The sequence below is a fragment of the Chondromyces apiculatus DSM 436 genome (assembly GCF_000601485.1).
Classification (GTDB): Bacteria; Myxococcota_A; Polyangia; order Polyangiales; family Polyangiaceae; genus Chondromyces; species Chondromyces apiculatus.
Genome location: NZ_ASRX01000028.1, coordinates 57,209 through 114,879, shown reverse-complemented (window position 1 = coordinate 114,879; position 57,671 = coordinate 57,209). Strand labels below are relative to the sequence as shown.

At 70.5% G+C, this 57,671-nt stretch carries 39 protein-coding genes (2 of these 39 running past the window's edge); 17 read left to right on the top strand and 22 right to left on the bottom strand.

The annotated features are described in order from the left end of the window. A protein-coding gene (locus CAP_RS45000) for a hypothetical protein (protein ID WP_052375519.1) crosses the window boundary here: on the bottom strand, positions 1-230 show its 5' portion. The gene continues 610 nt to the left of window position 1, outside the view; 230 of the gene's 840 nt are visible here — the first part of the coding sequence; the start codon lies at positions 228-230; the stop codon falls past the left edge of the window. A 429-nt stretch (positions 231-659) separates the two neighbouring features. Here CAP_RS45000 and CAP_RS44995 point away from each other — a divergent pair, with 429 nt between their 5' ends. Together CAP_RS44995 and CAP_RS19540 are read left to right on the top strand one after the other, a co-directional pair. Continuing rightward, positions 660-4,901, top strand: a complete 4,242-nt coding sequence (locus CAP_RS44995; protein ID WP_052375518.1) for a PAS domain S-box protein — start codon at positions 660-662, stop codon at positions 4,899-4,901. A gap of 93 nt (positions 4,902-4,994) precedes the next feature. Next, complete coding sequence (locus CAP_RS19540) at positions 4,995-6,347, top strand: dicarboxylate/amino acid:cation symporter (RefSeq protein WP_044243220.1); 1,353 nt, start codon at positions 4,995-4,997, stop codon at positions 6,345-6,347. Here the strand turns inward: CAP_RS19540 and purS are convergent. Beyond that, positions 6,340-6,570: a phosphoribosylformylglycinamidine synthase subunit PurS gene (gene purS, locus CAP_RS19535; protein ID WP_231511568.1), complete on the bottom strand. Its 231-nt coding sequence runs from the start codon at positions 6,568-6,570 to the stop codon at positions 6,340-6,342. The two genes, CAP_RS19540 and purS, sit on opposite strands and share 8 nt — an antisense overlap. 72 nt (positions 6,571-6,642) lie before the next feature. Then, complete coding sequence (locus tag CAP_RS19530) at positions 6,643-7,623, bottom strand: phosphoribosylaminoimidazolesuccinocarboxamide synthase (RefSeq protein ID WP_044243217.1); 981 nt, start codon at positions 7,621-7,623, stop codon at positions 6,643-6,645. Positions 7,624-7,716: 93 nt separating this feature from the next. On the opposite strand from CAP_RS19530, the gene mdh reads away from it, so the two are divergent. Then, positions 7,717-8,658 (top strand): malate dehydrogenase, encoded by a 942-nt coding sequence (gene mdh / locus CAP_RS19525; protein ID WP_044243214.1) that lies wholly within the window; start codon positions 7,717-7,719, stop codon positions 8,656-8,658. A gap of 8 nt (positions 8,659-8,666) precedes the next feature. Further along, positions 8,667-9,419, top strand: a complete 753-nt coding sequence (locus CAP_RS19520) for an SDR family oxidoreductase (protein WP_044243213.1) — start codon at positions 8,667-8,669, stop codon at positions 9,417-9,419. Positions 9,420-9,488: 69 nt separating this feature from the next. Here CAP_RS19520 and CAP_RS50620 read toward each other — a convergent pair whose 3' ends face one another. From CAP_RS50620 to CAP_RS19475, 10 genes are all read right to left on the bottom strand, one after another. Continuing rightward, positions 9,489-9,695 carry a hypothetical protein gene (locus CAP_RS50620; RefSeq protein WP_156040950.1) on the bottom strand — a complete coding sequence of 69 codons (207 nt, stop codon included), beginning with the start codon at positions 9,693-9,695 and terminating at the stop codon, positions 9,489-9,491. A gap of 93 nt (positions 9,696-9,788) precedes the next feature. After that, on the bottom strand, positions 9,789-10,304 hold the full coding sequence (locus CAP_RS19515; RefSeq protein WP_044243211.1) for an OmpA family protein: 516 nt from the start codon (positions 10,302-10,304) through the stop codon (positions 9,789-9,791). After that, positions 10,301-10,810, bottom strand: a complete 510-nt coding sequence (locus CAP_RS19510) for a response regulator (RefSeq protein WP_052375517.1) — start codon at positions 10,808-10,810, stop codon at positions 10,301-10,303. The genes CAP_RS19515 and CAP_RS19510 overlap by 4 nt, the downstream gene beginning before the upstream one ends. Before the next feature lie 278 nt (positions 10,811-11,088). Beyond that, positions 11,089-12,474 carry a sigma-54-dependent transcriptional regulator gene (locus CAP_RS19505; protein WP_044243300.1) on the bottom strand — a complete coding sequence of 462 codons (1,386 nt, stop codon included), beginning with the start codon at positions 12,472-12,474 and terminating at the stop codon, positions 11,089-11,091. Between the two features lie 28 nt (positions 12,475-12,502). Then, on the bottom strand, positions 12,503-13,969 hold the full coding sequence (locus CAP_RS19500) for a sensor histidine kinase (protein WP_044243210.1): 1,467 nt from the start codon (positions 13,967-13,969) through the stop codon (positions 12,503-12,505). A gap of 75 nt (positions 13,970-14,044) precedes the next feature. Then, positions 14,045-16,285, bottom strand: a complete 2,241-nt coding sequence (locus CAP_RS19495) for a serine/threonine protein kinase (protein WP_044243209.1) — start codon at positions 16,283-16,285, stop codon at positions 14,045-14,047. 203 nt (positions 16,286-16,488) lie between these two features. Further along, positions 16,489-17,889, bottom strand: a complete 1,401-nt coding sequence (locus CAP_RS19490) for a flavin monoamine oxidase family protein (protein ID WP_044243208.1) — start codon at positions 17,887-17,889, stop codon at positions 16,489-16,491. Next, a complete protein-coding gene (locus CAP_RS44990) occupies positions 17,886-19,139 on the bottom strand; it encodes an STAS domain-containing protein (RefSeq protein WP_052375516.1) in 1,254 nt (417 codons plus the stop codon). Before CAP_RS44990 ends, CAP_RS19490 begins: the two co-directional genes overlap by 4 nt. Further along, positions 19,136-20,614, bottom strand: coding sequence for a sensor histidine kinase (locus CAP_RS19480; protein WP_081865049.1), 1,479 nt, complete (start codon positions 20,612-20,614; stop codon positions 19,136-19,138). The genes CAP_RS44990 and CAP_RS19480 overlap by 4 nt, the downstream gene beginning before the upstream one ends. Before the next feature lie 55 nt (positions 20,615-20,669). Then, positions 20,670-21,146, bottom strand: coding sequence for a SpoIIAA family protein (locus CAP_RS19475; protein WP_044243205.1), 477 nt, complete (start codon positions 21,144-21,146; stop codon positions 20,670-20,672). A gap of 225 nt (positions 21,147-21,371) precedes the next feature. On the opposite strand from CAP_RS19475, the gene CAP_RS19470 reads away from it, so the two are divergent. From CAP_RS19470 to CAP_RS50615, 4 genes are all read left to right on the top strand, one after another. Beyond that, complete coding sequence (locus CAP_RS19470; RefSeq protein WP_231511567.1) at positions 21,372-21,965, top strand: inorganic diphosphatase; 594 nt, start codon at positions 21,372-21,374, stop codon at positions 21,963-21,965. An 86-nt stretch (positions 21,966-22,051) separates the two neighbouring features. Further along, on the top strand, positions 22,052-22,663 hold the full coding sequence (locus CAP_RS19465) for a hypothetical protein (protein ID WP_044243202.1): 612 nt from the start codon (positions 22,052-22,054) through the stop codon (positions 22,661-22,663). Between the two features lie 62 nt (positions 22,664-22,725). Then, positions 22,726-26,646 carry an RHS repeat-associated core domain-containing protein gene (locus tag CAP_RS19460; protein ID WP_052375515.1) on the top strand — a complete coding sequence of 1,307 codons (3,921 nt, stop codon included), beginning with the start codon at positions 22,726-22,728 and terminating at the stop codon, positions 26,644-26,646. Beyond that, entirely contained in the window at positions 26,646-27,533 is an 888-nt protein-coding gene (locus tag CAP_RS50615; protein WP_044243200.1) for a hypothetical protein, read from the top strand. The genes CAP_RS19460 and CAP_RS50615 overlap by 1 nt, the downstream gene beginning before the upstream one ends. A gap of 744 nt (positions 27,534-28,277) precedes the next feature. Here the strand turns inward: CAP_RS50615 and CAP_RS19450 are convergent. Then, complete coding sequence (locus CAP_RS19450) at positions 28,278-30,404, bottom strand: heavy metal translocating P-type ATPase (RefSeq protein WP_052375514.1); 2,127 nt, start codon at positions 30,402-30,404, stop codon at positions 28,278-28,280. Positions 30,405-30,503: 99 nt separating this feature from the next. Between CAP_RS19450 and CAP_RS56060 the strand changes: the two genes are divergently transcribed. The 7 genes from CAP_RS56060 (at position 30,504) to CAP_RS55795 (ending at position 39,433) form a co-directional block, all read left to right on the top strand. Continuing rightward, on the top strand, positions 30,504-32,759 hold the full coding sequence (locus tag CAP_RS56060; RefSeq protein ID WP_197041260.1) for a hypothetical protein: 2,256 nt from the start codon (positions 30,504-30,506) through the stop codon (positions 32,757-32,759). Positions 32,760-33,632: 873 nt separating this feature from the next. Further along, the gene (locus CAP_RS19440) at positions 33,633-34,898 is read left to right on the top strand and encodes a hypothetical protein (RefSeq protein ID WP_156040948.1); all 1,266 of its coding nucleotides are present in this window, start codon (positions 33,633-33,635) and stop codon (positions 34,896-34,898) included. Next, a complete protein-coding gene (locus tag CAP_RS19435) occupies positions 34,895-36,037 on the top strand; it encodes a hypothetical protein (protein WP_044243196.1) in 1,143 nt (380 codons plus the stop codon). Before CAP_RS19440 ends, CAP_RS19435 begins: the two co-directional genes overlap by 4 nt. A gap of 437 nt (positions 36,038-36,474) precedes the next feature. After that, complete coding sequence (locus tag CAP_RS50610) at positions 36,475-37,326, top strand: hypothetical protein (RefSeq protein WP_156040947.1); 852 nt, start codon at positions 36,475-36,477, stop codon at positions 37,324-37,326. Positions 37,327-37,683: 357 nt separating this feature from the next. Then, complete coding sequence (locus CAP_RS19425) at positions 37,684-38,895, top strand: NHL repeat-containing protein (RefSeq protein WP_156040946.1); 1,212 nt, start codon at positions 37,684-37,686, stop codon at positions 38,893-38,895. Positions 38,896-39,092: 197 nt separating this feature from the next. Continuing rightward, positions 39,093-39,230, top strand: a complete 138-nt coding sequence (locus CAP_RS53755; RefSeq protein ID WP_231511572.1) for a hypothetical protein — start codon at positions 39,093-39,095, stop codon at positions 39,228-39,230. Next, entirely contained in the window at positions 39,209-39,433 is a 225-nt protein-coding gene (locus CAP_RS55795; RefSeq protein ID WP_231511566.1) for a hypothetical protein, read from the top strand. The genes CAP_RS53755 and CAP_RS55795 overlap by 22 nt, the downstream gene beginning before the upstream one ends. Before the next feature lie 3,332 nt (positions 39,434-42,765). On the opposite strand, the gene CAP_RS44980 is transcribed toward CAP_RS55795, so the two are convergent. After that, a complete protein-coding gene (locus tag CAP_RS44980; RefSeq protein ID WP_231511565.1) occupies positions 42,766-43,488 on the bottom strand; it encodes a lectin-like protein in 723 nt (240 codons plus the stop codon). 206 nt (positions 43,489-43,694) lie between these two features. Continuing rightward, complete coding sequence (locus CAP_RS19410) at positions 43,695-46,577, bottom strand: hypothetical protein (protein WP_044243191.1); 2,883 nt, start codon at positions 46,575-46,577, stop codon at positions 43,695-43,697. A 989-nt stretch (positions 46,578-47,566) separates the two neighbouring features. Between CAP_RS19410 and CAP_RS44975 the strand changes: the two genes are divergently transcribed. Beyond that, positions 47,567-48,553, top strand: coding sequence for a M15 family metallopeptidase (locus tag CAP_RS44975; RefSeq protein ID WP_052375510.1), 987 nt, complete (start codon positions 47,567-47,569; stop codon positions 48,551-48,553). A 78-nt stretch (positions 48,554-48,631) separates the two neighbouring features. Here the strand turns inward: CAP_RS44975 and CAP_RS19400 are convergent, their stop codons facing one another. Genes CAP_RS19400 through CAP_RS19375 form a run of 6 tightly spaced genes read right to left on the bottom strand, consistent with a single transcriptional unit; the run spans position 48,632 to position 55,877 of the window. After that, positions 48,632-50,905, bottom strand: a complete 2,274-nt coding sequence (locus tag CAP_RS19400) for a glycosyltransferase family A protein (RefSeq protein WP_044243281.1) — start codon at positions 50,903-50,905, stop codon at positions 48,632-48,634. Then, positions 50,902-52,029 carry a hypothetical protein gene (locus CAP_RS19395; RefSeq protein ID WP_156040943.1) on the bottom strand — a complete coding sequence of 376 codons (1,128 nt, stop codon included), beginning with the start codon at positions 52,027-52,029 and terminating at the stop codon, positions 50,902-50,904. The genes CAP_RS19400 and CAP_RS19395 overlap by 4 nt, the downstream gene beginning before the upstream one ends. Then, the gene (locus CAP_RS19390; protein WP_044243277.1) at positions 52,026-53,597 is read right to left on the bottom strand and encodes a carbamoyltransferase C-terminal domain-containing protein; all 1,572 of its coding nucleotides are present in this window, start codon (positions 53,595-53,597) and stop codon (positions 52,026-52,028) included. The genes CAP_RS19395 and CAP_RS19390 overlap by 4 nt, the downstream gene beginning before the upstream one ends. Then, positions 53,594-54,373 (bottom strand): M20/M25/M40 family metallo-hydrolase, encoded by a 780-nt coding sequence (locus tag CAP_RS19385; RefSeq protein ID WP_044243189.1) that lies wholly within the window; start codon positions 54,371-54,373, stop codon positions 53,594-53,596. The genes CAP_RS19390 and CAP_RS19385 overlap by 4 nt, the downstream gene beginning before the upstream one ends. 38 nt (positions 54,374-54,411) lie before the next feature. Next, positions 54,412-55,344 carry a polysaccharide deacetylase family protein gene (locus tag CAP_RS19380; protein ID WP_044243186.1) on the bottom strand — a complete coding sequence of 311 codons (933 nt, stop codon included), beginning with the start codon at positions 55,342-55,344 and terminating at the stop codon, positions 54,412-54,414. Next, on the bottom strand, positions 55,341-55,877 hold the full coding sequence (locus CAP_RS19375) for a TIGR00725 family protein (protein ID WP_044243183.1): 537 nt from the start codon (positions 55,875-55,877) through the stop codon (positions 55,341-55,343). Before CAP_RS19375 ends, CAP_RS19380 begins: the two co-directional genes overlap by 4 nt. 381 nt (positions 55,878-56,258) lie before the next feature. Here CAP_RS19375 and CAP_RS19370 point away from each other — a divergent pair, with 381 nt between their 5' ends. Continuing rightward, positions 56,259-57,671: the 5' portion of a DUF6119 family protein gene (locus CAP_RS19370; RefSeq protein ID WP_044243181.1), read on the top strand. Its footprint extends 168 nt past the window's final position; the window shows 1,413 of its 1,581 coding nt (coding positions 1-1,413); the start codon lies at positions 56,259-56,261; its stop codon lies beyond the right edge, outside the window.

Here is a 57,671-nt window from a genome sequence, read left to right as displayed (position 1 = left end):
TCGGCGCGCCCATCGAGCTCCGCCTTCACGCGGGCCTCGACCTTGGGGTTGGCGCCCTCGATCTGCATCGACGTCGTCGGCGTGGGCGTGGGCGTGGGCGCCGGTTCAGGCGTGGGCGAGACGGGCGTGGTGGGCGGCAGGGGGACCGTCCCCGCGTCGTCGTCCTTGTTGCCGCACGCTACCAAGCCCAGGACCAAGGTGGCGACAAGGGCGCCTCGAAACACGTTCATGACCATCCTCCGCAAGTTGGACTGGCGACCGTGAGGTCGCTCTCTGGCCCAGTCAATCCCGGAACATCGATTCGTTTCGACCGGAATGCACAGGTGTAGCGCCGCCACCGTGGCACAGGGTAGGTGAGCCGATCCACAGGATTCTTGGTACGGCAGGACCCTCCAGAGGGTACATGCATCCACGCACCGGCGCGTCACCTTGCTGGAGCATCGACCCTCGATCCGCACCCCTCCGCGCGGCGCTGACGTGGCGTGAAGGGGTCTTGGATGCTCGGCGGCGCTCGAGCATCGCCACGCGGGGGACGCCTTCTCGCCGCCACCTGCCCCGAGAAGCCCCACGGCTGGATCCATCATCCAACCGGCATCCTCCGCGCGAAGGCGAGGGCCCCCTGCCGGCCTCGGGGGAACACCTTTGCTCCAAGCCTTGCCGTGTCGAACGTACCCCCCCCCCGCAGCGCCCCTCCTGCCCCTGACACCGACGGCCCCCCCAGGATCGCCGCACTCCTGCGTGCGCACAAAGAAGCGATCCTGGCGGCGTGGATACGGCGCCTGCGCGAGGACCCCGCGGTACCGGAGGCAAACCGCCTGAGCGATCCTGCCCTGCGCGACCACATCCCGGCGCTGCTCGACAGGGTGAGCGCGCTGCTCGACGGGTGCCCGGGAGAGATGGGGGCGGCGGAGCACCTGGGCCGGAGCCTGGGGCAGGGGCGGACATCGCACGAGCACGCGAACGAGCGACTGCACGAGAGGTACAGCACAGTCGCGGCGCTGCGCGAGCTGTCGCACCTCAGGGGGGTGATCCTGGAGCTGTGCGCCGGGGCAGGAGCGACGCTCGAAGGACCAGCCGCGGCGCTCGTGCACGCGGCGCTCGACGAAGCGTCGGTCACGCTGGTGGCGTGGATGGAGCGCGCCATCCTCGCCGAGGAGCGGCGCGCGGCGCACCACGTGGCGTTCCTGGCGACGACGCTGGCGAGCATCGGGGACGCGGTGCTGGCGACCGACGGCACAGGGCGCGTCTCGTTCCTGAACCCGGTCGCGAGCGCGCTCACGGGCTGGTCGGCCGAGGAGGCGAAGGGGCGGCCAGTCGCGGAGGTGTTCTCCATCGTGAACGGCGTCACCCGGGAGCCGGTGGAGGACCCGACGGCGAAGGCGCTGCGCGTGGGCCACGTGGTGAGGCTCCCGCCGCAGTCGAAGCTGGTGCGGCGCGGCGGGGAGGAGATCGCGGTCGACGACAGCGCGGCGCCCATCGTGGACGTCGAGGGGAAGGTCACGGGGGTGGTGCTGGTCTTCCGCGACGTGACCGCGCAGAGGGCGGCGGAAGCGGAGCGGGCGCGGCTGCTCGTGGAGGCGCAGGAGGCGCGCGCCGACGCCGAGGCGCAGCGGGCGCGGCTGCACGGGCTGTTCATGCAGGCGCCGGTGGCGATCGCCGTGCTCCACGGCTCCTCGCTGGTCTACGAGCTGGCCAACCGACCTTACCAGCGGATCTTCGGGCGGCACGATCTGGTGGGCAGGGCGCTGCGGGAAGTGTTCCCCGAGATCGAAGGGCAAGGCGTGTTCGAGCTGTTCGAGCGCACCTATGCGACGGGGGCCTCCATCCTGATCCCGGAGCTCAGGGTGGTCTTCGATCGCCTCGAGAACGGGGACCACTCCGAGGGGTTCTTCGCCTTCAACCTGGAGGCGATCCGCGAGCCCGGCGGCGCGCTCGAGGGGCTCATGGTCTCGGCCGTGGAGATCACCGATCAGGTCCGCACGCGCGAAGCTGCCGAGTTCTCGCGGGAGCGCACCGCGCTCCTGGCCCAGGTGAGCGCCTTGCTGGGCAGCTCGCTCGACTACGAGGCGCACCTGAAGAAGCTCGCCGAGCTGCTGCTGCCGCTGCTCGGCGACGGGAGCACGGTGAGCATCATCGGCGCCGACGGGGCCATCCACAGGCTCACGGACGCCGTGGTGGACCCTGCCCTCGTCGAGCGCGTGGAGCGGGCCCGCAAGGCGCCGGTGCCCGAAGGGCTCGCGGCCGAGCTGCGCGATCTGCTCCGCGGAAACCACGCCAGACTCGTACCCGACTACACGGTCGAGGTCCTTTCACGGCTGCCGCCCGGCGCGCCGTACGTGGTGGCGACGCTGGAGGTGGGGGTGAAGGCCGCGATCCTGGCCCCGCTCACCGTCCGGGGGCGCGCGCTCGGGTACATCACCGTCTTCACCACCTCGGACCGTCAGTACACGAACGACGACGTGCTGCTCCTCGAAGAGGTCTCCGAGCGCACGGCGCTCGCCGTGGAGAACGCGCGGTTGTTCCAGGAGGTGAGGGCGCAGAAGGCGCGTCTGCAGGAGATCTTCCGCCAGGCGCCCATGGCCATCGCCATGATGCGCGGCCCCGAGCACGTGCTGGAACTCCTCAACCCGCGCATGGAGCGGATGCTCGGCGCCAGGGGCCTCCTGGGCAAGACGGTGCGGAGCGCGCTTCCGGAACTCCTGGACCAGGGGATCGTGACACTGCTCGACCGGGTGTACGCCTCGGGCGAGGCCGCCGTCGGCACCGAGCGCTTCACAGAGGTGGACAGGCGCGGGGACGGACAGCGGGAAGGTGGGTACTTCGACTTCGTCTACCAGCCGATGTGCGACGCCGCGGGTGAGGTGGAGGGGATCATCCACGTCAGCTTCGACGTCACCGATCGGGTGCTGGCGCGGCGCCAGGTGGAGCTGCTGAACGAGGAGGTGCGGCAATCGGAGCTGCGGTTCCGGGCCACCTTCGAGCAGGCCGCCGTGGGGGTGTCGCTGGTCGCGCCGGACGGCAAGTGGCTGCACGTCAACCACAAGCTCGAAGAGATCCTCGGCTACACCACGGAGGAGCTGCGGGCGCTGAACTTCCGCGAGGTCACCCACCCCGACGACCTCCACGCGAGCGAGGTGTTCGTGGCGCGCCTCCTCTCGGGCGAGATCCAGGACTTCGCGATGGAGAAGCGCTACCTCCGCAAGGACGGCAGCACCGTCTGGGTGAACCTGTCGACCGCCCTGGTGCGCGACGCCTCGGGAGCGCCCGCGCACTTCATCACCATCCTGGAGGACATCACCGCGCGCAAGGAGGCCGAAGCCGCGCGCGCGCTCTTCCAGGAGCTGGTCGAGACCAGCGGCGACTTCATCGGCTTCGCCACCCTCGAAGGCGCGATGCTCTACGTCAACTCGGCGGGCCTCCGGCTCCTCGGCCTGGAGAGCGTCGAGGAGGCGCGGGCGAGGAGCCTCGCGGACTGCTTCACCCTCTCCCCTGCCGAGGGCCCGCCGCGTGCGCAGGGGGAGATGCTGGCGACCGTCCTGTCAGGCGGCACGTGGGAGGGAGAAGCCACGGTGCGCCACGTGCGGACGGGGGAGAGCATCCCCGTGCACCAGACCAGCATCGCCATCCTGGGGGACGGCGGGGCCCCGCGCACCGTGGCGATCGTGGCCCGTGACCTGCGGGAGCAGAAGCAGGCCGAGGCCGAGCGGGCCACGCTGCTCGCGCGGGAGAAGCAGGCGCGCGCCACCGCGGAGGAAGCCAATGAGCTGAAGGACCAGTTCCTGGCCACCGTGAGCCACGAGCTGCGCACGCCGCTGAACGCGATCCTCGGATGGACGCGCATGCTGCGCACGGGACACCTCCCTCCCGAGCGGCGGGAGCGGGCGCTGGAGACGGTGGAGCGCAACGCCAGGGCGCAGGCGCAGCTCGTGGAGGACCTGCTCGACATCTCCAGGATCATGAGCGGCAAGCTGCGGATCGAGGTGCACCCGCTCGATCTGGTGGGGGTGGTCGAGGCCGCGGTGGAGACGGTGCGCCCCGCCGCGGACGCCAAGCAGATCACCCTCGCGGCGTCGCTCGGGAGCGAGGCGGTGATGGTGGTGGGCGACGCCGCGCGGCTGCAGCAGGTGGTCTGGAACCTGCTCAGCAACGCCATCAAGTTCACGCCCCAGGGTGGCCACGTGGAGGCGAAGATCGTGGCCGAGGACGGCTTCGTGGAGGTCCTCGTCACCGACGACGGCCAGGGCATCGCCCCGGATTTCCTGCCCCACGTCTTCGAGCGCTTCCGGCAGGCGGAGGGCAGCATCACCCGGGCGCACGGCGGGCTCGGGCTGGGGCTCGCCATCGTCAAGAACCTCGTGGAGCTGCACGGGGGCACGATGCGGGCGCTGAGCGACGGGGATGGGATGGGGTCGACCTTCGCCCTGCGCCTCCCCCTGGTCGCCGCGCGCGAGAGCCGGCCGCTGGTCCTGGCGGCGCCGCCTGTGGACGACGCGACCGAGGTGGACTGCCCCGACGAACTCGATGGGATGCGCGTGGTGGTGGTGGACGACGAACCCGACGCGCGCGAGCTCCTGGTGGCGCTCCTGGGTCGCTGCGGAGCGGTGGTGGTGGCGGCCGCGAACGCGGCCGAGGCGTTCGAGGCCGTGAAGGGCGAGCGGCCCGACCTGCTCCTCGCCGACATCGCCATGCCTGGCGAGGACGGGTACACCCTGATCCGCAAGATCCGCGCGCTGAGCCCCGAGGAAGGCGGGCGCACCCTCGCCGTGGCGCTCACTGCCCATGCGCGGAGCGAGGACCGGACGCGCGCCCTGCGCGCCGGGTTCAACATGCACGTGCCCAAGCCCATCGACCCCGCAGAGCTGCTCGCAGTGCTGGTGAGCCTCACCGCGCAGCCCCGCTGAGGCACGCCCTGCCCGGGAAAGACCACCTGCCGCAGCGCGTCGCCCCGCCGATTGTGCTTCGGGTGCTCCACCCCTGCCCGGATAATCCCGGCCATGCATAGCCCCGAGGCGCTGGCTCCGGACGGGAAGCCTGCCGCCGCCAAGCCTGCTGCACCGAAGCCGCGGTGGTACGGCAACCTCTACCTCCAGGTCCTCACCGCGATCGCGTTCGGAGCCCTGGTCGGCTACTTCTTCCCGGACACGGGCGCCAAGCTCAAGCCGCTCGGAGACGGCTTCATCAAGCTGGTGAAGATGGTCATCGCCCCGATCATCTTCTGCACCGTGGTGCAGGGCATCGCCGGCATGGACGACATGAAGAAGGTCGGCCGGGTCGGCCTGAAGGCCCTCGTCTACTTCGAGGTGATGACGACCTTCGCCCTCGTCCTCGGCCTCCTCACCACCAACCTGCTCCGGCCCGGCGCCGGCATGAACGTCGACCCGACCCAGATCGACACCTCGTCCGTCTCCGGCTACGTCGCCAAGGCGCAGAGCCAGACCACGACCGCCTTCCTCCTGCACATCATCCCCGACACCGTGGTCGGCGCCTTCGCCGAGGGGGAGATCCTGCAGGTCCTGCTCCTCGCCATCCTCTTCGCCTTCGCGCTGCACATGGTCGGGGAGCGCGGCAAGCCGCTGCTCTCGCTCATCAACGCCACCTCGGTGACCTTCTTCAAGATCGTCGGGATCATCATGCGCGCCGCCCCCATCGGCGCGTTCGGCGCCATGGCCTTCACCATCGGCAAGTTCGGCGTGGGCACGCTCGCCTCGCTGATCAAGCTGATGCTCTGCTACTACGCGACCTGCCTGCTCTTCGTCTTCGTGGTGCTCGGCCTCATCGCCAGGCTCGCGGGGTTCAGCATCTTCAAGTTCGTGCGGTACATCCGCGAGGAGCTGCTCATCGTGCTCGGGACGTCGTCCTCGGAGGCGGCGCTGCCCAGGATGCTGGCGAAGATGGAGCTGCTCGGGTGCCACCGCTCCGTGGTGGGCCTGGTCATCCCCACGGGCTACTCGTTCAACCTCGACGGCACCTGCATCTACCTGACGCTCGCGGCCATCTTCCTCGCCCAGGCGACCAACACCCCGCTCTCGCTCTCCCAGGAGCTCGGGATCATCGGCGTCCTGCTCCTCACCTCGAAGGGCGCCGCCGGGGTCACCGGCTCGGGCTTCATCGTGCTGGCCGCGACGCTGGCCTCGGTCGGGGACATCCCCGTGGCGAGCATCGCGCTCATCCTCGGCGTGGACAGGTTCATGTCCGAGGGGCGTGCGCTCACCAACCTGGTGGGCAACGGCGTCGCCACCATCGTGGTCTCGAAGTGGGAGAACGCGCTCGACGCGGCCCGGCTACGCCAGCACCTCGACCACCCGACGCGCCTCGAAGAAGACGCGCCCGAGCAGCTCGTTAGCTGACGATCTGCACCTCGTAGTCCTCGACCACGGTGTTCGCGAGCATCTCGTCCGCCATCTTGCGGAGGCGCGCCTCCAGGTCCGGCGCGGAGGCCAGCGCGGGGTCGAGATCGATCTCGATGAGCTTGCCGACGCGCACGCCCTTCACGCCCTCGAACCCCAGGTGATCGAGCGCGCGCTTCACCGCGTCTCCCTGGGGGTCCAGCACGTCTCGCTTCAATCGCACTCGAACGACGGCTTTCACGGGCAGGGCCTCCTCGTCGGATCACGCTTGAATCACGCTTGAATCACGCCTGAATTACGTCTGCGTCTGCGGTTCGCCGCCGAGCGCGCGGGTGATCCGCGCGACCGGGTCTTCCAGATCCGGGACGAAGTCGGCCCCGGTGATGCGCTCGTACGCCTCGATGTAGCGGCGAGAGGCCTCGACGCGGATCTCGTCGGGGATCACCGGGATCGGCCCGTCGCCCTTGAAGCCCTGCGCGGCGAGCCAACGGCGCACGTACTCCTTGTCGAAAGACTCGGGCTCCTCGCCGCGGGAGAGGCGCCCCTCGTAGCTCTCCAGGAACCAGAAGCGGGACGAGTCCGGGGTGTGGATCTCGTCGATGACCCGCAGCCTCCCCGCCGCGTCCCGGCCGATCTCGTACTTGGTGTCGGCGAGGATCAGCCCCCGCGCCGCGCACCAGCGGGATCCTGCCTCGAAGAGGGCGAGCGCCATGGCCGCTGCCTCGTCGAAGTCGCTCGCGGAGAGGGTGGTCTCTGCGAGCAGCTCCTCGCGGGACACCGAGACGTCGTGCCCGCCCTTCGCCGCCTTGGTGCTCGGCGTGACGATGGGCGCCGGCAGGGGCTCGTTCTTGCGCAGGCCCTCCGGCAAGCGGTGCCCGCAGAACACCCGCGCCCCCGCCGCGTAGTGGGTCCAGATGCTGGTCGAGGTGACCCCGGTGAGGTAGGCGCGGACCACCATCTCCACCGGGAGCGGCGCGCACTCGAGGGCCTCCATCACCGACGGGTCCGGCCGGGAGAGCAGGTGGCTCGGCGCCACGTCCCGGGTCTGCTCGAACCAGAACGCGGCGAGGCCGTTCAAGATCTGCCCCTTCAGCGGGAGCGTGCCGAGCACCCGATCGAAGGCGCTCACCCGGTCGGTGACGACCAGATACCGCCGCCCGTCGCCCGTGGTGTAGCAGTCCCGGACCTTCCCCTCGTAGCGCGCGCCGAGCCAGGGGAACGAGGTGTGATCGAGCGTCCTGCCGAGCGCGAGCCGCAGCGTCTCCTCAGCGACCATCGGGCACCATCGAGGGGCGGCTTAGCCGGGAGTGACGCTCCCGGCAAGGCCCGTGGTTGGTCCCAGGGCTCCGGGGTGGTAAAGGGGCCGGCCATGAGCAAGCGGAAGAAGATCGCCCTGATCGGCGCAGGCAACATCGGTGGAGAGCTCGCGGCGCTGGTGCAGCGCAAGGACCTCGGAGACGTCGTCCTCTTCGACATCCCCCAGAAAGCCAACTTCGCCAAGGGCAAGGCCCTCGATCTGGAGCAGAACGGGGCCGTCCTGGGCTACGACGCGCGCATCACCGGCACCTCCGACTGGAAGGACTGCGCGGGCGCCGACGTGCTCATCATCACCGCGGGCATCCCCCGCAAGCCCGGACAGAGCCGCGACGATCTCGTGGCGACGAACCTGCCCATCATCCGCAGCGTCGCGGACGGCGCGAAGGAGCACTGCCCCGACGCCTTCGTGATCGTCATCTCCAACCCGCTCGACGCCATGGTGTACGAGTACAAGCGCCGCGTGGGCGCGCCCCGCGAGAAGGTCGTGGGCATGGCCGGGGTGCTGGACAGCGCCCGCTTCCAGCTCTTCCTCGCCCGCGAGGCCGGCGTGTCCGTCAAGGATCTCCGGGCCATGGTGCTCGGCGGCCACGGCGACGACATGGTGCCGGTCCTCAGCGCCTGTACCGTGAACGGCGTGCCCATCACCAAGCTCGTCGCCAAGGACAAGCTCGACGCCATCATCGAGCGCACCCGCAAGGGCGGCGGCGAGATCGTCGGCCTCATGGGCACCAGCGCGTACTACGCGCCGGCGTCTGCCGCGGTGGCGATGGCCGAGAGCTACCTGCTCGACCAGAAGCGCCTCCTCGCGTCCGCCGTCTACCTGAGCGGCGAGTACGGCTACAACGACCTGTACATGGGCGTGCCGGTGATCATCGGCGCCGGCGGCGTCGAGAAGATCGTCGAGCTCGACCTGAGCGAGGACGAGAAGGCCATGCTCGCGAAGAGCGCCAAGAGCGTGCAGGGCATCACCGACGTGGTGAAGTCCTCGACCTGAGCCCCGGCGTGGCCGAGGTCCCCCTCTCCAGCCCTGACCAGCGCCGCGTGGCGCTGGTCACGGGCGGCGGCATCCGGGTGGGCGCCGCCATCGCCCGCACCCTCGCGGCGGCCGGTACCGACCTCATCGTTCATTACGGTCACAGCGACGCCGCTGCCAGGGCGGTCGTCGACGAGGCCACGCGCCTCGGGCGGCGGGCCACCGCCATCCAGGCCGACCTGCGCGACAGGGCGGCTATCCAGCGGCTCGCCGACGAAGCGCTCGCGTGGTCCTCGGGCCGGCTCGACCTGCTCGTGCACAACGCGGCGAACTACGAGCAGGTCGCGCCCGAGGCGCTCGGCCCCCAAGCGTGGGAAAACGCGATGTCCCTCAACGCCGAGGCGCCTTACCTGCTCACCCTGGCGCTGCGCTCCGCCCTCCGCGACGCACGCGGCAGCGTCGTCGCCATCGTCTGCCTCAGCGCCGAGCGCCCCTGGCGCGAGTACGTGCCTTACTCCGTGTCCAAGGCCGCGCTGGCCCACGTGGTGCGCGGCCTCGGGCTGGCCCTGGCCCCCGAGGTGCGGGTGAACGGCATCGCCCCTGGCGCCGTGCTGCTGCCCGAGGGGCTCTCCGCGGAGCAGCAGCAGCAGGCCCTCTCGCGCGTGCCCCTCGGCCGCCTCGGCAGCCCCGAGGACGTGGCGCGCGCCGTGGTGTTCCTCGCCGAGAACGACTTCATCACCGGACAGATCCTCGCCGTCGATGGTGGCGAATCGCTGGTGTGAATCACCTCGCGGCGCGCCCCGGCGTCGCGTGAACAGCGCAACGCCCGCGGCGCGGCGGCGAGTGCATGCTCAGCACTCCTGAGTGCGAGACAGCAGGAGCACGACGCCCCCCACGGTGCCGAGCAGGACGTACTTGGCGCGGTCCACGCCCGAGAGTGCCGCACCAGCGACCATGCACAGGAAGCCGAACGCGAAGGTGACGGAGCGCAGCCGCGCCACATCGGTCTGCGGGGGCGGCGGCCGTTCGTCGGGGGGTGTCCGGTAGGGGTGGGTCACACCCGCCATTCTAGGGGCTGGCGCCAGGGCCGGGGAACCCAGGGGAAACCCGAGACGCGGCCCAGGCTGGAAACCGATGTGGTTTCCGTACGTTCAATCCGCCAGCAAGACCTGCACCCTGCGGTCCTTGGCCCAGCCCTGCTCGTCCTCGCCGCTCGCGTCGAGCTCACCCTTCGACGAGGTCCCCACCTTGCTCGCGCTCACCCCGCGCTTCTGGATGTACTGCGCCACGGAGCTGGCGCGCTTGTGGCCGAGCGCGAAGTTGTACTCGAGCTCTCCGCGGGGATCGGCGTGGCCGACGATCATCATCCCCCGCCCCTTGAGCGGCCCGGTCGAGAAGCAGGTGGCAATGGCGTCGAGCGTGGGCTGGGTGCCCGTGTCGAGGCGCGACGAGTCGAACGCGAAGTACGACGACGGCAGCGAGCACGCCTCCGCGATGCGCTGATCCACCTGCACGGAGCCCTCCCCCTGGGTGCGCGGCGCGCCCCCCGCGCCGTTCCCCGCGGCGCTGTCGGCGGGGGTCTGCGGCTTCGGCGCGGGCTCGGAGGCGCAGCCGAAGGCGCCGCCGGCCAGCAGGAACAGGGTCAGGAGCGAAGTCACCTTGATCATGCAATCTCCTCGTTCTCGGTCGGACAAAGGTCGCGCGGGAGGCGGGCCAGGTTGAGGACCACCGTGCGCAGGTCATCGAGGTCGAACGGCTTGCGGAACACCGCGAGGGCTCCCAGCACCCGCGCCTTGGCCTGGAGGTCGCGGTCGTTGAAGGCGGTGATGCAGATGATGGGCACCGACCGGCAGACCCGCTGCAGCCCCTCCAGCACGTCGCCCTCGCTCACCCCGGGGAGCTGCACGCCGGAGACGATCACGTCTGGCGGCTCGAACATCAGGCGGTGCGTCTCGGCGCGCTCCAGGTACGCGAGCAGCTCCTCGCCGCTCCGCACCTCGGTGACGGCGTGACCGTCTCTGCGGAGCGCATACGAGAGCAGCCGCAGCACCTCGTTGTCCTGCTCGGCGAGCAGCACGTGGGCCCGCGCGCTCGGACACCGGGAGCCCCTCTCGCCCGAGGTGGGTCGCGTGCCCGATGAGAGCGCGAGATCGTGCGGGGTGCTGGTGCTCATGATCCGGGGCCTCCTGGTCCCGCGGCGCGCCGCGTATTTGCCGCGGCTCGCTCGCGGCTCACCCGCGGCTCACTCGCGGTCGCGGACCGCATGCAGACAGAGCACGGCGCGTGCCTGCCCCCCGCTCGCGCCGGCATGCGTGATGGCAGCGCATTCTGCGCTGGTTACAAACGCTCACCGTCAGAATGACACGGCGTGAATCGCTACAGCGTCGCATTGTGCGACGCGCGCTGCGACGTGGACGACCCTCCGCGCAGCCCGCTGAGCCGCGCGCCGCCTCAGCCCGAGGGGGGCGAGCCCGTCGGGGGTGTCTCGCCGTACCGGGCGAGCTTGCGGTAAAGCGTCGCCCGATCGAACCCGAGCACCTTGGCCGCGAGGGTCTTGTTGCCCTGCACGGCCTCCAGCACCCGCGCGATGTAACGGCGCTCCACCTCGTCCATCGGCAGCAGCTCGGCCGGGTCCTCGGTCACGGGCACCACGTCCCGGGTCTGGTAGCGCTGGATCTTCTGGGGCAGATCCTCGACCGCGATCTGCTCGTACCGCGCCAGCGCCACGGCCCGCTCCATGCAGTTCGACAGCTCCCGCACGTTGCCCGGCCAGCTATAGGCGACGAGGCGCTCCGCCGCCGCCGCCGAGAGCCCGGTCACGTTGCGGCCCGTCACCGTGGCGAACCGCTCCACGAAGTGCTGGGCCATCAGGAGCACATCGCTCCCCCGCGAGCGCAGCGGCGGCAGCTCCACGTGGACCACGTTGATCCGGTAGTACAGGTCCTCGCGGAAGCGCCGCTCCTCCACGGCGGCCTCGATGTCGCTGTTCGTCGCGGCGATCACCCGCACGTCGAAGGGCCTCTCCTCGTCGGCGCCGAGCGGCCGCGCCCGCCGCTCCTGCAGCGCGCGCAGCAGCTTCGGCTGGAGGCCGAGGGGCATGTCTCCGATCTCGTCGAGGAACAGGGTCCCGCCGTTCGCCTGGAAGAACAGGCCGAGGCGCGCCCCCTTCGCGTCGGTGAAGGCGCCCCTGGCGTGCCCGAACAGCTCGCTCTCCAGGAGCGGCTCCGGCACTGCCGCGCAGTTCACCGCGATGAACGGCCCCTCGCGGCGCTGGCTGCGGCCGTGCAGCGCGCGCGCCACCAGCTCCTTCCCGGTCCCGCTCTCGCCGGTGATCAGCACCGACGTGTCCACCTCCGCCACCCGATCGATGAGGTCGTAGACCTTGCGCATCGGCGCGCTCGCCCCGAGCATCTCCCCGTGGCCCTGTGACGCCGCCGCCTCCTTCCGCAGGCGCTTCACCTCCTCGCGCAGCGCCTTGTGGCGGATGGCGCGCTCCAGCGCGAGCCGCAGCACCTCCAGCTCGAAGGGCTTGGTGAGGAAGTCGTACGCCCCCGCGCGGATGGCGGCGATCGCTGCCTCCAGGCTCCCGAATGCGGTGATCACCAGCACCGGCACGTCGGGGCGGTTCGCCGCGATCCGCTCGCAGAGGGCGAGCCCGTCCATCCCTTTCATGCGGATGTCGGTGACCACCGCGTCGAACTCCTCCTCCGCGACGAGCGCGAGCGCCGCGTCCGCCGAGGTGCGGGTCTCCACCTCGAACCCCCGCTTCTTCAGCCCCGACTCGAGCAGATCGCACACGCTCCGCTCATCGTCGACGATCAGCACCCGTCCTTGCATGGTCACGCCTCTCCGCCAGCTTGCATGGTCACGCCTCCACCGGCAGGTAGATGGAAAACCTGCTGCCCTCGCCGGGCGTGCTCCGCACGTCGATCCAGCCGCCGTGCTCGCGCACGATGCCCCACGCCACCGACAGGCCGAGGCCCGTGCCGTCGCCGACCTGCTTGGTGGTGAAGAACGGCTCGAAGACGTGCTCCAGGACCTCGGGCGTCATCCCCTCCCCCTCGTCCTCGATGTGGATGCACACGTGCTCACCCTCTTCTCCTCCCATGTCGGCCGGCGGCCGCGCGCGCTCGCGGCCCACGCTTGCAGTGATCATGCCGCCCCGCGGCATGGCCTGGATGGCGTTGAGCACCAGGTTGGTGAGCGCCTGCCCGAGCTGCGAGGCGTCCACCGAGGCGAGGAGGTCGCCCTCACCCTCGCCTTGTGGCTCCGCGAGCGTGATCTGCACCCCTTGCTTCTCCGCGAGGGGCCCGAGCATCCCGCACGTCCGCGAAAGCAACCCGCGCAGCCCCACCGGCGCCTTGTCCGCGCCGCGGCGGCGCGCAAAGTCCAGCAGTTGCCGGATGATCTCCGCCATCCGGTGGCCCTGCTCGACGATGATCAGCGCGTTCGCGACGGCCTCCTCGCGGGGCGTGTCGTCCTCGCAGATCATCCGCGCCCGCCCCGTGACCACCTGCAGCGGCGCCCCCAGCTCGTGCGCGACCCCCGAGGCCAGCTTGCCCACCGTGACCAGCCGGTCCGCGTGACGGAGCTGCTCGATGGCCGTGAGCCGCGCCGACGTCTCCGCCGTGATGCGCGATTGGGCCGCGAAGAGGCGCTCGCACATCGCGTTCATCTCCCGCGACATCTCCCCGATCTCGTCGTCCTGCGCGACCGGCGGACCCGTGCGCAGATCGCCGCCCCCCACCCGCCGCGCCTGGCCGATGAGCTGCTGCATTGGCCTGCCCACCAGCCACACCCCCACCACGGTCGCCAGGAGCCCGCAGATCAGCACCGTCGCGCCCGTGGCCAGCGCCGTGTTGCGGATGGTCCGCTCGATGTAGCGCCGCTCCCCCGCGAGCGACTCCGCCAGCTCCAGCGCCCCCGTCGTCCCCTCCACGTGCAGCGGGAAGTACGTCACCAGCGACTCCGCCTTCCCGGGCGGCGTCGCCTTCACCACCACCTCCTGGTCGTGCAGCACGGGCGCCAGGGCCTCCAGCGAGGCCAGCGGCACCTCCGAGCCCGGCTCGGGCGGCAGCACGATGTAGCGGATGGTCACGTGGCTCTCGCGCTCATTCGCATCGCGGATCAGCCGCAGGGCGCGCTCACGCCCGTCCGAGAGCCAGATCTCGGACGCCGCGGCCGACAGCACCCGCCCGATGATGTGGGCGTCGCGCTTCATGTCCACCTCGAACAGCCCGAGCTCCCGCCGCACCCGGGTGTAGGCGTGGATGGTGAGCACCATGAACACCCCCAGAAAAAGGACGATCACCAGCTTCCGGGTGAGCTTCATGCCGCTCCAGTGTGACGCGAAGTGAGGTGGCCGGCCGCGCCCTCGGATCGCCCCCGGGCTGCACCGACCGGGGGCTCAGCTCGGGCGGCCTTCGAGGACACCGCCGTCCGCGGTGACCACCAGGGCCACGCCCGAGTCCACGAACAGCGAGACGATGGGCACCATCGCATTGTCGTCCTGCCAGACGCACGTCCAGGTGCCGGCCCCGGGCGGCGCTGGCGTCCGGCACCAGATGCGCCGGGCCGACGCCGCCCACGCGGTACCGTCGTGCGACAGCGCGACCGCGGAGAGATCGAAGCGCGCGTCCACGGTCTCCGCGGTGGCCATCCCCTCGTGGTACCAGACCGCCGTCCCGTCCACGCCCGTGACCAGGCCGAGCCCCAGCTCGGGCATGGCGGCGCTGGCCAGGAAGGCCCGCACATCGGGCGCCGGGAGGGTCTCGATGTACCACTCGAGCGGCACGTAGCGGGCAATCATCCCCCGCCCGTGCCTGCCTCGGCCGACCACGAGCCACTGATCGTCCCCGATCCGCGCCAGGCCCGAGAGGTGCGCCATCCCCTCCACCTCGAAGGCCCGCATCCACCGCTTGCCGATGAAGGTCTGGAGCATGATCGGCGCCCCGTCCGCGGCGGAGGCGAGCACCCCGATGTCCTCGTCGTCCCCGCTCAGGGCCAGGTAATGCTCGACCGCGCCCTCGCGCTGCGAGATGTTCGCCACGCCCCCCGTGGTGTACGTCGCGAGCGTCGCGCCATCCCCGCCGACGAGCCACTTGCCCGGGCTGACCCGCTGCACGAAGTGGATGCCCCGCCCCCGGAGGAGCCGCCCCGACTCGGCGACGGACCAGCTCGTACCGTTCCAGAACAGGAGCCCCGCGCTCGTCGCCGCCAGGCAGCGGCCGTAACCGTCCCACCCCACGCTCCGCACCACGCCCTCGATGGCCCGCTGGTTCAGGACACTCCAGCGCCACACCTCGGGCACTGGCGTCGCGTGGCCGGCGTCGAGGGCGCTGAGCGGCGGGATGGTGGTGGGAGGAGGAGGCACCTCGCTGATCTGCGGCGCGAGCGGCGCCCGCAGCGGAGGCATCGAGGGGATCGTCATCCGCTCGCCGTAGTCCTCCGCCTCGGGGGGCAGCGGCGCGGGCGCCGGCACGGGCTGGCTCGGGAACCCCGAGATCCCTCGCCGGACCTGGATGGTCTGCCGCAACCACGACGGCCCCGGGCGCGCGGGTCCGAGGTCCATCACCGGGGGCGCCGCGGGGGGCCGCTGCGAGGGCTGAGGCGGCGCGGACACGGTCTGGTTGGACACCGCGAGGAGCGGCACGCTGGCGACGGGCTTCAGGTAGGGGACCAGCATCGCCGCCAGGCTCTCGGCCTCCTGGAGCCGCTCGTCGGGGGCGGGCGCGGTCGCCCAGCGGATGGCCAGATCGATCGACTTGCAGGCCGACTCCTGCGACCGGAGCGCGGGGTGCAGCCAGCGCCCCTCCAGCACGCTGCGCCGGTTCCGCGAGGTCACCGCGCCGAGGATCTCGGCCGCGCGCCGCTGCGGGAAGAGCGGCTCGCCGGTGAGCAGGAAGTACACCACCCCCGCGAGCCCGAAGAGATCGGTCCACGGACCGACCTCCTTCGAGGCCGAGAGCAGCTCCACCGGCCGGACCCCGTCCATCTCGATCACGCCGATGCCCAGCGTCTCCTTCACCCCCTGCGGCCGCGCCAGGCCGAACTCGCTGATCTTGAAGACCTCGTCGACGCCCGCGCCGCAGCAGAGGATGCGCTCCGGGGTCAGATCGCGGTGAATGACTCCCACCTCGTGCACGGCGGTGAGCCCGGCGGCCATGCACTCCACGGCGCGCATGGCGCGGGCCGGATCGAACGCCGACCCGGTGAACTCGATGGTGCTCTCCACCCGCTCGGTCAGGGTCGTGCCCTGCGAGCCACCGTGCACGTACTCGATGGTCACCCACGGCAGGGTCTGGGTGCGCATCCCCCGGTGGAGATCGACCGACCCGGTGTCGATGAGCCGGACCACGAAGGGCGTGGGCGGCACCCGCTCGTTGAGGCGCCGGAGCGACTCCGCCTCCTTGCGCACCACCACCTCCGCCGTCGCCCCGAGCTGGCGGGAGAACGACGGGCGGAGGATCTTCACCACCACCGGGCTCTCGCCCTCGGGAGCCACGCGGAGCGCGTAGAACGAGGCGAACATGGTCCCCACGCCAGCGCGGCGCATCATCTGGTAGTGGATCCCGGGAGACGAACCGCTCGTCAGACTGGCGCCGAGCAGCTCGTCCAGGGCCTCGTCATCGCGAAGGATCGTGATCACGGCCGGAACCATATCCCAAGGGCGGCCCCTGGCCCACCTACGCGCGCGGCCCCGCAGGGCCGTCAACGGCCCGTTCGTAGCCCGTCAGCGCCCGTCAGCGCCCGTCAGCTACCCATCAACCACCCATCAACCACCCATCAACCACCCATCAACCACCCATCAACCACCCATCAACCACCCATCAACCACCCATCAACCACCCATCAACGCGCCAGGATCTCACGCGCCACCCGCTCGCCTGACTCCAGGGCGCCGTCCATGTAGCCCATCCAGCGCACGGCCGTCTCGGTCCCTGCCCAGTGCATGCGGCCCACCGGCGCCCTCAGTGCGTCGCCATACGCGGTCAGCACCCCGGGCGGCATCACCCCCCCGTAGCAGCCGCGGCAGAAGGGCTCCTCGCTCCAGTCCTTGTCCACGTACTCCAGCGGACGCTGCGCCTCCTCGCCGAAGAGCCGCCCCAGCACCGCGAGCACCTGCGCGCGCCGCGCGCCTGCCTCACCCTCCACGCCTTCCACGCTCTCTCCCTCGGCCGCCCCGGCTGTCCCGGCCATCCCCGCCACCCCCGCGCGCCGCGCCCCCTCGGCGAGCAGAAAGGCCACCAGCGCCCCGTGCCCTGCGTGCTCCGGCGAGTCGTCGAACACGATGCGCACCGGCCCGCTGTCGCACACCGCCTCCCCGGAGAAGCCGCGCTCCCGCCAGAAGGGCCGCTCGTAGACGGCCACGCACTTGATCACCGAGCCCATGGGGACCCGCTGGGTGAGCTGATCGCGGGCCCCTGGCAGCGGCGGATCGTAGGTGATCCGCGCCGCCAGCGCGGGCGGCACCGCCACCACCGCGAACTTTGCCCTCGCCTCGCCGCGCGCGTGCTGCACGGTCACCCCCGCCTCGTCCTGGAGGATCCGCTGTGCCGCGGCGTCGAGCAGCACCGGCCTCGCCAGCCGCTCCGCCATCCGCCGCGACAGCTCCTGGGTCCCCTCGCGCAAGCGGGTCTGCTGGGCGCCCCCTCGGATGGTGGACAGGCGCATCAGCCCGCCCCCCGAGCGCAGGTAGAGCAGGAAGTGCAGGAGCGAGATCTCCGAGGGCATCGCCGCGAAGATCGACTGCACCGCGATGTCCACGAGCGCCCTCGCGCCCGCGGTGAGCACGTTGCGCTGCATCCACGTCTCCACCGTCATCGCGTCCCAGGCCCGCGCCCGGGGAGCGCGGAGCGGAGCCTCCAGCGGCACCTCCGCGGAGAGGCGATCCAGGCGGGTGATGGTGGCCTGCAGCGAGAGCAGCCCGAGGAGCGGCAGCGAGGGGATGTCCCCGTCGTAGGTGCGCAGCTTGCCCCCCAGGTCGAGCACCTTCTTGCCCTCGCAGTGCTGCGGGAACGGGTGCAGGCCGAGCTCCTCGACCAGCGCCGCGACGCGATCCTGCCCGGGCCCGATCCACTGTGCCCCGAGGTCGACCACCTCCCCGCTGGAGAGCGCGTGGCTCTTCGTGCGCCCCCCGACCCGATCGCTGGCCTCCAGCACCAGCACCGAGCGCCCCGCGGCCGTGAGCCGGCGCGCCGCCTCCAGGCCCGCGAGCCCGGCGCCGATCACGAGGACATCGACCTCCGTCATCCCCGCGCGCGCCCCGGACCCCGCGCGCGCAGCGCGTACGCCACCCCCGCGCCCAGGTCGCGGTGCACCCGGATTCCCCCGAGGTCTGCGCCTTGCTCCACCAGCGTCCGCGCCACGCTGCTCCCGAGCCCCGTGAGCACGCTCTCGGCGCCGAGGAGCCGCACCGCCCGCGCCGTCGACACGATCGCGTGCGCCATCTCCGCGTCGAGCGAGAGCACCCCGGTCAGATCCAGGATCGCGATCGACACGCCCCGCTCTGCCACCCCCTGGGTCAGCACCTCGCGGATCTTGTCCACCCGCCGGGGATCCAGGGTCCCCACCAGCGGCATCACCACCACGTCCTCGTGGATCGGCAGGAGCGGCGTCGACAGCGCCATCATCATCTCCGCCTGCGCCGCGATGGTCTCCTCGTGGATCTGCTGTTGCGCCGCGGCCAGCTCCGCCATGCGCCGGTCCGTCACGTCCCGGAGGAGCAGGAGCGCGTCCGCCTCCCCGGCCCTCGCCACGCGCGCCTCGAAGAGCCGCCCCTCCGCGTAGCGCTCCACCTCGAAGACCTGGGTCGGCCCCCCGGCGAGCACCGTCGCCACGGCCTGCCTCGCCAGCTCCACGGCCCCCTCCGGCAGCGCCTCCTCCAGCGACCTGTCCTGCGCCCCCACCACCGCGCGCAGATCCTCGCAGCGCCCGTCCGCGGAGATGCGCAGCATGGTGTCGGGCACCGCGATCAGCATCGCCCGCGTCCGCGCCTCGCCGCGGCGCAGGGTCGCCTCCTGCCACCACTTCTCCGTGAGCGCGCACGCCATCTGCCGCACCTCCACGGCATCGAACGGCTTCTTCAGCACCAGGAACCGCTGCGGCGCCCCGAGCCGCGACAGGATGCGGTTCCACGACACCTCCGCGTGCGCGGTGCAGATCACCGCCTGCATCTCCGGATCCTCGGCCCAGATCCGCTCCAGCGTCTCCACCCCGTCCATCCCGGCGGGCATCCGCACGTCGACGAAGGCCAGCGAGAACGGCGCCCCCTCCTCGCGCGCCTCCCGCGCCGCCACGATCCCGTCCTCCCCCCGGTAGACGCTGGTCACCTCGAAGCGCATCGCCACCGGCGCCGTCCCGGCCCCGAACAGGGCGAGGTCCATGGCGTCGAACTCCGCGTCCTCCTCGCCCCCCGCCAGGATCTCCCGCAGGTAACGGTGGATCTCGACGTTGTCGTCGATCACCAGCACCCGCCTGTTCCGGTCGTCGACTCCCGTCATCCGCCGAACCCCGCGCTGCCCGGATCGCTGTCTCTACCTCCCCCGAACATCAGGGGGATCTCCAGCGTGAACGACGCGCCCTGCCCGAGACCTCGGCTCTCCACAGTCAAGGAACCTCCCATCGCCCGAGCCGCGCCCTCGGCCCAGTGCAACCCGAGCCCCCGGCTCCCTGCCTTCGTCGAGTACCCGAGCTGGAACACCCGGTTCACGTCCTCCGGCTCGACGCCGACCCCGCTGTCCTCCACGACCACCCGCGCGTGCTCTGGCCCCGAGAGGAACGCCGAGATCCGGAGCTGGCGCGGCTCCACGGGCGACCCCACCAGCGCGTCCTTCGCGTTGCTCACCAGGTTCACGAGGATCTGCAGGATCCGGTGCCGCTCGATCGGCGCCGCCGGCACCGAGGAGATGGCCCGGGTCACCTCGATCTTGTGGCGCTGCAGCGCCGCCGCGTGCATCCGCAGCGCCTCCTCGACCAGCTCCCCGAGCTCCACCATCTCCAGGCCGCGTGTCCCGTGCGTGTACGACTGCTGTGCCGCCACGATCGCGTTGATCTGCTCCACGTTCCCGAGCAGCGTCTCCACCCCGCCGAGCAGCTCTGCCCGGTCCCGGGAGAGCCGATCCGCGAGCTTCGGCAGGAACGTGACGAGGAGCTTCCCCCGCTCGTCGTGCTGGAGGAAATGCCCCAGGTTCGCCGCGTTCTCGGTCACGAGCCCCATGCTCTTCTGCAGCCGGTCCACCGGCATCAGGTCGATCCGGTCGGCGAGGAGCTGCGCGGCGAGGTTCACCCCCGTGAGCGCGTTGCCCACGTTGTGCAGCACCACCGAGGCCACCTCGGCCATCCCCTCCTGGTGCGCCACGTCCACGAGGCGCCGGTGCACCTCTTCCAGCTCGCGTGCCCGTTCGGTGGCGTCCCGCCCGAGCGCCTCGTAACGCGCCGCGTTCTCCAGCGCCACGGCCCCCTGCGCCCCCAGCGCCACCAGCAGCGCCACCCGCTCCGGGGTGAACAGCCCCTCCATCCGGGAGTGCTCCAGGTAGATCGCCCCCCGCACCTCTCCCCCCCGCTCCAGGGGAAGGCACAGCACCGAGCGCGCCGGGTTCACCGCGAAGTACGGATCCAGCGCGAACGCCTGCTCACGCACCGCGTCAGCGAACACCACCTGCTCTCGCGTCCGGCAGACCAGCGCCGCCATCCCCACGGGCGCCGCGGGCCCGCGCCGGTCCGACATCCCCTCTGCCACGGCCCAGTCGAGCACCACGGGCGCGCCCTGCCCCGCACCGAGCAGCACCCCGCGCTCCGCGCCGGCGTGCTGGACCAGGACCCGCGCCAGCGCCGCGTGCAGCCGCTGGGGCACGATCTCGGCGGAGATGGTCTGAAGAGCCTCCAGGAAGCCGGGCGGGAACACGCGCACGTCGGGCATCATCTCTCCCGGAGCGGCAGCCTCACGCTTCGACGTGTCCGCTGCGGGTCCAACCATTGACGCCGACAATACGCGCCACGTCACGACCCGGCAACAACAGCGCTCGTGCTGCTCAAGCCGCGCCCGTGGTGGCCGGGTAGAGCGCACAGTGCCGCTCCCCGAGCCACTTCCGCGCCTCCACGGCCGTCTTGAAGAACCGCACCTCGGTCCTGGTGCCCGAGAGAAGCCGCATCGCCCCGACGGTGAGCGTGACCAGCAGCCTCGCCTGGAAGGTCGCCCCGTGAAACGCCATCACCCGGTAAGCCACCTGCTGCGCCGAGGCCGCCGCCAGCTTCCGCGCCCCCAGGCTCACCGCGTCGAGCCCGGCCACGTCCACGAGGAAGAGCACGTCGGGGAACATCCGCGTGTGCTCGACGATGAACCCGGTGATGCCCCGCGCGTCCTCGTCCGAGATCGCCCCGCGCACATCGAACTCGATGAGAGCGGGAGCGTGGTAACGCATCCGGTGCAGCCCGAAGCTCCCCTCGGCCGTGCTGTTCTGGAGAGGCACCTGCGCGGAGCATGCCCCATCCGGCCGGTCTGCGTCCACTTCAAGGAGCCGGCTTCCTGGGCTCCAACGCGCACCACCGCGTGCCACCGCCCCTCCCGCGTCGGCTCCTTTTGCTGCGAGATGCCCCTCCGCAGCGCTGCCCGCCCCCTCGGTGTTCATGCACACCGCAGCGCGACACCCTGACCTCACGTCCTGCTGGACTTCGCTCCTCCCTGCGGTGCAATGCCTGCACCTCACCGCGCGCTGCGCAGAAGGAACGTTCCCGTGGATCTCTCCAGGCTGCCGCCCCGCAACGCCAAGGGCCACGTCCACGTCGTGGTGGAGTCCCCCCGCGGCTCTTCCGTGAAGCTCAAGTACGACGCCGCCCTCCAGGCCTTCACCCTCTCCCGCCCTCTCCCTCTCGGCGTGACCTACCCCTTCGAGTGGGGCTTCATCCCGAGCACCAGCGCTGCCGACGGCGACCCCCTCGACGCCATGGCCCTCCTCGAAGGCCCGAGCTACCCCGGCGTGGTGCTGGCCTGCATCCCCATCGGCGTCGTCCGCGTGGAGCAGGACGCCGACGACGGCAGCGGCAGGCAGCGCAACGACCGGGTGATCGCCGTACCCGTCACCTCCCCCCGCATCGAAGGCATCCGCGACGCGGTCGACCTCCCCGAGCGTGTACGCGCCGAACTCCAGCAGTTCTTCCTCACCGCCGTCTTCTTCCAGCGCAAGAACGCCACCCTGCTCGGCTGGGCCGGCCACACCGAAGCCGAAGCCCTGATCGACGAATCCACCCGCCGCGCGGCAAACAAGAAATCCGAAACGGAAGACAGCGTGGCACACGAAGGTGGCAAGAAGTCGGAGGGAGGCGGCTAGCCACGCACCTTGGGGGCTGTCGATTTCTCAACAAAAAAGGCGACGTCCTGCAAAGACTCTCCTGAGACAGGCCGTATAGACAGGAGATGGGCTCCTTCCTTGCGCGAACCTGTCTCCTCCTCGGGTCGGCCCTCGTGACGGCGATCACCGCTGGCGGGTGCCTCGTCGACAACACCTGCCCGAGCGGCTCGCAGACCTGTGTCGACGACAACGCGGTCGGCGACGGCCGCGTCTCCCTCGTCTGCGCCGACGCCCTCTTCTCCGGCGTCTCGGTGGTCCGCAGCCTGGGCACCGCCGCCGCCTGCCGGTACACCCCGGACGAAGGCCTCCTCGTCCGTGTCGGCACCGACGGCTGCGACAACCTCAGCGTCCTCCTGCGCACCTTCGACGGCGAGGGCCGCTACCGGGGTGACGGGACCGAGGCGGGCCCCGTGCAGGTCGTCGCCACCATGGCCGTCCCCGACACCGGCTGCCAGGACATCTACCGCATCCAGAGCTTCCCCAACGCCGCCTGCCCCGTGGCCCCCGACGCCTGCACCGTGCAGGTCACCGGCGACTTCTCCCCCACCCGGTCCGGCAGCCTCGCCATGGAGATCTCCTGCGGTCAGCTCATCTACAACCACAACCCCGACGGCTGCGGCGTGTGCACCGCCGAGGAGCTGACCGTCAACATCGACGGCTGCACCGTCGACGAGTGAGGTGATCCCCGCGTCCCCGTGACGCTGGTCCTCCCGCGCCGATCTGGGCGACCATCGGTCGCATGGCGCGCACGGCCCCGATCCCCAACATCCCCGCGATCCCCGGCATGAATCCCGGGGCATTCATCATGGGTGGCGGAGGCGCGGGCGGAGGCGGCAACGGGCGCGGGGGCAACGCCCGCGGCGGCAACCAGGGCGCGGCGGGAGAGAACGGGGGAAACGGCCCGGATGGTGGCGGACGCGGCGCTGCGACCTGCGGACCGGGCAGCGGCGGCGGCTGCATGAACCCGGCGCACGGAGGCGGAGGTGGCACCCACGCGGGCGACCCGGTCGATCCCGTGACGGGGCGTGTCTACACCCTGCCTCGGACCGATCTGGTGCTGACAGGGCCGCTGCTCTTCGAGCTACGGCGCAGCTACTCGTCGTTCTCCCGGGAGCGTGACATCGGCCTCGGCGCGGGGTGGACCCACTCGCTCGCGTGGGAGATCGAACTCCGGCGTCGCACCCTGGTGGTCCATGCGCCCGGGGGCGCGCCGTCCACCCACGACATCCCCCTGGTGGGGGCCGAGATCGCACTCTCTTCCGGGGGGCGGCTCCGCCGCGACGAGGGGGGTTTCCTCGTCACGGGCGAGCAAGGGCTCGTGTACCTCTTCGCACCGGACGCCACGTCCCCGGAGCGCCACCGGCTCATCACCGTCGTGGATCGGGCTGGCAACCGCATCGACCTCACCTATGCGGGGGACCGGCTCGACGCGCTGACCGACAGCGCTGACCGCGTGGTGCGCGTCCAGCGCGAGCGGGGCGGGCGCATCGAGGCCTTCGACCTCGTGACCGCGCGGGGGCGCGTCGTCCGCCACAGGACGTACGCGTACGACGACCAGGGCGACCTGGTCTCGGCCACGGACGCCGCAGGCCGCAGCGTCCGTTACGAGTACGACGAGCACCGCCTGATCGCGCAGACGTTCCCCTCGGGCCTGCGCGTCTCGTACCTCTACGACGCGCAGGGTCGGTGCATCGAAACGTGGTGTGCACACCCCGCCGGTCGGGATCCGGCCCTGGCCGTGGGTTGCCCCGACCTCCTCGCCGACGGGGTGACCCCCGCGCGGGGCATGCTCCACTGCCGGCTCGAGTACGCCGACGGCTTCACCATGGTGTACGACTCCCGCCAGGCGCGGCGCTTCGACGCCAACGCCTTCGGCAAGGTCGACCTGGCCGCCGGCGTATGGGTCGAGGAGGCCTCCTACGACGCGCGCGGCGACCTCGTCGGCTACAGCGACCCGACCGGTGCGCGCACCACCTACGAGCGCGACGAGGCAGGCCGCATCCGCGCCGTGGTCGATCCCGCGGGGGCGCGCATCGAGCACGATCATGACGCCCAGGGCCGCGTCGTCGAGGCCCGCGACGCCCTCGGCACGGCCTGCCACTACCTCCACGACGACGCCGCGAACCTGCTCGAAGCCCGGGACGCGCGGGGCGAGCTTCTCCGCTGCGCCTACGACGAGCGCGGCCTGCGGGTCAGCGCCACCCTTCCCGACGGCGGCGTCACCCTCTTCCGCCACGACGCCGAGGCCAACCTCGTCGAGCTGGTCGAGCCCCACGGCAAGCCGCGCCGCATGGAGTACGACGACACGGGCCGGGTCATCGCCGTCACCGACGAGGAGGGCTACCGCAGCCGCTTCCAGTATGACGTGAGCGGCGCCCTCCAGGCGCTGGCCTTCGCGAACGGCGCGGAGGTCGCGATCACCCGCGACGCCGACGGGCGCCTCCACCGCTACCGCGATCCGGCCGGCGGGGTCTACGAGCTCTCCTGGGGCGGCTACCACCTGGTCCACGAGCTGCGCAAACCCAACGGCGAGATCGCCAGGTTCCGCTACGACCGCGAGTGCCAGCTCGTGGAGGTGGAGAACGAGCTGGGCGAGGTCCACCGCCTCGATCGGGACGCGGCGGGCAGGGTCATCGCCGAGCGCTTCGTGGACGGGCGCGAGCAGCACTACCGCCTCGATCCCGCGGGCCGCATCGCCCGCCTCCAGAGCGGGTCGGGAGAGACGACCGACGTCGCGCGCGACCCGTGCGGCAGGGTGACCCGCCGCGCCTACCTCGACGACGCCTTCGACGCCTTCGCCTACGACCCCGTGGGTCGCCTGACCCACGCCGAGACCGAGGCCACCACGTGCGCCTTCACCTACGACGAGCGCGGCAACCTCGTGCGCGAGGTGCAGACCTGCGCGGGGCGGGAGATCGTCGTCGAGAGCACCTACGACGCGGCCGGGCGCCGCACCTCGCTGCGGACCTCGGCCGCATACGAGGCGCGCTTCGAGCGCGACGTCATGGGCCGCGCCCGGCGCATCCTCGCCGGGGACGCCGCCATCGAGCGCACCTTCGACGCCTTCGGCCGGGAGCTCCTGCGCGAGCTGCCCGGGGGAGGCCGGGTGCTCTGTCGCCACGACGGACTCGGGAGCCTGGTCGAGCGGCGCGTGCTCGGCCGCGCGGCTCCCCGCGGCCCGGAGCCGGCCTGGGTGGGTTCCCTGCCGCCGGGCACCACCTACGCCGAGGGGTTCGCGCACGCACCGACCGGCGACCTCGTCGAGCACGTCGTCGCGGGCGGCGAACGGACACGCTACGAGCACGACCCGATCGGCCGCATCCTCGCGCGCTCCTCGACCCACGCCCCCGCGGAGCGCTTCGTCCACGGCGGGGGCGGGCGCCTCCGAGAAGCAGGCGCCGACGCCGTGGCCCGCCGCTACGGGCCGGGCGGCCTGCTGCTCGCGCGAGGCGCCGTCACGTACACCCACGACCGGGAGTCGCGGCGCACGGCCCGCATCGACGGCGCCACGGGCGCGCGCGACGCCTACGAGTGGGATGGCCGCGGCCTGCTCGCCGCGGTGGTGCGGCCGGACGGGACGCGCATCGAGCACACCCACGACACCTCCGCGCGCCGCCTCCTGAAGCGGGTGCTGGGCGCCGACGGCTCCGTGATCGAGACGCGCTTCGTCTGGAGCGGCGACGAGCTGCTCCAGGAGATCACCGAGGAGATCTCCGCGGGACAGCGGCACGCCGTACGCGCCCGCCTTTACCTGTGGGACGAGCAGACCGAGGGCATCCTCGCGCACCGGGAGGTCGCGTCGGCGCAGCCCGCCTCGTCGGGCCCGTGGGTCCACTACGCGCTCGGCCCTGGCGGCGCCCCCTCGCTCCTCCTCTCGGACCAGGGCGACGTGCTGGCGCGCCTGCGTCCGAGCCTCTGGGGAGCGCTCGACACACCGCCCGACGCCCCGGCCTCGACCCCGTGGCGTTACCCGGGCCAGTACCACGACGACGAGACCGGGCTCTCCTGCAACCGCTACCGCTTCTACGACCCCGAGATCGGGCTGTACCTCAACCCGGACCCGGTGGGTCTCTCGGGAGGGCTGAACGGCTTCGAGTACGCCCACGGCCAGCCCTTCCGCGTCGCCGATCCCGACGGCCTGACACCCGTGCAATGTACCGTGTCCGGCCGTGGGGTCCGCGGCCGCGGCACGAGCGCAGCGGGCCGCACCAGCGACCCGGAGATCCACCCCGTCGTCGCCGCAGCCATGCCGCCTCCGGTCGACCTCCGGGGCGAGCCCTTCTATCCCGCCGAGCGACGGACCCCCGACACCTGCGCCGAGCCCGGGGCGCTCAGCAACTACATCCGCAACTGGGAGCGCCAGAACAACAACGGCCGCCCCCTCGACCCCGACAACCCCCGCGACCGCCGGCGCATCCAGCGCTGCATGCGCGACATCACCTCGGTCCAGGCCGAGCACCCCGACGGCACCGCCCGCGCCCCCTGCCCGAACTGCTCTCAGCTCCTGCAGAATCTCCGCGATCGCTGGGGCGCCCCCCGAGAGCGCGTCGTGCAGCCTGGCGCCAGCAGCGAGACCGGCACGGACTCCCTCCGCAGCACCCCGCCCGACCCCCGCTGGGCCCAGGGCATGCGGCAGCAGCGGCGCGCGGGGAGGCGCTGATGAGCAAGGTTCGCGGCGGCACAGCGCGCCCCATCCGGCTCTGCGACAGCGCGCGCAAGCGCCTCAGCCGACACGCCATCGAGGTCTTCCAGAGCCTCGACCTCCAGCGCGATCCCGCGGACACCACCTCGCCCGAAGCGCTCCGCGCCCTCCTCGAACAGCGCCACTTGCCCGTCCATGAAGCCGCGCTCGACCTGGAAGCGCTCGCGGGCGGCACGCCCATCCCCCCGGACAGACACCTCGGCGTCTTCGCCGCGCTCCGATCGCTCGAAGGTGGGCGTGGGCGCCCCCTCGGGCCTGAGAAGCTACCCCGCGCCGAGGGTCAGGTCCTGCTCCCGGTGATCCCCCGTGCTCACCCCGCCCTCTGGATCGGCGCGAGCGGCGCCCTGTACCTCGTCGACACCGAGACCTTCGGCGTCGTGCCCGCCTTCGACGACCCTGTGCAGTACCTCGAAGCCCTGGCGATCCTGCTGGAGACGGAGCCCGACCCCTCCCCCTCCGCGCGGCAGCCCTGGCATTACCTCGGTATCGCCGGCCGCGTCGGCGCAGCCCTGGCCTCGGAGCTGGACATCCCCGAGTTCCCTCCTGCCTCCGGCACCCACGGCGGCGCCTGGATCCGGGAGCACCTCCACCTCATCGAGCAGAACACCACCGGCCTCGCCGTCGACACCCAGGCGACGACCACCGACCCCGACGAAGCCGTGGCGCTCCTCCGGGCCGCCCTGGCCATGAACGTCGAGGTGCGCTGGTCCGGCCCCGAGCACCGCCCTCCAGCCGGTCAGCGCCCGATCCTCGCGTTTTCCTTCAGCATGGGGCGCAATGGCCCCGGCCGCGAGGTCGCGGTGTATGGCGGGCCTGGCCATTACCGCTTCGCAACCCGCCGGTGATGCGCCATTGCATGACCATGTTCGGTGACAACCCATCGCTCCACGTTGGCTTCGGGAAGCGCCCGCCCCTCGGCAGCGAGGAATTCCTCGAACAGGCTCTTCTGACAGATCTGTGGGCGCGTAGACTGGTCAGCGATAGAGATCGCGCCGCCAACGGCTGGGGCTCCGGGCATCGCTGGACCCAGGCTTTTGAGACGGGAACTATCTATCTATACTTGCGAGGCAGAAGGTCTAGACGTTGCCGTATGGCTGCCAAGCGTTCTTGCAGCTCCGCAGATTCACGCAACTCCTTAAAATCAGACATGCTGTCCACGAGACTATCAAACGCGACGTCCAGCTCTCCCGCCTTTATCATGCTCAAGAGGCATTCTGGGGCCGTATGAGGAAAGTTGCAGTCCCTCACCAGGTCGCTTAGCGCTCTCTCAATTTCCTCCAGCTCAACCGATATGTTCTTTTGATCCATTTTTCTCTATGGGTTTCGCGGACGGTTCGTTGGATACCCTGTCACGATCCCTTTACCGCCGGGTTCGACAATGACCTCAACATGCATGCTGTGATCTCTACCCCGAACCACGGCGGGAGCTGTCGACGCAGTGGCGCGTTGCGATTGCAGTGTGCCGCACGCCTCGTACCCCATCAATGTAGACGTTGCTGTCGCAACGCCATTGTCGCGGAATGACCCATCGGTGTGCGCGTCGAGAGAGGCTCGCGTGGAATGGCCGCCAGGCGCCCCAACGAACCGGCCTATGGCGCCGCGCTCGCCTCCGCCACGCCCGGAGCCGTCGCCGCCTGGGAGCGCCGTGACAGGCGCGGGAGCATGGCCACGGCCGACCCTGCGACGGTGCTGAGCACGTACCAGCTCATCGCGGCGGGGACACCCATCCGGAAGAACAGCACCCCTGCGGTGCAGGCCGCGCCTGGGCCGAAGGAGACGGCGAGACCCGCGCGCTGGCTGTTCTGGTGCGCGCGGCCCAGCTCGAAGAGCGCGTCGAGGCCCCGCAGCGTCCCGTCGACGAGCGTCACCTGGGCGCTGTCCACCGCGGCATTGGCGGCCCCGCGCATCGACACCGACAGCATCGCCTTCCGGAGCGCGATGGCGTCGTTGATCCCGTCGCCCACGAAGCACACCGAGCGCCCCTCGGCCTGCAGCGCCTCGATGATCCGCGCCTTGTCCTCGGGCCGGGTCTCCGCGAAGTAGCGGTCGATCCCCAGCGACGCCGCGAGGGCCTGGGTCGGCGCCTCGTGATCGCCAGAGAGCACGCACACCGCCATCCCCCGCGCCCGCATCCGATCCACCAGGTCCTTCGCCTCGGGCCGCAGCGCGGGGCGCAGCTCCAGGAAGCCGAGCAGCGTCGCGCCGGAGGCGACGTAGACGAACGAGCTGCCCATCGCCTCGCCCTGCGGCTGCAGCCCGTGCAGGCTCTCCGGCAGCGCCACCCCCTGCGCCCGCATGAACCGCTCGCTGCCGACCAGCGCCAGCTCCTCGCCGACGCGCACCTTCACCCCGTGCCCCAGCTCGTAGTGCATGTCGGACGCCGGCGCGAGCGGGAGCCCCCGGCGCTCCGCCTCCTGCAGGATGGCCCGGGCGATGGGGTGGACCTGGCGCTGCTCGCTGGAGGCCGCGAGCCCGAGGAGCCGCTCCTCCGACACCTCCCCGAGGACGTGGATCGTGCCCACCGCGAAGTCTCCGAGCGTCAGCGTCCCCGTCTTGTCGAACACCACCGTGTCCACCCGCGGGATCAGCTCCAGCGTGCGCCCGTCCTTGATGAGGATCCCCTCCTGCGCCGCCAGCTCCGTGTAGTTGAGCATCATCCACGGCGACGCCATCCGGTACACCACCGAGAAGTTCGAGGTGATGATCCCCTCGAGCCCCGTCAGCCCCCGCATCGCCAGTGCCGCCGCGCCGAGCCCCACCGTGGGAAAGAAGGTCGCGTCCGAGATCGTCTCGCTCCGCGTCGCCAGCGACTCCTCGAACGTCGAGGTGCTGTTCAGGACCGCCTCGATCTGGGCCGCCGCGGTCTCTGCCCCCGTCTTCTCCACCTGGATCTTGATCCGGCCGCGCACGAGGAACGTGCTCGCCAGCACCCGCTCCCCCGCCTCTTTCTCCGCGAGCTGAGCCTCCCCGGTGAGGAACCGCTGATCGACCGCCGCCACCCCGTCGATGATCACCCCGTCGACCGGGACCAGCTCCCCCGCGCTGACAACGATGACGTCGAACCGCTGCACGTCGAGGAGCGGCACCTGCACCTCGACGTCGTCCTTGACCAGCCACACCGACGTGGGCTGCTCCTTGAACACCTTGATGATCTTGTGGCGCAAGCGATTGCGTGTCCGGTAGCGCAGCTTCAGCCCACCGAAATAGATGCATTCGGCGAGTGAATTCAGCACGTACATCTGGGCGACGACGCCGACCAGGATGGCGCCGAGGTCCATGACCTCGATGGGCACCTTGCGTTCCCGCGAGATCCGCGTCGCGATGATGGTGGCAAGCCCGACGACGTTGTACCCCACGCACCCCACGCTCACCGCTGTCGCCGCCGGGAAAACGAGCGCCCCCGCCACCGCGAATCCGAGCCCCGCCACGGAAATCGCGAGCCGCTGGTCCACCTCCCGCTCCGCGATCACCTCCTCCCCGCGCGCCGCCCGCTCCACCTCCGCGACCGTCTTCGATCCCACCTCCGCGGTGGATCCCACCTCCGCGGTGGATCCCGCCTCCGCGATGGGTCCTGCCTCCGTGGCGTCTCCCGCCGCGGCAACGGCCTCGTCCTCCGGGGGCGCCGACGTCGGCGCCTCGGTGCGGTGAGCGAGCTGCTCGTAGAGCTTCGCTCCGACACAGAGGACACCACCGACGATCAATGCGGTCAGGATCATGGCTCGAAGGCGCGATACTACGTACCGGCCATCAATGGGGTCAAGCAAGCAAGGCCCGTCGGCTTGCTGTTGCTGCGCAGATATGATTATCGTCGGGCGATGCTGAGATCCAGCCACCTCGCGGCGCTACGTCGACTTGCCCAGGTCACCGGCAGATCATTCGACGACATGCAGGAGGTCGCTCGTCGTATTCCTTTCGAACTCACGCCCTTCCTTCTCCAGCGCGCAGAGCAGGGCTCCTACGCCCCCGCCGCGCTACGGCAGTTCCTCCCCGATCTGCGCGAGCTGGAGGGCGACAGCGCCAGCGTGGACGATGGGGAGAGCGTCGGTTCCCGTGCACCTGGCCTCTTGCACGTGCGCGAGGGGCGAGCTTCCCTCACCCTCACGCACGCGCGCCTCGTCGCGCCTCGCGCCAGCATCGCGCCTCGCGCCAGCATCCAGCAAGCGGTCGCCTCTACCAACGTCAACAACGTCAGCGACGCCGACGGAGAGGGAGCGCTGGTGCCCGCTGCACAGCTCGCTCAGGCACTCGCCGATATCGCCCGGGACTCCGCCATCCAGGACGTGCTCCTCTCCAGCGGCGACTCGCGCGGCGACTCGCGCGGCGACTCGCACGGCGACTCGCGCGGCGATTCCGGCGGCGACCCGCTGGCGCTGTCGAACCGCGCGCTGTTCCCCTGGCTGGAGCGCCTCGTCGCCATTCCGCATGTCCGCGCCGTGCGCATTGATAGCCACGCCCTGAGCGCGCACCCCGAGCGAATCGATGATGCATTCGTCGCGTTCCTGAAGGAGCACCCGGTCTTCTGGTTCTACGCCCATTTCAATCACCCCGACGACCTCGATCACCCCCTGGTCCGCCGCAAGGTCGCCCAGCTCCTCTCGGCCGGCGTCCCGGTGATGAACCAGTGCGTGCTGCTCGCGGGCGTGAACGACGACCCCGCCACGGTGACGCGGCTGATGGAGCTCTGCTACTTCAGCAAGGTCCAGCCCTACCGCCTCTACGTCCTCGATCACCCGAGGCGCACCGCCCACCTCGCGGTCTCCGAGGCCCGGGTGCGCGAGATCGGCAACGCGCTCGCCAGCCTCGCCTCCCCCGCCCAGCCGCTCCTCGTCCACCTCGGCAAGGATCCCGCGCGGCAGGAGGGGGTCACCGTCCCTGCGCGCAGCATCGTCCAGGAGGACCGCGCCTCGTCGCCTGTAGGCCGAGGCGCCGCCTCGACCGCCCAGAGCACCCAGAGCGCCCAGAGCGCCCAGAGCACGCCCGTCGTCGACGCCGCGCCTGTCGTCAACTCCTGGAACGAGTGGGACCCGCTCGAAGAGGTCATTGTCGGCCGCGTCGATCAGGCCTCGTTCCCCGCCTGGGACACCATCAACGAGGTGACCGTCCCCCGCGACGAGTGGGGCCCTGCCGTGCGCGCCATGTCGGGCGAGCTGGGGAAACCCTACCTCCCCGAGGTCGTCGCCCGCGCCTCCCGGGCCGTCGAGCGGCTCGTCCACCTCCTCGAAGCCGAGGGCGTCACCGTGCGGCGCCCCGATCCCGTCGACTACTCCCGCCCCTTCGGCACCCCCGACTGGACGGTGACCAGCGGCTTCTGCGCCGCCAACCCGCGCGACATCTGCCTCGTCGTCGGCGACGAGATCATCGAGGCCCCCATGCCCGACCGGTCCCGCTACTTCGAGACCTGGGCCTACCGCGCCCTCTTCAAGGAGTACCTGAAGAAGGGCGCCCGCTGGACGGCCGCCCCCCGCCCACAGCTCACCGAGGCCCAGTTCGACGCGAACTACCGCATGCCCGCCAAGGGCGAGCGGATGCGCTACGTGCTCACCGAGTTCGAGCCCACCTTCGACGCCGCGGAGTTCGCGCGCTGCGGCCGCGACCTCTTCGTGCAGCGGAGCCACGTCACCAACGAGCTGGGCATCCAGTGGCTCCAGCAGCACCTCGGCGACGGCTTCCGCATCCACGTCCTCGAATCGCGCGACCCTCACGCCATCCACCTCGACTCGACCTTCGTCCCCCTCGCCGCCGGCCGGGTGCTCGTCAACCCCACCTACCTGGACATGGACCGGCTCCCCTCCATCCTGAAGAAGTGGGACCTGCTCATCGCCCCCGAGGGCATTGCCACCCCACTGGAGACCCGCTGCCTCCTGAGCGGCTGGATCCACCTCAACGTCCTCTCGCTCGACGGCGAGCGCATCATCGTCGAGAAGCGCCAGGAGCCCCTCATCCGCGCCCTCGAAGCGTGGGGCTTCAAGCCCATCCCCTGCGATTTCGAGGACTTCTTCCCCTTCGTGGGCGCCTTCCACTGCGCCACCCTCGACATCCGCCGCCGCGGCCCCCTGCAGTCGTACTTCTGAGCTACCTCTCCCCTCCCCTGCCCTCCGCGCCGGAGGTGCGGCACTGTGGGTGAGCCCCGCGGGCGCTGTAGGCAGGTGTCGTCCAGCGTTGCTACGGAGGTGGTTCAGGCCACCCAACTGCGCTTGAGTGTGGGTCCTCGTACCTGAAGTACGGGGTCGATCGACCTATCGAGCAGGGTCGATCGACCTATCGGACAGGGTCACTCGACCCATCGCGCGGGGTCACTCGACCCATCGGGCAGGGTCACTCGACCCATCGGGCAGGGTCACTCGACCTATCGAGCAGGGTCGATCGACCTATCGGACAGGGTCACTCGACCCATCGCACGGGGTCACTCGACCCATCGCACAGCGTCCCCGATCTATCTCGCGGGGTCGATCGACCTATCGGACAGGGTCACTCGACCCATCGCGCGGGGTCGATCGACCTATCGGACAGGGTCACTCGACCTATCTCACGGGGTCCCCGACCTATCGGACAGGGTCACTCGACCTATCTCACGGGATCCCTCGACCCATCGCACACGGTCCTCCGATCCACGCCACACCATCCCCCGACCCGTCACTCAGCATCGATCCAGTCACACCACTGACACAGTCTCGCCTTCTGCCAGACGTGTCCGTCATCCGCGCCCGCGCCTCCCTCCCCCTGACCGAACATCGACGCTGCTGAGGAGCCGCCTGCGCGCCTGGGTAGCGCGCTTCTCCTCGGAGACGCCCGAAGCGCGCGCTCTGCTTCGCGTCGGGGGCGGGTCGCGGCGCGCGCCGACGCGTAATTCTGCGATTTGCGAACAGTCGGACACCCAGGCACGGCGGGTGCAACAGCGGTGGGCAGAACGGGGGAAGTACAACCCACCCCGCAACGAGGCAGCCTTGCGTCGAACGCCCTGGATGCTCTCCGTGCTCGCGCCGCTCTGTGTCACGGCGCTCGCGGCGCTCTCCACCACCTCCGCTCGGGCGGAGGAGGTGGATGAACAGCCACAACTTCAGATGTCGAAGCCCATTCGCTGCATGCGAGGACCGGAGGGAAGACCCGTTCGCGTCCAGTGCGAGCCCGAAGGCGGCGGCCAGCGCTGCCTCGTCGCTCCCGCGACCAATGCCTACACCGGCGAGATGCTCGAGGGGCTGGGCATGTGCACGAGCGAGGAAGGCCCCGAGGCTTACGCAGCGCTGGCAGCGAGCGGCGCGCGCCTCGTCCCGGCCCTCGCGGATGCGCTGCCTGGCTATGCGCGCTCGGACACGGGGCGCGCCTTCCAGGTGAAATTCGACCTGATGAACCGCCTCTACATCGGCGCGAGCTGGGTGCCGACCTTCCAGATCCGCGACCGCGGCACCGGCCCCACGTTCGGGCCCTTCGCGCGCGGGTCGGCGGAGGCGGGCATTCACCTCAGCATTCTCTCACCCCACGCGCGCGCGCGCCACGAGCTGCGCATCCTGGAAGGGTCGGCCACCTTCGACGATCTGGAGCTGAACGGGGTGGTGTTCTCGTACGATTATCAGCACCGCCACCGCCGGCCTGCCTTCTGGCTGAGCACCTTCATCGGCCCGCCCGCGGTCTTTCCCGTGGCCGCGCGCACGGGCTGGGGGTTCCGCATCTTCAGCGTCAATGACCGGCCCCCGGCCTTCCGCAATGCGCTCGACATGGAGTTCGGCGAGCTGCACCTGAGCTGGCACCCGTGGCAATCGCGGGACATGTACAGCTTCCTGCGCCTCGAAGCCGGCGGCGACTTCGGGCATTACTGGCAGAACCGCGCCGAGGCGAGCGAGGGCCTCGACACCGGCCAGTGGTACGCGGGCCCGACCGCCGCGGTGCGCTCGCGCTTCAGCCTGGGCGAGGGCGGGCTGCACATGATCACCACCGAGATGACCTACCGGCGCCCCACGGCGATGAACGGCGTGCACGGCGCGCCCTCCGGGGCCGCCATCAACCGCCTCGACGCGCTGCTCGCGTACGAGGGGGTGCTCCTCGCCATCAACGACCAGCCCCTCAGCGTGCGGCTGACCGCCGGGGGCAACACCCGGAACGACCTCGTGGAGGACCTGCGCAGCGTGGAGCTGCGGCTCTCCGCGGGGCTCCGCATGTCTTTCTGGGCACCACCGCGCGTCTTCGAGCCCATGCCCGAGCTCGAGGACCCGTGAGCCACGCCCTCGGCGTGCTCAAGATGCTCGGAATGCTCGGTGTGCTCCTCGTCCTCGTGGCGCCAGGACGGGCCCGCGCCGAGGAAGGCCAAGGCCAAAGCCAGGGCGTCAGGACAGGCGCGGCGCGCGGCGAGGACGTGGACGATGGCGATTACCGCGTCTCGGAGGAGGGTCACCGGTTCCGGGTGCGCTTCGACCCCGCGAGCCGGATCTGGGTCGGCGTCGCGAGCGCGCTGACCGGGGACGCGCGTGAGCCGGCCGTGCGTGGGCCGGAGCTGTCCCTGGGCCTGTCCTACCGGGCCCTGCACATCTCCGGCGCCGGGCCGCTGCGCGTGGTCTGGCAGGCGGATCACCGCGTCCTCGCGGGCTGGGTGGTGCCCACCGCGCGGCCGATGCAGGGGATCCCTGCGCTCGATGCCACCGTCTACAGCGCCTCGTTTCTGCGCCACGACGAGTCGCCCCGCATCGTGCTGCCCACCTCACCGCCGGTCGGCGTGCCGTTTCCCTTCGACGTGGGCGTGGAGGCCGAGGTGGGGCGCGTCTGGGTCCCGCCCGTGGCGCCCCTCGGTCAGGCCGGTCAGGCCGGTCAGGCCGGCCAGGCCGGTCAGGCCGGTCAGGCCGGTCAGGCGCAAGGCGGCCATTCCCCCTTCATGCGGATCGGCGTGGTGCACGCCTCGGCGCTGCTCGACCCGTGGCGCTCCGGGAAGCCCGGGCGCAGCCTCGAAGTGGGGCTCGGCGTGCGCTACGACATCGACGCTCACGCCGCACCCGCGCCCTCCAGCGCGAGCAGCGCCACCAGCGCCTCGGACGCGCCCCCGCCCCTCGGGCGCCCGCGCCTCGTGCACCGGGTGGCGCCGATGACGGCCGGCTCGGTGCGCGCGCGGGTGCAGGCCGCCGATGGCCTCACCGCCGTCGATGGCCGCGTCGACGTGGTCCCTCACTGGACCAGCGAGGGGACGTGGCAGCTCATGGTGCTCTCCGCCGCGCACTTTGAGCGCACGCTCCTCGCCATCCAGGATCAGCCCATCTTCGCCGTGCTCGAAGGCGCCTACCGCCTCACCCCGCCCGCGCTGGATGCGGCCGAAATCCACGACCTGCGGGTGAGCCTCGGCCTGAGCTGGGCCCTGCAGCTCAATTGATTCACCCGACAGGGGATGCGCCGCCGCCCCGCTGAGCAACTCTCTCACCCCCTTCACGCTTGGGGGGCCGCTCGTATTCGCATACGTGGTGATGGTTGTGCGTGCACCCCCGTCTACATGCACGCCATGTCCGCTCACCGCAGTGCAGGCGGGTAAAGACGCCTTATCGGTCCTGATCGGTACCGCAGGCGAACCCTCACTTCTCCATCGAAGCGCCACCCGCTACACCCGCGCGAGAGATCCGACGGAGGACCGGCTGTCACGAGGTATTACGACGAGGCTTACGGGCACAGAACCTGATTCGTCACCGTTCAAGTCAACGGCGAACGCCTCGGACGTTGAATCTCCGATTCACGGAGACCCATTTGAATCTGACGCTGACGTAAGCTGAATAAGCGGGCTGCGTATAAGCCTTGCCTTGATGCTGGAGCCCAGGCATGTTGGATATTCAATCCACCACCCTCAGAGGCGGTGGAGAAACAAAGGAGAACCCGGTGAAGACGCTCCTTCCTGTCAGTGCATTCTTCATGCTCGCGAGCGTCGCGCAGAGTTCCATGGCCTTCTGGGCGCCCACGTATTCACGTTGCTCCAAGGACCGACTCTGGATGTCATCGACGAGCCCGGAGGGGAACTTACCCAAGGGGCGCCGTGAATGGGCAATCAAGGCCTACGTCGAGTCAAACGGCAATGGCGATTACTGGAGCTCTGCACTCGATGAGGACGTGGCCGTTGCGTCGGCGGTCTACCAGCTCGAAATTTATCCCGTTTACAAGAAGAAGAACGCTACCATGGTGGGCTGGATAGGTCCCGGTCCATCTGCCACGGGGCTGGGTCTGCAGAACACCTATTCAGGGATTCGTAATGTGCCGAGGAGCTACAAACCCGGCTCGTCCGATCCCGCGAATCATGCGGTGATAACGGGACTATGCGAACCTGGCTGCTACGAATCCAATCAATCGATTCGCTTCAGCGACGGTATGATTCCAATCCAGAAAGCCCACGAGCTTGGCCGTCGCGATCTGGTCACTCTCGATGCCTCGGCCACGTTTGAATCGCTGGTGTTCATGAGGAACGAGGTGGCGCTCTATACAGTCGATGGGGAGGAGGTCGAACAGGACATGGTGGTCGTCAGGACGAGCGCCGGCGACAAGGCAGAGTTCTTCATGGCCATGCTTCACGTGAGCGAGGCCGATGCCCGAGCATTGAAGGAACACACGAATGGTACTGATCTGGAGGCGCTCCTCGCCTACGCCGAGCAGCACCACGACGCTGCGTGGGCAGAGCCATGACGACGCGCGAACGTCGCTTCTCGATGATGTGCGGCCTCGCGCTCGGCGCAGCAGGCGCCGCACGCACAGTCAGGTTGCGAAGGACAGCCCTGGGTCGGCACGTGCTCCGCTGTCGAGGATCATGAGGTCTGTCCCCGGCCCCCGGACGGAGCAATCGATGCTGGGGTCCCCGTTGATAGTGGCATCCCGGTTGACTGCAACTCCAGCGGACACTGCGCGGGACAGGTGAGTCCAGGCATCGAGCAGTGCTCGACGACGACCGATGAGAACTGTGATGGTGTCGGCGTGTGCACCGGCGGTCCTCGGTGGGGCACCTCCCTCGGCGACGATGGCGATCAGTTCGCTTTCGATCTCGCCGTGGACGCTGCCGGGAACGTGAGTGTCACCGGCGGGTTCCGTGACGTGCTCTCCCTGGGAGGAGGACACCTCGAGAGTGCCGGAAGCGAGGACGTCTTCGTGGTGAAACACGATCGGTGCGGCGCCGTGATGTGGGCAAAGAGGTTCGGCGATCAGCAGTTCCAGGAAGCCCGGAGCATCGACCTGGATCAGCACGGCAACATCCTCGTTGCGGGCTGGCTCCAGGGCTCCGTGGACTTCGGCGGTGGCCCGCTGATCAGCAACGGGCTCACCGATGGGTTCGTCGCCAAGCTGGACCCCGACGGCAATCATCTCTGGAGCACCAGCTTCGGGGACAGGGACGAGCAGTTCGCCCACGATGTGGCCGTGGACGACAGCGACAACGTCATCGTGACCGGTAGCTTCTGGAGCACGGTGAATTTCGGCGTCGGTCCCCTCGTGAGCGCGGGGTTCGAAGATCTCTTCGTCGCCAAGCTCAGCCCGTCGGGAGAAACGCTCTGGAACGAGCGCTTTGGCGACGAGGAGACGCAGGAGGGCTTGAGCCTCGCCACGGACCCCGACGGCAACATCGTGGTGACTGGCTACATGCTCGGCACGCTCGACTTCGCGCAGCACTCACTCGTCAGCGCTGGCACCAGCGTGATGTTGCTGAAGCTCGCTCCGGATGGCGCGCATCTGTGGGGTCGGCGATTCGGAGAACAAGGGTTTCAGTACGGTCAGCGGGTCGCCGTCGACGCACAAGGAAACATCGCGCTCTCCGGCGGGTTCTCCGAGGCGATCGATTTTGGCGGTGGCCTGCTCTCCAGCGAGGGAGGGATCGACCTTTTCCTGGCCACGTTCAATCCCGAGGGCAACGCTCGCTGGCATAAAGGATTCGGCGATGCAGGCGATCAGATCGACATCGCATGTGCTGCCGATGGTGCGGGGAACGTGGTGGTGACCGGTTCATTCTCCGGCGAGATCCATGCAGGGGGAGGAGACCTCGAAAGCCATGGTTCGGAAGACCTCTTCGTCGCCAAGTTCGACAGCTCCGGCGAGCATCTGTGGAGCAGTCGGTACGGAGACTCCAGTTTTCAAGGCGGTTGGGGAGTGACCACGGATTCTCTGGGCAACATTCTCGTGGCGGGAGTCTTCACAGGGGGTTTCGATCTTGGCAACTCATCCATCTCCGGCGCTGGTAACAAAGGCTTCATCGCCAGCTTCATGCCCTGAGCCGAAGCCGGCTGGCATCTCGGCAAACGCAACGGCCCGAGCGCAGCGCGGCGCCGTGGAGTATTCACGGTTCCTGAACCCCATCGCGCTCGTACTGCTCGCGCCTGGCTGCGCACAGCTCACTGGATTGAGCGCATTCGAGATCGCGGGCGATGATGGAGAGATGGGAGCTTCGACCTCCAGCGAGGGAGGTGACCGTGGTGAGGGGGGCTCCGTGCCGGGGGGCGGCGGCGCTGGTGGCGCGGGCGGGGGTCAGGGTGGCGGAGCTGGTAGTGCGGGTGGGGGTCAGGGTGGCGGAGCTGGTGGCCACGCCGTGTGTGGCGACGGCGCGGTGACCATCCCCGAGACCTGCGACGACGGCAATGTCATGGGCAGCGATGGCTGCAGCGACACTTGCACGCGGGATGTGGGTTATGAATGCGAACAGGAGCCTTCGGTGTGCACGGATATCGATGAATGCTCCCTGGAGATGGATGACTGCCCAGCCGGTGACATCTGCGTCAACATCGACGGCGGGTTCACGTGTTTCGCGATGTGAGCCGGCTGGTGATCTCGATCAAGCCTTCTTGCGATAGCGGTGCGCGCGGAGGCGCGGGTGCGCGCGAGGAGGCCCGCGAGCGCGAGGACGAGCGCGGAGAAGGTCCACGACGACGACGTGGGGGCGCCGAGGCCCCCGAGGGAGCAACCGATGGTCGACGACGAGCCGCCGCCCGGGGTGCCGGGTTCCCCGCCACCAGCGCCGCCGTTGCCCGTGTAGCCCGAGCCGCCGGCTCCGCCAACGCCTCCGGGGTCGCCTGCGCCGCCGACACCGCCAGTGCCACCCGTGCTGCCAGCGCCACTCGTGCTGCCAGCGCCACCTGGGAAGCTCCCGCCGCCCCCGTCCCATTCGTGGGTGGTGAGGACGCGGGCGCGGATGCGGTGGGTGCGCAGGGCGGGCTCGTCGACGTAACGGCTCGTGAGAAGCAGGGTCTGGCCATGTGCGGGGGAGGTGAGCGCGGTGCCGCCGCTGTCGACCTCAGACTCGCTGACGCGGAGCCACGGGTCCGAGGAGGGGGTGTCGAACTCGCCGGTCTGGACTTCGATGCCGCACTGGCCGACATGCACGGAGCCAGCGCGGTGGAGGAGAATCAGGTGCTCGCCGTCGAAGGAGAGCTGGAGGCCCCGCTTCGGGGGGAGGCAGGGCTCGGCGTATGGCCTCGGGACGCCGCCAGGGTCGAGGACGACGCCTGCAGGGGAGACGCGGGCCTTGTGGAAGATCCGGTTGGATGAATAGGGAGCGAGGTCGCGGCTGCTCGAGACAACGATGTGGTTCACGCCGTCGAAGGCGATGGCGACGCCATCGTTCTCGATGCCGAAGTCCGGGCCGACGCTGAAGATGGGGAAGGCCTCGGTGTCGACCGCCTGGCCCGCCGGGGTGACGCGCGCCGCCAGGAGGTTCTGCCCGTCGGCCCAGACGACGAGGTGGTTCGCGCCGTCGAAGGAGAGGGCGACGGGGAGGGCTTCGGAGGGACGGGCGACGGCGAGGGTGACGGGGGCGCCGGGGCCCGTGGCGGGGTCGAAGGGGATGGCGAAGTCGACGTCGCCGTCCTCGTTGGTGCCGATGGCGAGGGCACCTGCGGGGTGGCCGCCGAGGAGGACGTCGCGGCAGGTGGAGAGCGCAGGGAGCGGGGTGGGGGCGGTGGGCGTGCCCTGGGCGTCGACCCTGGCGGTGGTCCAGTGGCCGTCGCAGGAGGAGGTGCCGTCGCCGGTGCGGCGCCAGGCGACGCGGAAGCCAGTGCCGTCGGAGGCGACGCGCGGGTGGAGGTCGTCGCGGGTGGAGGGGGTGGGGTCGAGGGGGAAGGCGGCGGCGTCGAGCGGCGCGCCCGTGGCGGAGAGGCGGGCGCCGTGGAGGGACCAGCGCTGGCCAGTGCGGGAGTCGGACCAGACGGCGAGGTGGTGCTGGCCGTTCCAGGCGAGGGCGGGAGAGACCTGGGCGTTCTCGCCGGGGGTCGTGGAGAGCGGGGCCGGGTCGAGGAGGGCGCCGCTCGGGGCGACGCGCTGGGCCATGACGCGGGTGAAGGGGTCGGGGAGGCTGCCGGGGCGGTCGGCGAGGGAGACGAGGAGGTCGTCCTGGCCGTCGCTGGCGAGGGCGAGGCCGCGGCCTTCGCCGACAGGGGTGGGCGCAGGGTCGAGGAGGGTGCCCGCCGTCCCTTCGAGGCGCGCGCGGAAACGGGGGCCGGCGAGGGGGCCGGCGTCACCCTGGTGCTCCTCCCAGAAGACGTGGGTGATGCCCGCCTGCCCGCTCGCGGCGACGCGCTTCGGGTAGGCCGACGCAGGGTCGGCGTCGGTGTGGAGGACGAGGGGCGAGGGGTCGAGGAGGGCGCCCGCAGGAGAGATGCGCCTCGCCCACACGGGCCAGGTGCCGGCGGCGGTCCCGTGGGACCAGGCAGCGACGTAGCAGGTGCCGTCGAAGGCGAGGTCCAGAGGGCCGCTGGCGATGCCCGCGGGGGGAGGAGGGCTGAGGGTGATGGGGCTGGCGAGCTGCTGGCCCGCAGCGTCGAGGCGGACGCCGACGAGGCCCGTCGCGGTCCAGGTGGCGAGGAAGAAGCCGGCGCCGTCGCTGGCGAGGCGCAGCGGGTCGGGCTCGGGGGCGCTGGGGTGGATCACGAAGGAGGAGGCAGCGGGGACCACGGTGCCCGCCGGGGTGACCCCACGGGTGCAGACGCCCGAGATGCCGCAGGGCCAGGCCGCGAGGTAGACGGTGCCGTTCCAGGCGAGGGCAGGGGCGCCGAAGACCTCGCCCCCGGTCTCGCCGACGACGGCGCGCGGCGTGTCGTCGAGGAGGGTGCCGTCCGCGCCGACGCGCTGCGCGCAGATGGTGCAGGCGCTGCCCAGGATGCCCTTGTAGGCGACGAGGAAGGCGGAGCCGTTCGTGGTGACGGTGGGGGTGTGGCCGCGGCCGAGGAGGAGGGGCTCGGGGTCGAGCATGGTGCCGTCGGGGGCGAGCCGGGCCGCGAACAGGTGCGGCGTGGGGCTGGTGAAGGGGCCAGAGAGCGGCGGGCGCTCGCGGTGGTCTTCCCAGACCACGAGGTAGGTGCCGTTCGCGAAGGCCGCGGCAGGGGCGATCTTGAGGCCGATCGAGGCGCTCACGAGAGGCTCATCGATGCCCTGCTCATCGCTCAAGGCGACGAAGACGAAGTCGGCGTCCGTGGCAGCGAGGGACGACGGCGGGTGCTCATCGGGAGAGGCGCCTGGCGTGAGCGCGACGCCGGAGACCGCCGCGCCGGGAGGTGAGGGCTCCCGGGGGGCGCAGGCAGGGAGAAGCAGGGGGAGGAGGGCCGCCAGGGTGGGGGCGGTGGTGAGGCGGGAGAGACGGCGACGGGAGGACTTTCGGTGCCTGCTCAGCGGAGAGGAGAGCGACGAGGAGGTCAGTTTCATGGGTGCGCTCCTGAGGTGCAGGGGTCGAGAGACCGGAGACGGAGCATGCTCCGCCCAGGTGTGCCACGGCGCGTGACTTCGCGTGACTGCGATGCACGAGACAGGCCATCTGTGCCGGGACGATCCAGACCATGGCACAGGTGCGCCACCAGGAACCGGCGCGGAGCCGGCGCGGGCACCTCGATGCAGACCAACGCGGGGAACGCAGGGCAGTAGCGCCGGTGAGCGGGAGGTGGCCGAACGTGCCAGAGGGTGCGCGGGTGCGGGGGACGCGGGACACGCAGCGGCTCAAGTGAAGCCACACGGCTGCACGAGCGAGGCACACACTTGCGCAAGTTGAGCCATGCGGTCACGACCTGCCCCGGGATGGACGACAGCCGGGGCCAGGCGCGCCCGAGGGATCCGATCGACGTTATTCGCAGGTTGCCCAGCGCTGCGCTGCGAGGAGGGCCCTCACGGCTGCGGCGCGGCGACCTCGTACTCGCACACGTAGTGATATTCGTACGTGCAGTTGTCGTCGTTCCATTCGCCGGTCACGTGGTACATCTCGACGCAATCCTCGGTGCCCTCGAAATCGTCGGGCTGCCCGGCTTCCCAGTTGGTGTACGCGAAGGGCTCGCCGCTCTCCCAGGCGAACGTCCCCTCGGTGGTGAGATCGGTCAGCCCGAGCCAGCGCGGCAAGGCAATGGCCGGATCGATGACGGTGTCGAACACGAAGTCCTGCTCGGCCTGGCTCGTCAGGGAGACCAGATACCCGCCCTGCGACAGGCACACCTGCTTCGCGGCTTCGTAATTGATCTTCTGCGCGGTGAACTCACCGTAGCAATGGTCGTTGTCCTCCCACTTGTGCTCCCCCTGGCGGCACTGGACGAGGCAGTCGTCGCACCGATCGCCGGGGTCGTCATTGCCGTCGTCGCACGCCTCGGTGGGCTCCACGATCCCATTGCCGCACACGCTCCCGCCCCCGGCGCCACCGGCGCCACCGGCGCCACCGACGCCTCCCGTTCCTCCGGCGCCACCCCCACCACCCGTCGTGGCTCCGCCGCCAGCGCCTCCACCCCCGCCGCTCGCGCTGGTCGAGGCGCCCTGGCCTCCGGTCGCATCGTCGCCATTCCCTGCCGCACAGCCCACGGTGGCTGCGACCACCGCCAGCAAGATCCCTCGCATCGTCGTCATGGTACGCATCTGGAGCCGCATTCCTTCCGGTTTCACCGCGCCGCGAGACTACTGCAGGCGGTGGCGATGACAAGGCGGCCGGGATGAGGCAGGGCAGGCGTATCGGCCCGGAGAGAGACGGCTGCGTCGTGACGCGATGCCTGCGGTGACGACGCTGGCGCCGCGAGGGGATCACCATGGTGGCGGTGACGCCGCGAGAGCGGCTGTCAGCGGTGGCGAGGGAGACGCTGCGAGGCACGCAACGGAGCGCGCCGCGCCGCGAGGAGGCCGGAGAGCGCGAGGGCGAGCAGGGAAAAGGTCCCGCCCGAGCCCGGGGTGGGGACGCCGGACGCACGGCAGGAGAAGTCGCCGCTGTAGGAGCTTCCGCTCTGGGGGCTTCCGCTCGGGGAGCTTCCGCTGGGGGTTCCAGGTGCGCCTCCGCCAGCGCCGCCCACGCCTCCGGGTGCACTTCCACCGTCGCCGCCACCCACGCCGCTCGGGTCGATGGTGCCGCCCACGCCCACGCCTACGTGGCAGTATCCGCCGTCACCGCCACCCACACCGCTCACGCTGCCTGTCCCGCCAGCACCGCCCACGCCTTCCTTGCCGGTGAGGACGTGGGCGCGGATGCGGTGGGTGCGAAGGGTGTTCGCGGAGAGGTAGCGGCTCTGGAGGAGCAGGCTCTGGCCGGCTCCGGCGGAGGCGAGCGCGGTGGCGCTGGTGGGTTCCTCGAGGAGGTTGAGGGAGGCGAGCGAGAGGGTGTGGCCGGTGGTGTCGACCTCGGCGACCTTGGTCTGCAGGAAGCAGCCTTCGGGCTGGGAGACGCTGACCTGGTAGGTGAGGAGCACGCGCTCGCCGTCGTGGGAGAGGCCGAGGTTCGGGCTGTGGGAGACGCAGGCCTCGGGGAGGGTGGCGATGAGGAGGCTGCCAGGGCCGAGGAGGGTGCCTGCAGGGCTGACACGGGCGAGGCGGATGGCCGTGGGGGCGGTGGCGCCGGTGGCCCAGGCGACGAGGTGGTTCTCGCCGTCGAAGATGGCGGCGGGGTCGCGGACGCCGAGGGCGGCGGCGCCGGAGACGGGGAACGTCTCGGTGTCGACCGCCTCTCCCGCCGGGGTGAGGCGCGCAGCTTCGAGATCCACGCCGTCGCTCCAGAGGGCGAGGTAGTTCGTGCCGTCGAAGGAGAGGCCGGCCGGGTGGGCGTTCGGGGGGCGGGAGATGGTCAGGGAGACCGGGGTGCCGGGTCCGGTCTCGGGGTCGAGGGGAATGGCGAGGTCGACGTCGCCGTCCTCGTTGCTGCCGAGGGCGAGGGCGCCCGTGGCGAGGGCGCCCGTGGCGTGCGCGCCGAGGAAGACGCTCCAGCAGGTGGAGAGCGCGAAGAGGGGGGTCGGCTCGGAGGGCGTCCCCTGCGCGTCGACGGTGGCCGTGGTCCAGGCGCCGTCGCACGTCGAGGTGCCGTCGCCGGTGCGGCGCCAGACGGTGCGGAAGCCGGTGCCGTCGAAGGCGACGCGCGGGTCGAGGGCGTCGCGGATGGTGGTGCTGGTGTCGAAGGGGAACGCCGCGGTGTCGACCAGCGCGCCCGTGGGGGAGAGGCGGGCGCCGTACAGGGACCAGTGCTGGCCGACGCGGGAGTCGGCCCAGACGGCGAGGTAGTGCTGGCCGTTCCAGGCGACGGCGGGGGAGATCTGGGCGTTCTTGCCGCGGGCCACCGGGCGCGGGGTCGCGTCGAGGAGGGCGCCGAGCGGGGATACGCGCTGGACACCGACGCCGGTGAAGGGGTCGGGGAAGCCCTCGGGGCGGTTGACGAGTGAGACGAGGAGGTCGCTGTAGCCATCGCTGGCGAGGGTGAGGGCGCGGCCTTCTCCGACCGGGGTGGGCGTGTCGAGGACGTTGCCCGCAGCGCTGACGCGAACCCGGAAGCGGAGGCCGGCGAGGGGGCCGTGATCGCCCTCGGACTCCTCCCAGAAGATGCTGGTGATGCCCGCATGCGCGACGGCGGCGAGGTGCCTCGGGGCAGGCGCCCAGAGGTGGTCGTTGGGGGCGACGACGAGGGGTGAGGCACCGAGGATGGTGCCCGCAGGAGAGACGCGGTTCGCGGACACGGGCCAGGCGCCGGCGGCGTTCCGGTGGGACCAGGCGACGACGTAGTTCGTGCCGTCGAAGGCGAGGGCCAGGGGGCCGCGGTCGATGACCGAAGAGGGAGGGGGGCTGAGGTAGAAGGGGGCGCCGAGAGGCTCGCCCAGGGCGTTGAGGCGGACGCCCGCGAGTCCTGCGGCGGTCCAGGTGGCGAGGAGGAAGCCGTTGCCGTCGCTGGCGAGGCGCAGGGGGTCCGGATCGTAGGGATCGGGGTGGAGGGCGACGCTGAAGGCGGCGGGGTTGACGGTGCCAGACGGCAAGATCCCGCGGGTGCAGATGCCCGTGGTGCCGCAGGGCCACGCCGCGAGGTAGGCGCCGCCGTTCGAGGCGACGGTCGGTGGGCCGAAGTTCTCGTCCCCGCCGACGACGGCGCGCGGGTGGATGTCGATGGGGAGGCCGTTCACGTCGACGCGGACGGCGCAGATGGAGCAAGAGGCATCCGGGGTGCCTTTGTACGCGACGAGGAACTGGGAGCTGCCCCCGGCGACGGACCGGAGCTGGCCGCGACCGAGGAGGCGGGCCTCGGCGTCGAGCATGGCACCGTCGGGCGCGACCCGGGCCATGAACAGGAGGGGCTCGGGGGTGTCGAAAGGGCCAGGGAGCGGCGAGCGCTCGCGGTGGTCTTCCCAGACGACGAGGTACACACCGGCAGCGAAGGCCACGGCGGGAGACGTCTTGAGGCCGACCGGGGCACGCACGAGGGGGGCGTCGAGGCCCTTCTCGGCGCCAGCAGCGATGAGGAACGACGGCTGGTGCTCGGCGGGAGAGAGGCCCGGCACGCGCGACAGGCCCTGCATGGAGGAGAGCACCGCGTCCGGTGGTGATGCCTCCGGAGAGGCACAGGCAGGGAGAAGCAGCGGGAAGAGGGCCGCGAGGGCGAAGGGCGCGGTCGTGGTGGAGAGGAGCGAGAGGGGACGGCGAGAAAACCTGCGGGACTTGCTCAGCAGGGAAAGGGAGGGCGAAGAGGTTCGCTGCATGGGTGCGCTCCTGAAGTGCAGGGGTCGAGAGAGCCGGAGAGGGAGCGGGCCCCGTCCGGATGTGCCACGACGCGTAGGCCATTTTGCACAAGGTGGGCCACACCGAGTCATGGTGTTCGGCGGACGGCACGCAGGCATCGGGCACGCACGCGGCCAGGCCGCGCGGGCTAAAATGCGGCGTAACGCGGCCATTGGTGTAGGTGACGGTGCGGGTGCAGCGCGGATGACGACACCTGTGCGTGAGGCGCGGTGGCACGCATCAGATGCGAGGCACACACGAAGCGATGGCACACGGCGGCTCAAGCTGTGCAGCGCTGCGTTGCGCGCTCTGTGCGGCGGCGTGCGCGAACCATGAAGGGAAGGGCCGGGCCTGCGCAGCAGCGACGTGACGGGCGCGGCGCAGTAGAGAGATGCACGCGCGGCGCAGCAGCGACGTGACGGGCGCGGCACAGCAGCGACGTGACGGGCGCGGCGCAGCAGCGACGTGACGGGCGCGGCGCAGCAACGTGCGGGTGCGGCGCAGCAACGTGCGGGCGCGGTGAAGGACCTGAGCCCGGTGCTGCTCTATCCACGCGTTGGGGCCGCGGCGGGATGTGGCGCCCTGTGCCCAGGGCGTCGCGGTCGCCGTCTGCCGACGCCTGCACACGCGTACACGCCTCGCGGGCGCACTGCGTGGTGGATCCCTGCTGGCTCAGTGTGGGGCACCGAGGCTCCATGCCCCCTCGCCCGTCGCGCGCCAGCCTCGTCACGCTGCGTCGTCGCGCGGCACGCGATGACACCACGCGTCGCGCTCCGCGGACCGACCTGCTTTCAGGAAGTACAGCCGGGAAAAAGGCTCATTTCTGCAAGAGAGAGGCGGAGGGTGGACCTGCCCGCGGCGGGGGGCCTGGGACGCGCCCGCGCTTCGCCCTGCGTCATCTGTCCTCCGACTTTCCGCGGCCCGCGAGACGCCCTGGCGTCGGCATGCCCCATGCTCATATGTTGACATCATGTCGCAAGCCGTCACGTGTCTCCTCCGTCGTCTCGCCGTCCTGTCGCTCCTCGTCGCCGCCCCCGTCGCCGCTGCCGGCTGTGTCGCCAGCACCGAAGAGTCTGATGAGGTCGGGCAGGGCGAGGAGGTCACTTCGGACGAGCCGGAGGCCACGGAGTCGCAGACCGACGCGGTCACGGGGACCACCGTCCTCCAGGCGGCCGATTCGAGCTGCTCGACGACCAGCGTCAACGGGCTGTCACAGCAGATCATCGCCGAGGCCCGCTGCCTGACGCCCGACGCGTACACGACCATCCCCTCGCGCCCCAACCTGACCCTGGGGTCGGCGGCGTATGCGTACCTGGAGAAGCCGGCGCGCGACAAGCTGGTCGCCGCGCTCGACGCCAACCCGTCGACGCAGATGACCATCAACTCGATGCTGCGCACCGTCGCGCAGCAGTACCTGCTCTACCGCTGGTACCAGAGCAGCCGCTGCAGCATCAGCCTGGCGGCGACGCCCGGCAACAGCAACCACGAGACGGGCCTCGCCCTCGACGTGAGCCAGTACTCGACCTGGAAGACCGCGCTCACGAGCCGCGGCTTCACCTGGCTCGGGTCGAGCGATCCGGTGCACTTCGACTACACCGGCACCGGCGCCGTCAGCTACAAGGGCCTCGACGTGAAGGCGTTCCAGCGCCTGTGGAACCGCAACAACCCGAGCGACACCATCGCGACCGACGGGCTCTGGGGGCCGCAGACCGAGACGCGGATGAAGAAGTCGCCGGCCGCAGGCTTCGCCATCGGCGCGACGTGCGTCGCGGCGCGCGAGGTCCCGGGAGGTCAGGGCGTGGACCTGCCCGACGTGGACCTGCCCGACGTGGACCTGCCCGACACGACCAGCGACGTGGACCTGCCCGACACGACCAGCGAGGCCCACAGCGCCACGCTCATCAAGCAGCTCCGCCAGGCGTCCGAGCCCGAAATCTGCGGCGACCACGCGCACTGATCCTCTCGGATCACGCCAGACAACCTCCCCGAGGTGCGGCGCCGCAGCCATCCCTGGTGAGCGGCGCCGCGGCTGCGCTCAGGTGCTGAGGGCGGCCGAGGAAAAGCGGTCGACCAGCTCGATACCTTCGAACCGTACGCGGCGCATCAAGGCGAGGGCCTGAAGGATGAAGCTCGCGAGCGCGGAGCGGCCGTCAGGGGGCAGCGCCGACGTCGCCGCGCGCGCCATCAGCGCCGCTGCTTCGAGGTTCTCCAGCAACGCCGAGAGCCGCCAGTTCGCTCTCCGTTCGATCTCTTCTCGCTCGGCCCTGCCGAGCTCCCGTAGGGTCTCGTAGAGGCCCACACCCAGGGCATCCGCCAGCAGCTCTCTCGAAGCCGCTTCACTGCCGTGCGCTCCGCGCCGCGGCGCCCGGTCGTGGAGCAAAGGGAAGGAGGCCTGCAGGATGCGCGCGCCATCCCTCTGACAGGTGAGGCACCACGCCGTGTCACCCCGTCGCGAGCGCAGGGACTGCCAGCGTGCCTGGACGAAGGCATCCGCGCGCAGGACGGTGGGAGCAAGAAGCAGGGTGTTTCCCCCCGCCACGGTCGCGGGCTCGAGATCGCCCCAGGCTGTCGGGTGCGCGCCGTGAAGGGAGGGGAGCGCCGGGCGGGTCACCGGCAGGCCGCTCTGCAGGCGGGCGATGATGTCGTCCCATGTCCACTCCCCCGACTCGCGCCACCAGGCCGCACGCAGCGGGACATGAAGCTCGGCCGCCAGCTCTTTGCTGAGGTCGTAGTAAGGGTCTCGACGCCCGAGGAGCGCCGAGAGGTGCTGGGCAGGGGTCGCAGAGGTGAGCGAAGACGCCTCCCCCGAGCGCGAGGTGAGGTCGATGAGCTGCCGGCGCAGCGTCCCGAGCGCGGGGACGGGGGGCGCGCCGCTGTTGCTGCCCACGAGGGCGTCGACGCCACGGTGACCACACTGGAGGGCCAGGCTCTCCAGGCGGTGGAGGAGGGACCCTCCAGGGATGCGGCGGAACCCTCGTTGAATCGAGGGAACGAGCATCTCGAACCGGAAGTCCTCGTCGAGGAACCAGAGAGGCGTCGCCGGGGACGGGCTCCAGCCTCGCTCCCGCGCAGCACGGAAGGCGAACACCCTGGCCTCCGTCAGAGACAGGGCTCGCGCACGTACGGGGATCTCTTGCTGAAGGACGGAGATCCGCCGATCGCACCAGGCCTCCAGGAACGCGCGATGCTCGTCGTGCACCTCCGGTTCGCGGTCGTTGCGCACGAAGAGGATCTCGACGAGCGGCCCTTCCTGGGAGCAGCGCCAGGAGGAGCGCTCGAGGGCGCGCTGGAGCGAGGAGAGCAACCCAGCGACGGCCCCGGGGGTGTCGGTGGTGATGGTGACGATGCGCAGCCTCTGCAGCCTGGGTGCGGTGCGCTCGCGCTCGAAGGCGAGGCAGAGGCGGTCGATGAACGCCTGCGCGGCGTCGACGTCCGCGTCGGCGCGGCAGGTCGCCTCTAGGAGGGCCGTCTCTGCCGCGTGCAGGAGGCCCGGGAACCGAGGCGCGAGGCCTCCCGCGGTCAGGGCGCGTTCGAGCCGCCTTTCGAGGGCCGGCAGGGCCCAGGGGTCGACCTCCCAGAGAGCAATGGCACGGGCCCGGAATGCTGCCTCCTGGCGGTGGTCCATCTCCGGTCCGTGCAGCACGAGGAAGTGCTCCATGCCCGGCGCGATCGCCGACGAGCCGCGCCTCGACAGGCGCTCGCCCTGGTGGGCGTGATACTCGACCAGCGGCTCGGTGATCCGCCGGTAGCGCGCCGGTCGGGCCTCGACGAGGCGGAGCCCGAAATCCATGTCGTTGAACGAGGGGAGGTGCTCCGAGAAGCCGCCCGCTGCCTGGAAGAGGTCACGGGTGAGGACCAGGTTGCTGCCGCGGAGTCCAGGGTTGGCGACCAGGAACGTGGCCCGCTCCAGCACCTCGGGAGGGACCTTCTCGGGCCGCGCGCCCTCGCTGGTGTGCTTCTCGAACGCCGTCAGGGCCAGGTCGAAGACGGGTCCTTCCGCGAAGACCGCCGCGAGGTATCCAGGTTTCCACACGTCGTCGTCGTCCAGGAAGCAGAGGTAGCGTGCACGCGCCACCCGGGCGCCGTGGTTGCGCGCGGCGCCGACGCCTGCCCTCCGCCCGGTGGCGAGCACCCGACAGGCAGCCCCCTCCACCTGAGCCATCACCCTGTCGAGCGCCGCCTCCTCGTCGTCGACGATCACCAGGATCTCCAGGGGATGGATGGCCTGGGAGAGGATGGACGTGAGCGCTCTCCTGAGGAGCGCCGGCCGGTGCCCCGTGGTCGGCACGATGACCGAGAGATCGGTCATGGGCGCGCGCGCTCGTGCCACCAGCGGTCGATGTCGGCCGCGAGGGTCGGCCCACCAGGCTCTCCGAGCGACGCGCGCCACGCCCTGCAAGCTTCAAGGCGCTCGGGGGCGCGGTGGATCTGGTCGGCGACGTGGTGCACCATGGCATTCAGGGCGTCGGTCGAGCGTGAGATCCGCTGCAGCGTGTCGAGCACGCAGCGCGTGTACGCCTCCTCGTCCTCGATCTGGGCCGGCAGGTGCAACGTGGGATCGAGCCGGGGCAGGTTGATGCCAGGCGGGACCAGCGCCCCTGCCTCGTACCGTGCGAGCTGCAGCACCTGGGTGGCGTTCTGGGGGGGGAGGAAGACCAGGGGAATGTCGCGCCAGAGGGCCTCAAAGATGGCGTTGAGCCCGGGCGCGCTGAGGAACAGGGCGGCGTCGGCGAGCGCCTGAAGGTAATCCGCCTGGGGCAGGCACGCGGCCGTCGCGCGGGGAGGCAACCTGCTCCGGAGGGTGCGGCATGCGTCCTCCCCGGCTGCCACGAGGATGGGCCCCGGCGGCAAGAGCGGCTCGACCTCACGGAGGATGTGCGCGACGCAGTCGATGAACATGGGCGCGCGGGCCGGATCGATGAAGCGCGAGCGCACGCCACCGAGGTTGACGAGGGTCCCCTGGGCGACGGTGGACCTGGCGGGGGTCGTGCGGATCAGCGGTCCGACGATGGCAGGTGGACGCGAGGTGAGGCTCTCGATCCGCTCCCGGACCCCGGGGAACGCCTGCGCGTACGTGCGCGCCGCGTGGGTCCACACAGGGTGGTCTTTGCGCGCCGTGTACCAGTAGAGGATGTCCACGAAGAAGATGGGGATTCCCCGCTGGCGGTACACCTCCACGCAGGACAGGTTGGAGACGACGAGCGCGGCGTCGAAGTGCCGTCCCTCGATCGCGCGGTCCACGGCGGCGGGATCCTTGACGTCGACGGCGAGGGTCCGGTCGACCGCGCCATCCACGGCGAGCACCTCGGCCGTCACGTCACGCACGAGGGCGGTGGCGTCGGCGTCGAGGTGGTCGAGGATCGACAGGAGCGCGGAGCTGGACCCGTAGGCCATGGGATTCGCGTCGCACAGCAGGCGCAGCGCGCCGCTCACGAGGGCCCCTCCACGGAGAAGCGCTGGAGGGTGGCGTGGTCCCGGGGGACCAGGAGCCCTTCCAGCCACGCGAAATCGAGATCGGTCTCGTCGAGCGCCTCCAGCGCCATGCTGGCCCGCTGGATGAGGGGACGTCCCTTCGTGTTGAACGAGGTGTTGAGCACGATGGGAGGTTCACCCTGCGCCTCCAGGAGGGTGAGCAGGCGCCCGAGCAGCGTGCCGCGCGCGACGGTCTGCACTCTGGCCGTCCCGTCCAGGTGAACCGCGGCAGGGAACTGCCGGGCAGTCTCCGGATGCACCGGAGCAGCGAAGGACATGTAAGGCGACGGTGAGGGGTCCGGCAGGAAGTCGCCCGCGCGCCACGCTGCTACCGCGGGAGCCAGCGGCCGGTACCATTCGCGCGATTTGATCCGGGCGTTGATCCGGTCCTTGACCTCTACGGAGCGGGGAAGCGCGAGCAGCGATCGGTGCCCGAGCGCCCGGGGGCCCAGCTCGGCGCGCCCGTGCGCGATGCCAACGACGGCCCCGCGCCGGAGCAGCGCGGCGACGGCGTCGAGTTCCACCCGCACGGCGCCACGCCGGCGGAGCTCCTCCTCGCCGACATCATGCGCGAACGGCAGCCCCACGAAGACGTCGGGAGGGGCCGAAGGGGGCGCGACGGACCACAAGGCGCCGACCGCGATGCCGGCATCGTTCGGGGCGGGAGGGACGTGGACGGGGACGCCGATGGAGTGGCGGATGCGCTCGTTCGCGCTCACGTTGAGCGCGCATCCGCCGGTGAGCACCAGGCCTTCGTCGTCGTCCGCGATTTGCTCGAGGATGACCTGCTGGAGGAGGATCTCGAAAGCTCGCTGGCTACTCGCCGCAAGGTCGCGCGCGTCGGCGGCGGAGAGGGCGTCCGGCTCCAGCTCCAGGCCGAGGCGTTCGCCGAGCGTGTAGAGCGCCTGCAGGGGCTCCTGGTAGTGCTGGTAGTACTCCACGAGGGCCGCGAGCCATGCCTCGCGCGCGCTCCCGAGGGCTGCATAGGCCATCACCTTGCCGGCGAGCGAGAGGTGACCTGCGCGGGGCTGTGCGCGCCCGCCGGTGACCTCGGCCATGGTGGTCGCGAGGAGGCGGTAGGGAGTGCCGAGGTTGAGGGAGACCCGGCGAACGTGGGTGAGGGTTGGCTCGCGGTAACGGTAGACGTTGAACGTTCCGTCGTTGCCGCCGCCGTCGAACGAGACGACGAGGGCGCGGCGGTAAGGGGCGTCATGCACCCCGTGGAGCGCGTGGGCGCGGTGGTGATCGACGGTCACCCAGCGCTCCGCTGAGACCAGCTCGGCGAGGATACGCCGCTGGGAAGGCATCACCCAGCTCGTCACCGCCACGTCGAAGCGCGAGAGCCCCGTCGCCTGCACGACGCTGTCGAGGGCCTTGCGCCATTGCTCCCGGAAAGTGTCGTCGTCCCGGGCGCTCGCGAAGTAGCGGACCTCGAAGAGGCGTTCCAGTTCGAGCGCCAGCTCGAGCACGCCATCACGCGCCACCGCGACGCCTGCGTCGTGCTGGACATGGAAGGCGATGACGTTCACGGCGACCTCCAAGACGCGAGGTACTGCAAGGTGGCCACGAACTGCTCCGCGCAGAGGGGAAGGGTATGACGCGGCAGCGACTCGTCGGCCCCGTGTACGTTGGAGGCATCGTCGTTGGGGCCGAGGGACACGTAGGGGCGGCCGGCGAAGAGCCGGGTGACGGGGCCCTCGATCCCACCCGAGGCGCGGTTCAGCGCGCGCTGCTCTGCGACGACGGCGACGGCGTGCTCGGCAGCAGCCGTGCGCCATAGCGCGCGGAGGTCGTCCAGCGCTGCAGGCCACCGGACCGTGAGAATGCGCTGTCGGTCAGGGGCCTCATGGTAACCGGTCTCGTCCAGCCACAGGTCCACGTCCACGTCACGCAGCTCCTCCAGGTACGCCGCGAGCAGAGGAGAGCCGGTCTCCTCCTCGCCTTCGAGGACCCACAACACGCCTGGCCAGGCGCGGACGTCGCGCGCCGCCAGCAGGCGCGACGCGAGCGGCCCGAGGTTGTCCGCAATGCCCCTACCATATGCGCGGCCTCCCTCCAGCCGAAGGTGGGTCGCGTCGCTCGACCATTGCCCGTGAACGGGCTCGACGTCGTAGTGGCCGTAGATGCCCAGCGTGGCGCCCCCTGGCCCCGCAGGTCGGCGGGCGACGATGAGCGGGCTGTGCCCCGGGAGGCTTCGCTGCTCCACGTCGAAGCCGAGCGCGCTCAGATCCGAGGTGATCTCGGCAGCCAAGGTGAGCGCCGGTGGGCTGCCCGCCGTGGGGTGGAGGGCGACCCAGCGCGCCACGCGAGATACCCATTCGTCTTCACGATGCCAGCGCGCAGTCATTCGTCACCCTCCAGGGCAGGCACTAGGACCTGCTCGATCCAGCAGGGGTCGTCGGGTACGAGGAAACGAGGGAGGCGAAGCGGATCCTTCTCGGCGCGGCGGTCGCCGAGGAGCAGCGCGGCGGTGTAGCCGTACGCCGCGACGACCGCTTCTGCATCACTACTCCAGCCCGCGTCTGGATAGGCGAGGGTGGTGGGGCGAGGAAGCCCTTGACGCGAGAAGGTGCTCTGCACGGCGGCAAGCTCGGTCGCCAGTTCGGAGGACGAGAGGGTCTGGAAGGGGGCGTGCGTCGCCCCGTGGGCTCCGATCGTCCAGCCTCGCCGCAGGAGCGCGCGTAAGTCGTCCCCGGACATGTAAAGCCCCGGAGGATCCCCTCCTCCGGCGTGCAGCGCGGCGCAAAGAGACGCGAGGATGGCGCTCTGTTCTGCGGGCGAGGCGCGGAGGTAATGCCGACGTTCGGGGCCGTCGACGAGCCGCGCGCGGTCGTCTGCGCGGGCGAGGTCGAAAGTCCAGGGTGAGCCGTTCACCGTGAGCACGCCCTGGCGCCGCTGCGCTCCAAGGAGGGCCCCATACCAGCAGTCTGCGGGGAGCGCGCGCGGCGGTGTCGCCAGGGTGCAGGTCGTGACGAACACGCTGGCAGGGAGGTCCGAAGCGGCGAGCACTGGCGCCACGTGCTCGATGATGTCCTTGTAGCCGTCGTCGAAGGTGATCCAGGCAGAGGGGCGCGCGAGATCGGTGCGACCGAGGGCCCAGGCGCGCACTCGCTCTTCGTCCACGAGGGCCAGACGCCGGGTGAGCTGCGCCATCTGGCGGGTGAACGTCGACAGGGAGACGGCCGTGCCCCGGAGGAAGTACGGCCAGCCTTCATCGGCGCGCGCGTCGTCCCGCAGCACGCGATGGTAGCAGAGGATGGCCAGCTTCCCGCTCATGTGAAGGACGGTGGAGCAGGCGCCGACGCGGCGAGGGACCACGCGAGGTGCGCCGCCGGGCGGGGGGCGAGGGGGCCGTGGAGCAGGTCGGTCCGGCGATCGTCGAGGCTCTCACCCGACAAGCGGGTCGCCCATCCCTCGGAGTTGCCCACGCAAATGATGGGTCGCCCGAGTTCCCAGGCGAGGGCGATCTCTCCGAGCGTGCCGGAGCGGCCGCCGATGGCGAGCACCACCGAAGCAGAGGCGATGAGGATGGTGTTCCGGGCGTGGTTCATGCCCGTGCAGATGGCCACGTCAGCAGCCTCGGAGGCCTGCTCTGCGAGGTAGCTCGGCAAGATCGCGACCGTGTCACCACTCTGGTAGCGGCCAGAGCTGCGGGCCCCTTTGAACGCCGCATCCATGACGCCACCGAGCCCGCCGGTGAGGACCCGGAACCCTACCTCCACGAGCGCCGCGCCCAGCTCATGGGCAATGGTGAGCTGGTCCGGGGTTGCGCGGGTGCTTCCGATGACAGCGGCGAGGGGTCGGCGCATGCTCTCGTACCTGCAGGTTAGCCCACAGGCACCGGACCTGAGAAGGTACGCGTTCCCGCAGACCGCAGCGCAGAGACCGGAAGGGGAACCAACGAGGACCTGGGCCTCCAGAGGGCCTGCCTGGCCACAACTGGCCAGCTCACGGAGATGTGCTGCAGCGTTGGCCAGATTCGCCCTGTCTGCGGCTCCGCGCGACAGGGACCAAGGTGCGGTGACCACGCGCCTGACGAGCGTCGTTTCGGCGGTCGGCCAGTGGCACGGGAGTTGAAAGAATGACGCGAGGCAGCGGCAGTGAGGTTCGAGCGTGGATTCGCACAGCGATGAGCAGCCTCGCGAAAACGCCCGATACCTCCCGTGGTCAGAAGGAGGGATTTCGACACCATGGCACCCCGGCAGGGACCAATCATCGTCCTCACGATCTCCTTGGCGAAGCCGGGCAAGTCGGAGCCCGAGCTGCTCGACGTCTCGAAGAGATGCGTGAAAACCGAGCTGCGGAGGCAGGAGCGTCGCATCGGGACACTCTACTCGAGTGCCTCTCCACAACGCCCACCTGCGTGGCTCCGGTTCTTCGACGACACCGTCGCTCCTGAGAGGCTGGCGCTATGGAATTCGTCGACCTCGGCGGCACTGGTCGTCGAGGTCGAGCAGCGACTGTTCGTGCTAACCTTCGGCTACGGCCGTTTCATGCTCAATCAGGCGGCGTTCGAGACGGCATTCGGCCTGCGGGTGGCGCTCAACTGCATCGATGAGACCGCGGTCCGCAGCATCGATCGAAAGACCTTCGAAGGCATTACGACGTACATTCGTGAGCAAGCGAGCAAAGAGACGTCATTCAACAGCTTCGGCCTGAACGTCGAGCGCGACCTCCTGCGCGCCGTCGTGGGGACCCCGAATGATACCGCCCGGTTCGGAAACCGGCTCGCCGGCATGGATTCGCTCGTGGCCGCGGCCCGCGTTGACATCGACAGCTTGCACCTCCTGCTCAAGAGGTACCTGGAGAAGTACGAAGACGAAGGGTTCAAGTCGAGGTTCCCCTGGGTGGACAACATCACGGAGGTCCGTGATCGGGCGAAGCTCGACGTGCTCAATGGCGCGCTCATCACGCAGCTTCGCGCGCGTGACATGTCTCGCAAGTGGCTCGCGGTCCCCGATCTGATGGAGTGGGTCGACGTGGGAGGGTTCCATTACAGTGAGCATGCCGCCGGCGCGCCGCTCCCCGACATCCATTTCGACACGTACTTCGATTTTATCCGGAAGCCCTCCGAGATCAGCGTGGAGCGGCTGAAGAGAAACCGCGTCTTCGTGTACTCGGCCGCGTCAGAGCAGACCGTCCAGCGGTGGCCAGTCTACAAGTGCATCTATGCCGAAGTGGACATGGAAGACGGTACGTACTTGCTGAACGCAGGCGACTGGTACTGTGTCGATCGCGACTTCGTGAGCCGCATTGACGCGGAGATCGGGCGAATCCCGCAGACCGCCCTGCCACTGATCCCGTATAGGGCGCGTGAGAACGAGAACCAGTACAACAAGCGCCTCGCCAGGAGGCTCGGTAGTGCGTGCCTGATGGATGCCAACAACATTCACTTCGGCGGAGGTCGCAGCGCTCTAGAGTTCTGCGACGTCTACACGACCGGAGGCGTCATGATTCACGTCAAGCAGAACCGCGGTTCCGCGGTGTTGAGCCATCTGTTCGCTCAAGCGACGGTCTCGGCGACCGCATTCCTCTCCGACGCTGACTTTCGCGATAAGCTCAACACCAAGTTGCCCCGGGCCTTTCGCCTGGACAATCCGAGG

What these genes read in the sequence shown, in the direction of transcription:
- CAP_RS44975 (WP_052375510.1), top strand. Translation starts at nt 47,567, where the DNA reads ATGTCGCAAGCCGTCACGTGTCTCCTCCGTCGTCTCGCCGTCCTGTCG.
- CAP_RS50610 (WP_156040947.1), top strand. Translation starts at nt 36,475, where the DNA reads ATGTTGGATATTCAATCCACCACCCTCAGAGGCGGTGGAGAAACAAAG.
- CAP_RS19410 (WP_044243191.1), bottom strand. Translation starts at nt 46,577, where the DNA reads ATGCAGCGAACCTCTTCGCCCTCCCTTTCCCTGCTGAGCAAGTCCCGC.
- CAP_RS50615 (WP_044243200.1), top strand. Translation starts at nt 26,646, where the DNA reads ATGAGCAAGGTTCGCGGCGGCACAGCGCGCCCCATCCGGCTCTGCGAC.
- CAP_RS19500 (WP_044243210.1), bottom strand. Translation starts at nt 13,969, where the DNA reads ATGAAGCTCACCCGGAAGCTGGTGATCGTCCTTTTTCTGGGGGTGTTC.
- CAP_RS44980 (WP_231511565.1), bottom strand. Translation starts at nt 43,488, where the DNA reads ATGACGACGATGCGAGGGATCTTGCTGGCGGTGGTCGCAGCCACCGTG.
- CAP_RS19480 (WP_081865049.1), bottom strand. Translation starts at nt 20,614, where the DNA reads ATGGTTGGACCCGCAGCGGACACGTCGAAGCGTGAGGCTGCCGCTCCG.
- CAP_RS56060 (WP_197041260.1), top strand. Translation starts at nt 30,504, where the DNA reads ATGCTGAGATCCAGCCACCTCGCGGCGCTACGTCGACTTGCCCAGGTC.
- CAP_RS19540 (WP_044243220.1), top strand. Translation starts at nt 4,995, where the DNA reads ATGCATAGCCCCGAGGCGCTGGCTCCGGACGGGAAGCCTGCCGCCGCC.
- CAP_RS19375 (WP_044243183.1), bottom strand. Translation starts at nt 55,877, where the DNA reads ATGCGCCGACCCCTCGCCGCTGTCATCGGAAGCACCCGCGCAACCCCG.
- CAP_RS19465 (WP_044243202.1), top strand. Translation starts at nt 22,052, where the DNA reads ATGGGCTCCTTCCTTGCGCGAACCTGTCTCCTCCTCGGGTCGGCCCTC.
- CAP_RS19490 (WP_044243208.1), bottom strand. Translation starts at nt 17,889, where the DNA reads ATGACGGAGGTCGATGTCCTCGTGATCGGCGCCGGGCTCGCGGGCCTG.
- CAP_RS19450 (WP_052375514.1), bottom strand. Translation starts at nt 30,404, where the DNA reads ATGATCCTGACCGCATTGATCGTCGGTGGTGTCCTCTGTGTCGGAGCG.
- CAP_RS19505 (WP_044243300.1), bottom strand. Translation starts at nt 12,474, where the DNA reads ATGCAAGGACGGGTGCTGATCGTCGACGATGAGCGGAGCGTGTGCGAT.
- CAP_RS44990 (WP_052375516.1), bottom strand. Translation starts at nt 19,139, where the DNA reads ATGACGGGAGTCGACGACCGGAACAGGCGGGTGCTGGTGATCGACGAC.
- CAP_RS19400 (WP_044243281.1), bottom strand. Translation starts at nt 50,905, where the DNA reads ATGACCGATCTCTCGGTCATCGTGCCGACCACGGGGCACCGGCCGGCG.
- CAP_RS19515 (WP_044243211.1), bottom strand. Translation starts at nt 10,304, where the DNA reads ATGATCAAGGTGACTTCGCTCCTGACCCTGTTCCTGCTGGCCGGCGGC.
- CAP_RS19510 (WP_052375517.1), bottom strand. Translation starts at nt 10,810, where the DNA reads ATGAGCACCAGCACCCCGCACGATCTCGCGCTCTCATCGGGCACGCGA.
- mdh (WP_044243214.1), top strand. Translation starts at nt 7,717, where the DNA reads ATGAGCAAGCGGAAGAAGATCGCCCTGATCGGCGCAGGCAACATCGGT.
- CAP_RS19380 (WP_044243186.1), bottom strand. Translation starts at nt 55,344, where the DNA reads ATGAGCGGGAAGCTGGCCATCCTCTGCTACCATCGCGTGCTGCGGGAC.
- CAP_RS19460 (WP_052375515.1), top strand. Translation starts at nt 22,726, where the DNA reads ATGGCGCGCACGGCCCCGATCCCCAACATCCCCGCGATCCCCGGCATG.
- CAP_RS19530 (WP_044243217.1), bottom strand. Translation starts at nt 7,623, where the DNA reads ATGGTCGCTGAGGAGACGCTGCGGCTCGCGCTCGGCAGGACGCTCGAT.